The sequence below is a fragment of the Nonomuraea sp. NPDC050643 genome (assembly GCF_040654715.1).
In the GTDB taxonomy this organism is placed as follows: Bacteria; Actinomycetota; Actinomycetes; order Streptosporangiales; family Streptosporangiaceae; genus Nonomuraea.
On sequence record NZ_JBFAIM010000017.1, the window covers coordinates 1 to 55,712 of the forward strand.

At 70.3% G+C, this 55,712-nt stretch carries 55 protein-coding genes, 2 tRNA genes and 1 riboswitch (1 of these 58 running past the window's edge); of the genes, 29 read left to right on the plus strand and 28 right to left on the minus strand.

What is annotated here, in order from left to right:
• Positions 1-484: 484 nt before the first annotated feature.
• The 6 genes from AB0I15_RS23635 to AB0I15_RS23660 all read right to left on the minus strand — a co-directional run bounded on the left by AB0I15_RS23635 (position 485) and on the right by AB0I15_RS23660 (position 8,693).
• A complete protein-coding gene (locus AB0I15_RS23635; RefSeq protein ID WP_358099200.1) occupies positions 485-3,058 on the minus strand; it encodes a valine--tRNA ligase in 2,574 nt (857 codons plus the stop codon).
• 73 nt (positions 3,059-3,131) lie between these two features.
• Positions 3,132-4,415 (minus strand): ATP-dependent Clp protease ATP-binding subunit ClpX, encoded by a 1,284-nt coding sequence (gene clpX / locus AB0I15_RS23640; protein ID WP_138691280.1) that lies wholly within the window; start codon positions 4,413-4,415, stop codon positions 3,132-3,134.
• A gap of 175 nt (positions 4,416-4,590) precedes the next feature.
• On the minus strand, positions 4,591-5,214 hold the full coding sequence (locus tag AB0I15_RS23645; protein WP_358099204.1) for an ATP-dependent Clp protease proteolytic subunit: 624 nt from the start codon (positions 5,212-5,214) through the stop codon (positions 4,591-4,593).
• 11 nt (positions 5,215-5,225) lie between these two features.
• Positions 5,226-5,858, minus strand: coding sequence for an ATP-dependent Clp protease proteolytic subunit (locus AB0I15_RS23650; RefSeq protein WP_358099207.1), 633 nt, complete (start codon positions 5,856-5,858; stop codon positions 5,226-5,228).
• Between the two features lie 414 nt (positions 5,859-6,272).
• Positions 6,273-7,661, minus strand: coding sequence for a trigger factor (gene tig, locus AB0I15_RS23655; protein WP_358099210.1), 1,389 nt, complete (start codon positions 7,659-7,661; stop codon positions 6,273-6,275).
• Between the two features lie 165 nt (positions 7,662-7,826).
• Complete coding sequence (locus AB0I15_RS23660; protein WP_358099213.1) at positions 7,827-8,693, minus strand: helix-turn-helix transcriptional regulator; 867 nt, start codon at positions 8,691-8,693, stop codon at positions 7,827-7,829.
• A gap of 233 nt (positions 8,694-8,926) precedes the next feature.
• Between AB0I15_RS23660 and AB0I15_RS23665 the strand changes: the two genes are divergently transcribed.
• From AB0I15_RS23665 to AB0I15_RS23675, 3 genes are all read left to right on the plus strand, one after another.
• On the plus strand, positions 8,927-9,403 hold the full coding sequence (locus tag AB0I15_RS23665) for an ATP-binding protein (protein ID WP_358099216.1): 477 nt from the start codon (positions 8,927-8,929) through the stop codon (positions 9,401-9,403).
• Positions 9,404-9,617: 214 nt separating this feature from the next.
• Positions 9,618-10,313 carry a helix-turn-helix domain-containing protein gene (locus tag AB0I15_RS23670; protein WP_358099219.1) on the plus strand — a complete coding sequence of 232 codons (696 nt, stop codon included), beginning with the start codon at positions 9,618-9,620 and terminating at the stop codon, positions 10,311-10,313.
• Positions 10,303-11,241: a VOC family protein gene (locus AB0I15_RS23675; protein WP_358099221.1), complete on the plus strand. Its 939-nt coding sequence runs from the start codon at positions 10,303-10,305 to the stop codon at positions 11,239-11,241. The genes AB0I15_RS23670 and AB0I15_RS23675 overlap by 11 nt, the downstream gene beginning before the upstream one ends.
• A gap of 7 nt (positions 11,242-11,248) precedes the next feature.
• Here AB0I15_RS23675 and AB0I15_RS23680 read toward each other — a convergent pair whose 3' ends face one another.
• The 6 genes from AB0I15_RS23680 to AB0I15_RS23705 all read right to left on the minus strand — a co-directional run bounded on the left by AB0I15_RS23680 (position 11,249) and on the right by AB0I15_RS23705 (position 15,224).
• Entirely contained in the window at positions 11,249-11,749 is a 501-nt protein-coding gene (locus AB0I15_RS23680; RefSeq protein ID WP_358099223.1) for a DinB family protein, read from the minus strand.
• A gap of 11 nt (positions 11,750-11,760) precedes the next feature.
• Entirely contained in the window at positions 11,761-12,498 is a 738-nt protein-coding gene (locus tag AB0I15_RS23685) for a hypothetical protein (protein ID WP_358099226.1), read from the minus strand.
• Positions 12,499-12,557: 59 nt separating this feature from the next.
• Entirely contained in the window at positions 12,558-12,977 is a 420-nt protein-coding gene (locus AB0I15_RS23690; RefSeq protein WP_358099229.1) for a DoxX family protein, read from the minus strand.
• A gap of 757 nt (positions 12,978-13,734) precedes the next feature.
• Positions 13,735-13,863, minus strand: coding sequence for a hypothetical protein (locus tag AB0I15_RS23695; RefSeq protein ID WP_358099232.1), 129 nt, complete (start codon positions 13,861-13,863; stop codon positions 13,735-13,737).
• A gap of 271 nt (positions 13,864-14,134) precedes the next feature.
• Complete coding sequence (locus AB0I15_RS23700) at positions 14,135-14,947, minus strand: hypothetical protein (protein WP_358099235.1); 813 nt, start codon at positions 14,945-14,947, stop codon at positions 14,135-14,137.
• Positions 14,948-15,147: 200 nt separating this feature from the next.
• Positions 15,148-15,224 (minus strand) — tRNA-Pro (locus AB0I15_RS23705).
• An 89-nt stretch (positions 15,225-15,313) separates the two neighbouring features.
• Between AB0I15_RS23705 and AB0I15_RS23710 the strand changes: the two genes are divergently transcribed.
• The 6 genes from AB0I15_RS23710 to AB0I15_RS23735 all read left to right on the plus strand — a co-directional run bounded on the left by AB0I15_RS23710 (position 15,314) and on the right by AB0I15_RS23735 (position 20,843).
• Positions 15,314-15,387 (plus strand) — tRNA-Gly (locus AB0I15_RS23710).
• Between the two features lie 81 nt (positions 15,388-15,468).
• Positions 15,469-16,095 (plus strand): uridine kinase, encoded by a 627-nt coding sequence (locus tag AB0I15_RS23715; protein ID WP_358099238.1) that lies wholly within the window; start codon positions 15,469-15,471, stop codon positions 16,093-16,095.
• Positions 16,096-16,104: 9 nt separating this feature from the next.
• Positions 16,105-17,451, plus strand: a complete 1,347-nt coding sequence (locus AB0I15_RS23720) for a TrpB-like pyridoxal phosphate-dependent enzyme (RefSeq protein WP_358099733.1) — start codon at positions 16,105-16,107, stop codon at positions 17,449-17,451.
• A 332-nt stretch (positions 17,452-17,783) separates the two neighbouring features.
• Positions 17,784-18,563, plus strand: a complete 780-nt coding sequence (locus tag AB0I15_RS23725; protein ID WP_358099241.1) for a DeoR/GlpR family DNA-binding transcription regulator — start codon at positions 17,784-17,786, stop codon at positions 18,561-18,563.
• A complete protein-coding gene (gene galT / locus AB0I15_RS23730; RefSeq protein ID WP_358099244.1) occupies positions 18,560-19,639 on the plus strand; it encodes a galactose-1-phosphate uridylyltransferase in 1,080 nt (359 codons plus the stop codon). Before AB0I15_RS23725 ends, galT begins: the two co-directional genes overlap by 4 nt.
• A gap of 68 nt (positions 19,640-19,707) precedes the next feature.
• Positions 19,708-19,851: riboswitch (cyclic di-AMP (ydaO/yuaA leader) on the plus strand.
• A gap of 5 nt (positions 19,852-19,856) precedes the next feature.
• The gene (locus tag AB0I15_RS23735; RefSeq protein ID WP_358099247.1) at positions 19,857-20,843 is read left to right on the plus strand and encodes a hypothetical protein; all 987 of its coding nucleotides are present in this window, start codon (positions 19,857-19,859) and stop codon (positions 20,841-20,843) included.
• 74 nt (positions 20,844-20,917) lie between these two features.
• Here the strand turns inward: AB0I15_RS23735 and AB0I15_RS23740 are convergent, their stop codons facing one another.
• A complete protein-coding gene (locus AB0I15_RS23740; protein WP_358099250.1) occupies positions 20,918-22,222 on the minus strand; it encodes a M50 family metallopeptidase in 1,305 nt (434 codons plus the stop codon).
• A 140-nt stretch (positions 22,223-22,362) separates the two neighbouring features.
• Here AB0I15_RS23740 and AB0I15_RS23745 point away from each other — a divergent pair, with 140 nt between their 5' ends.
• Positions 22,363-22,959, plus strand: coding sequence for a response regulator transcription factor (locus tag AB0I15_RS23745; RefSeq protein WP_358099253.1), 597 nt, complete (start codon positions 22,363-22,365; stop codon positions 22,957-22,959).
• A 147-nt stretch (positions 22,960-23,106) separates the two neighbouring features.
• On the opposite strand, the gene AB0I15_RS23750 is transcribed toward AB0I15_RS23745, so the two are convergent.
• Positions 23,107-24,222, minus strand: coding sequence for a PP2C family protein-serine/threonine phosphatase (locus AB0I15_RS23750; protein ID WP_358099256.1), 1,116 nt, complete (start codon positions 24,220-24,222; stop codon positions 23,107-23,109).
• A gap of 118 nt (positions 24,223-24,340) precedes the next feature.
• Between AB0I15_RS23750 and AB0I15_RS23755 the strand changes: the two genes are divergently transcribed.
• Together AB0I15_RS23755 and AB0I15_RS23760 are read left to right on the plus strand one after the other, a co-directional pair.
• The gene (locus AB0I15_RS23755) at positions 24,341-25,570 is read left to right on the plus strand and encodes a GNAT family N-acetyltransferase (protein WP_358099259.1); all 1,230 of its coding nucleotides are present in this window, start codon (positions 24,341-24,343) and stop codon (positions 25,568-25,570) included.
• Between the two features lie 32 nt (positions 25,571-25,602).
• Positions 25,603-25,749 carry a hypothetical protein gene (locus AB0I15_RS23760; protein WP_358099262.1) on the plus strand — a complete coding sequence of 49 codons (147 nt, stop codon included), beginning with the start codon at positions 25,603-25,605 and terminating at the stop codon, positions 25,747-25,749.
• Here the strand turns inward: AB0I15_RS23760 and AB0I15_RS23765 are convergent.
• The gene (locus AB0I15_RS23765) at positions 25,746-26,213 is read right to left on the minus strand and encodes a ribose-5-phosphate isomerase (protein WP_358099265.1); all 468 of its coding nucleotides are present in this window, start codon (positions 26,211-26,213) and stop codon (positions 25,746-25,748) included. The genes AB0I15_RS23760 and AB0I15_RS23765 overlap by 4 nt on opposite strands.
• A gap of 96 nt (positions 26,214-26,309) precedes the next feature.
• Here AB0I15_RS23765 and def point away from each other — a divergent pair, with 96 nt between their 5' ends.
• Positions 26,310-26,795 carry a peptide deformylase gene (def, locus tag AB0I15_RS23770; protein WP_358099268.1) on the plus strand — a complete coding sequence of 162 codons (486 nt, stop codon included), beginning with the start codon at positions 26,310-26,312 and terminating at the stop codon, positions 26,793-26,795.
• Positions 26,796-26,805: 10 nt separating this feature from the next.
• Positions 26,806-27,537, plus strand: coding sequence for an SDR family oxidoreductase (locus tag AB0I15_RS23775; protein WP_358099271.1), 732 nt, complete (start codon positions 26,806-26,808; stop codon positions 27,535-27,537).
• A gap of 6 nt (positions 27,538-27,543) precedes the next feature.
• On the opposite strand, the gene AB0I15_RS23780 is transcribed toward AB0I15_RS23775, so the two are convergent.
• Positions 27,544-28,947 carry an aldehyde dehydrogenase family protein gene (locus tag AB0I15_RS23780; protein ID WP_358099274.1) on the minus strand — a complete coding sequence of 468 codons (1,404 nt, stop codon included), beginning with the start codon at positions 28,945-28,947 and terminating at the stop codon, positions 27,544-27,546.
• A gap of 129 nt (positions 28,948-29,076) precedes the next feature.
• Positions 29,077-29,577 (minus strand): disulfide bond formation protein DsbA, encoded by a 501-nt coding sequence (locus AB0I15_RS23785; protein WP_358099277.1) that lies wholly within the window; start codon positions 29,575-29,577, stop codon positions 29,077-29,079.
• A gap of 209 nt (positions 29,578-29,786) precedes the next feature.
• On the opposite strand from AB0I15_RS23785, the gene pepN reads away from it, so the two are divergent.
• The 3 genes from pepN (at position 29,787) to AB0I15_RS23800 (ending at position 34,883) form a co-directional block, all read left to right on the plus strand.
• Positions 29,787-32,351 (plus strand): aminopeptidase N, encoded by a 2,565-nt coding sequence (gene pepN / locus AB0I15_RS23790; RefSeq protein WP_358099280.1) that lies wholly within the window; start codon positions 29,787-29,789, stop codon positions 32,349-32,351.
• Positions 32,352-32,464: 113 nt separating this feature from the next.
• Positions 32,465-33,763, plus strand: a complete 1,299-nt coding sequence (locus AB0I15_RS23795) for a serine/threonine-protein kinase (protein WP_358099282.1) — start codon at positions 32,465-32,467, stop codon at positions 33,761-33,763.
• 169 nt (positions 33,764-33,932) lie between these two features.
• The gene (locus tag AB0I15_RS23800) at positions 33,933-34,883 is read left to right on the plus strand and encodes a hypothetical protein (protein WP_358099285.1); all 951 of its coding nucleotides are present in this window, start codon (positions 33,933-33,935) and stop codon (positions 34,881-34,883) included.
• Positions 34,884-34,999: 116 nt separating this feature from the next.
• Here the strand turns inward: AB0I15_RS23800 and AB0I15_RS23805 are convergent, their stop codons facing one another.
• Positions 35,000-35,362: a DUF5130 family protein gene (locus AB0I15_RS23805; RefSeq protein ID WP_358099288.1), complete on the minus strand. Its 363-nt coding sequence runs from the start codon at positions 35,360-35,362 to the stop codon at positions 35,000-35,002.
• Positions 35,363-35,367: 5 nt separating this feature from the next.
• Entirely contained in the window at positions 35,368-35,658 is a 291-nt protein-coding gene (locus AB0I15_RS23810; protein WP_358099291.1) for a hypothetical protein, read from the minus strand.
• Positions 35,659-35,911: 253 nt separating this feature from the next.
• Here AB0I15_RS23810 and AB0I15_RS23815 point away from each other — a divergent pair, with 253 nt between their 5' ends.
• Entirely contained in the window at positions 35,912-36,685 is a 774-nt protein-coding gene (locus AB0I15_RS23815; protein ID WP_358099294.1) for a nuclease-related domain-containing protein, read from the plus strand.
• Between the two features lie 27 nt (positions 36,686-36,712).
• On the opposite strand, the gene AB0I15_RS23820 is transcribed toward AB0I15_RS23815, so the two are convergent.
• Positions 36,713-37,405, minus strand: coding sequence for a TetR/AcrR family transcriptional regulator (locus AB0I15_RS23820; RefSeq protein ID WP_358099297.1), 693 nt, complete (start codon positions 37,403-37,405; stop codon positions 36,713-36,715).
• Between the two features lie 73 nt (positions 37,406-37,478).
• Between AB0I15_RS23820 and AB0I15_RS23825 the strand changes: the two genes are divergently transcribed.
• The gene (locus tag AB0I15_RS23825; protein ID WP_358099299.1) at positions 37,479-38,285 is read left to right on the plus strand and encodes a thioesterase family protein; all 807 of its coding nucleotides are present in this window, start codon (positions 37,479-37,481) and stop codon (positions 38,283-38,285) included.
• Here the strand turns inward: AB0I15_RS23825 and AB0I15_RS23830 are convergent.
• A complete protein-coding gene (locus AB0I15_RS23830; protein WP_358099302.1) occupies positions 38,282-40,978 on the minus strand; it encodes a hypothetical protein in 2,697 nt (898 codons plus the stop codon). The genes AB0I15_RS23825 and AB0I15_RS23830 overlap by 4 nt on opposite strands.
• Before the next feature lie 146 nt (positions 40,979-41,124).
• Between AB0I15_RS23830 and ilvD the strand changes: the two genes are divergently transcribed.
• From ilvD to AB0I15_RS23845, 3 genes are all read left to right on the plus strand, one after another.
• Positions 41,125-42,963 carry a dihydroxy-acid dehydratase gene (ilvD, locus tag AB0I15_RS23835; RefSeq protein WP_358099304.1) on the plus strand — a complete coding sequence of 613 codons (1,839 nt, stop codon included), beginning with the start codon at positions 41,125-41,127 and terminating at the stop codon, positions 42,961-42,963.
• Between the two features lie 85 nt (positions 42,964-43,048).
• Positions 43,049-43,549 carry a WYL domain-containing protein gene (locus tag AB0I15_RS23840; protein WP_358099306.1) on the plus strand — a complete coding sequence of 167 codons (501 nt, stop codon included), beginning with the start codon at positions 43,049-43,051 and terminating at the stop codon, positions 43,547-43,549.
• Positions 43,550-43,614: 65 nt separating this feature from the next.
• Entirely contained in the window at positions 43,615-44,490 is an 876-nt protein-coding gene (locus AB0I15_RS23845; RefSeq protein ID WP_358099309.1) for a serine hydrolase, read from the plus strand.
• Between the two features lie 111 nt (positions 44,491-44,601).
• Here the strand turns inward: AB0I15_RS23845 and AB0I15_RS23850 are convergent, their stop codons facing one another.
• Genes AB0I15_RS23850 through AB0I15_RS23860 form a run of 3 tightly spaced genes read right to left on the minus strand, consistent with a single transcriptional unit; the run spans position 44,602 to position 46,189 of the window.
• Positions 44,602-44,808: a zinc ribbon domain-containing protein gene (locus tag AB0I15_RS23850; RefSeq protein ID WP_358099312.1), complete on the minus strand. Its 207-nt coding sequence runs from the start codon at positions 44,806-44,808 to the stop codon at positions 44,602-44,604.
• A 16-nt stretch (positions 44,809-44,824) separates the two neighbouring features.
• Complete coding sequence (locus tag AB0I15_RS23855) at positions 44,825-45,625, minus strand: GNAT family N-acetyltransferase (RefSeq protein WP_358099315.1); 801 nt, start codon at positions 45,623-45,625, stop codon at positions 44,825-44,827.
• A gap of 54 nt (positions 45,626-45,679) precedes the next feature.
• Positions 45,680-46,189 carry an HNH endonuclease gene (locus tag AB0I15_RS23860; RefSeq protein WP_358099318.1) on the minus strand — a complete coding sequence of 170 codons (510 nt, stop codon included), beginning with the start codon at positions 46,187-46,189 and terminating at the stop codon, positions 45,680-45,682.
• Between the two features lie 280 nt (positions 46,190-46,469).
• Between AB0I15_RS23860 and AB0I15_RS23865 the strand changes: the two genes are divergently transcribed.
• From AB0I15_RS23865 to AB0I15_RS23875, 3 genes are read left to right on the plus strand one after another with little or no spacing between them, the layout of a single operon-like run.
• On the plus strand, positions 46,470-48,527 hold the full coding sequence (locus AB0I15_RS23865; protein WP_358099321.1) for a prolyl oligopeptidase family serine peptidase: 2,058 nt from the start codon (positions 46,470-46,472) through the stop codon (positions 48,525-48,527).
• A gap of 34 nt (positions 48,528-48,561) precedes the next feature.
• Positions 48,562-49,338 (plus strand): helix-turn-helix domain-containing protein, encoded by a 777-nt coding sequence (locus AB0I15_RS23870; RefSeq protein ID WP_358099324.1) that lies wholly within the window; start codon positions 48,562-48,564, stop codon positions 49,336-49,338.
• Between the two features lie 20 nt (positions 49,339-49,358).
• Entirely contained in the window at positions 49,359-49,709 is a 351-nt protein-coding gene (locus AB0I15_RS23875; RefSeq protein WP_358099326.1) for a VOC family protein, read from the plus strand.
• A 34-nt stretch (positions 49,710-49,743) separates the two neighbouring features.
• On the opposite strand, the gene purU is transcribed toward AB0I15_RS23875, so the two are convergent.
• Entirely contained in the window at positions 49,744-50,598 is an 855-nt protein-coding gene (purU, locus tag AB0I15_RS23880) for a formyltetrahydrofolate deformylase (protein ID WP_358099329.1), read from the minus strand.
• A 267-nt stretch (positions 50,599-50,865) separates the two neighbouring features.
• Here purU and AB0I15_RS23885 point away from each other — a divergent pair, with 267 nt between their 5' ends.
• Both AB0I15_RS23885 and AB0I15_RS23890 read left to right on the plus strand, forming a co-directional pair.
• Positions 50,866-51,822 carry an inorganic phosphate transporter gene (locus AB0I15_RS23885; RefSeq protein WP_358099332.1) on the plus strand — a complete coding sequence of 319 codons (957 nt, stop codon included), beginning with the start codon at positions 50,866-50,868 and terminating at the stop codon, positions 51,820-51,822.
• Positions 51,823-51,871: 49 nt separating this feature from the next.
• Positions 51,872-52,504, plus strand: a complete 633-nt coding sequence (locus AB0I15_RS23890) for a DUF47 family protein (protein WP_358099334.1) — start codon at positions 51,872-51,874, stop codon at positions 52,502-52,504.
• Between the two features lie 4 nt (positions 52,505-52,508).
• On the opposite strand, the gene AB0I15_RS23895 is transcribed toward AB0I15_RS23890, so the two are convergent.
• Positions 52,509-53,465 (minus strand): SDR family NAD(P)-dependent oxidoreductase, encoded by a 957-nt coding sequence (locus AB0I15_RS23895; protein WP_358099337.1) that lies wholly within the window; start codon positions 53,463-53,465, stop codon positions 52,509-52,511.
• A gap of 103 nt (positions 53,466-53,568) precedes the next feature.
• Between AB0I15_RS23895 and AB0I15_RS23900 the strand changes: the two genes are divergently transcribed.
• A complete protein-coding gene (locus AB0I15_RS23900) occupies positions 53,569-54,225 on the plus strand; it encodes a YbgA family protein (protein WP_358099340.1) in 657 nt (218 codons plus the stop codon).
• Positions 54,222-54,668: an NUDIX domain-containing protein gene (locus tag AB0I15_RS23905; RefSeq protein WP_358099343.1), complete on the plus strand. Its 447-nt coding sequence runs from the start codon at positions 54,222-54,224 to the stop codon at positions 54,666-54,668. Before AB0I15_RS23900 ends, AB0I15_RS23905 begins: the two co-directional genes overlap by 4 nt.
• Here the strand turns inward: AB0I15_RS23905 and AB0I15_RS23910 are convergent.
• Together AB0I15_RS23910 and AB0I15_RS23915 are read right to left on the minus strand one after the other, a co-directional pair.
• Positions 54,649-55,395 carry an MBL fold metallo-hydrolase gene (locus tag AB0I15_RS23910; protein ID WP_358099346.1) on the minus strand — a complete coding sequence of 249 codons (747 nt, stop codon included), beginning with the start codon at positions 55,393-55,395 and terminating at the stop codon, positions 54,649-54,651. The two genes, AB0I15_RS23905 and AB0I15_RS23910, sit on opposite strands and share 20 nt — an antisense overlap.
• Positions 55,392-55,712, minus strand: the end of a protein-coding gene (locus AB0I15_RS23915) for a hypothetical protein (protein WP_358099349.1). 447 nt of this gene lie beyond the right edge of the window; only the last 321 of its 768 coding nucleotides appear in the window; its start codon lies off the right edge, out of view; its stop codon occupies positions 55,392-55,394. Before AB0I15_RS23915 ends, AB0I15_RS23910 begins: the two co-directional genes overlap by 4 nt.

The window sequence follows — 55,712 nt, forward strand, 5'->3', positions numbered from 1 at the left end:
TCGTCCTGAGCCAGGATCAAACTCTCCAAACAATGTCTGGAAAACGTCCTGGCCAACATCCACATCATGAATGTCAACCAAAGGAATCCGCCAAAACCATCTTGACGGGGTTGTGCATCATGCACTGGCTTTTAACACACTGTTGAGTTCTCAAGAAACGGACGCGTACTTCCCTCGCCAAGATCTTCTGCAACCTTGGCGCTGGATGCGCACATTTCGTCTCCCTCAGTCTACCAGATCTGGACGATTCTTGTCAAACCGCCCGATCCGGGAGCTTCCGGACTTGCCCCTCTTGGAGGCAACCCTGCTAACTTACTCCAACTTTCGGCCTTTGTCCAACCGCATGGCCGGACACGCCCGAAGATCGGGATTTGTTAGAGGGATATCAGGGCTAACCAGCCCCGCGTTGAAAACTGTAGCAGTCTCAGCGCCGTGGAAGGTCCATCTTCATGTAACGAATGGACCTTCCCCGCGTTCGTACGGCTCAAACACCCAGTCCGGCGAGCTGAGCCTCGAGGCGCGCGATGTCCGCGGACGCCTGCTCGGCCCGGCCTCTGACCTTGGCCACCACGTCGTCCGGTGCCTTGGCCATGAACTGCTCGTTGCCCAGCTTGGCCGCCACCTGGGCGGCCTCCTTGCGCGCCACCGCCAGATCCTTCTCCAGCCGCTTGCGTTCGGCCACCACGTCGATGGCGCCCGCCGTGTCGATCTCGACGGTCACCCCGCCCACGCTGAAGCGCGCCGTGGCGTTGAAGGTCTCCGCCGGCTCCGTCAGCCGCAGCAGCGCCCGTGCGGCCGTCTCCTGACCGGCCAGCGGCGTGCTGGCCAGCCCGAGCCGTGCGGCCACCTTCTGGCCGGGCTTGAGCCCTTGGTCCGAGCGGAACCGGCGGACCTCCGTCACCAGCTCCTGCAGCGCCTCGATCTCCGCCTCGGCGGTGGGATCCGCGTAGCGGGCCTCGGGCACCGGCCAGGGGGCGACGACGATCGACTCGCCTCCGGTGACGGCTCGCCACAGCTCCTCGGTCACGAACGGCACCAGCGGATGCATCAGCCTCAGCAGCGCGTCGAGCACGTGGCCCAGGACCAGCCTCGTGTGCTCCAGCCCTTCCCCGAGCTGGATCTTGGCCAGCTCGAGATACCAGTCGCAGACCTCGTCCCACGCGAAGTGGTAGAGCAGGTCGGACGCCTTGGCGAACTCGAACTCCTCGAACGCCGCGTCGGCCGCCGTGATCACGGTCCGCAGGCGCGACAGGATCCACCGGTCGGCCGCGGTCAGCGCGGCGTCGTCGAGGGATCCGACGGCGGCGCCGTTCATGAGCGCGAACCTGGTGGCGTTCCAGATCTTGTTGCAGAAGTTGCGCGAGCCGGCCGCCCACTCCTCGCTGACCGCCACGTCGGCGCCGGGGTTGGCGCCACGCAGCAGGGTGAAGCGGGTGGCGTCGGCGCCGAAGCGCTCGATCCAGTCGAGCGGGTCGACCACGTTGCCGAACGACTTCGACATCTTCTTGCCGTACTGGTCGCGGACCATGCCGTGCAGCGCGACGACCCGGAACGGCGGCTCGCCGTCCATGGCGTAGAGCCCGAACATCATCATCCGGGCGACCCAGAAGAACAGGATGTCGTAACCGGTCACCAGCACGGAGGTCGGGTAGAAGCGCTGCAGCTCCGGCGTGGCGTCGGGCCAGCCCAGCGTCGAGAACGGCCACAGACCCGAGGAGAACCAGGTGTCGAGGACGTCGGAGTCCTGGGTGTAGCCGGCGGGCGGCTCCTCGTCGGGGCCCACGCAGACGACCTCGCCGCCCGGGCCGTACCAGACCGGGATGCGGTGGCCCCACCAGAGCTGGCGGGAGATGCACCAGTCGTGCATGTCGTCGACCCAGTCGAAGTAGCGCTTGGCCAGCTCGGGCGGGTGGATGCGGGTGCGCCCGTCGCGAACGGCGTCGCCGGCGGCCTTGGCCAGCGGCTGCACGTTGACGAACCACTGCAGCGACAGCCTCGGCTCGACCACGGTCTTGCAGCGCGAGCAGTGACCCACCGAATGCACATAGGGGCGCTTCTCGGCGACGATCCTGCCCTCGGCGCGCAGCGCGGCGACCACGGCGGGACGGGCCTCGAAACGGTCGAGCCCCTGGAACGGGCCGTGCGCGGTGATGACGCCGCGCTCGTCCATGACGGTCAGCGACGGCAGCGAATGGCGCCGCCCGATCTCGAAGTCGTTGGGGTCGTGCGCGGGCGTCACCTTGACGGCGCCGGTGCCGAAGGCCGGGTCGACGTGCTCGTCGGCGACCACCGGGATCATGCGGCCGGTGAGCGGCACCTCCACCAGCGTGCCGATCAGATGGGCGTAGCGCTCGTCGGAGGGGTGCACGGCCACGGCCGTGTCGCCGAGCATGGTCTCGGCGCGCGTGGTGGCCACCACGATCTCGTCGGAGTAGCGGATCGAGACGAGCTCGCCCTCGTCTTCGCTGTGCTCGACCTCGATGTCGGACAGCGCGGTGAGACAGCGCGGGCACCAGTTGATGATCCGCTCGGCGCGGTAGATGAGCCCGTCGTCGAACAGCTTCTTGAAGATGGTCTGCACGGCCCGCGAGAGCCCCGGGTCCATGGTGAAGCGCTCGCGCGACCAGTCGACGCCGTCGCCGAGCTTGCGCATCTGGCCGAGGATCCGGCCGCCGGACTCCTCCTTCCACTCCCAGACCCGCTCGACGAACTTCTCGCGCCCGAGGTCGTGCCGCGACTTGCCCTGCTTGGCCAGCTCGCGTTCGACGACGTTCTGGGTGGCGATGCCGGCGTGGTCCATGCCGGGCAGCCAGAGCGTCTCGCGCCCCTGCATGCGGGCGCGGCGCGTCAGCGCGTCCTGGATGGAGTGGTCGAGCGCGTGCCCGATGTGCAGCACGCCCGTCACATTGGGCGGCGGGAGGACGATGCTGTACGGCTCGCGCGAGCTGCCCGGGTCGGCGCGGAAGTGGCCTTCGGATACCCAGCGCTCGTAGCTACGGGTCTCGACGTCGGCCGGTGTGTATTGAGTAGGCAGCTCTGGCGTTGTCACAGTGACCAATTCTAGGGAGCCAGGCAAGCGGAACGCCCCATGGTTTGCGGCCATGGGGCGTTCGGACGTGCGGATCGGCCGGTCAGGCCGACTTTTCGCGCGGCGTGCGCTGCTGCTTGGCGGCGAGCTGGTCGCGCGGGACGAGCGTCGGGATCGCGTGCTCGAGCACCGACTCGCGCGTGATGACCACGCGGGCGACATCCTGCCTGGAGGGCACCTCGTACATGACGGACTGGAGCACCTCCTCCAGGATGGCGCGCAGTCCGCGGGCGCCGGTGCCGCGCAGGATGGCCTGGTCGGCGATGGCCTCGAGGGCCCCGTCGGTGAACTCGAGCTCCACACCGTCGAGCTCGAGCAGCTTGCGGTATTGCTTGACCAGGGCGTTGCGCGGCTCGGTGAGGATCTGGATGAGCGCCTCACGGTCGAGGTTGTGCACCGAGGTGATGACCGGCAGGCGGCCGACGAACTCGGGGATCATGCCGAACTTCAGCAGGTCTTCGGGCATCACGTCGGCGAAGATGTCGGCCGTGTCGACCTCTTCCTTCGACCGGATGATGGCGTTGAAGCCGATGCCCTTCTTGCCGATGCGTGACTCGATGATCTTCTCGAGCCCCGCGAACGCGCCGCCGCAGATGAACAGCACGTTGGTCGTGTCGATCTGGATGAACTCCTGGTGCGGGTGCTTGCGGCCGCCCTGTGGAGGCACCGAAGCCGTGGTGCCCTCCAGTATCTTCAGCAGCGCCTGCTGCACGCCCTCACCGGAGACGTCGCGCGTGATCGACGGGTTTTCGCTCTTGCGAGCGATCTTGTCGACCTCGTCGATGTAGATGATGCCGGTCTCGGCCTTCTTGACGTCGTAGTCGGCGGCCTGGATGAGCTTGAGGAGGATGTTCTCGACATCCTCACCCACGTAGCCCGCCTCGGTCAGCGCGGTGGCGTCGGCGATGGCGAAGGGTACGTTGAGCATCTTCGCCAGGGTCTGCGCCAGCAGCGTCTTGCCCGAACCGGTCGGCCCGAGCAGCAAAATGTTGCTCTTGGCCAGCTCCAGACCGTCGTCTCTGCCCCGGTCGCCCGACTGCACCCGCTTGTAGTGGTTGTAGACCGCCACCGAGAGAGCCTTCTTCGCCTTGTCCTGACCGATGACGTAGGCGTCGAGGAACTCGTAGATCTCCCTCGGCTTGGGCAGGTTGTCCCACTTGAGCTCGGAGGACTCAGAGAGCTCCTCCTCGATGATCTCGTTGCAGAGATCGATGCACTCATCGCAGATGTAGACGCCTGGACCGGCAATGAGCTTTTTGACTTGCTTCTGACTCTTCCCGCAGAAAGAGCACTTCAGCAGGTCTCCCCCGTCGCCGATGCGTGCCACCCCAGATACTCCTTTGCGTGGGACCGCCCTGCTGCCGCGATCCGTATCCTCCGGACCCGGTCCGAACCGCTCAGGTTTCGACGTTACCGTCTTCTGGGCCCTCAGTGAGCCCCCTAGCGGCGAGTCGCACCGGAACGTGCCCTATTGGGCAGCGCTCCGGTGCGTCACGTCTCGTCTAGGAAGCCACGGCCTGGGCTCGTTTCTTCCTGGACGGGATGATGTCGTCGATCAGACCATACGCCTTTGCCTCGTCCGCGTTGAGAATTTTGTCGCGTTCGATGTCCTTGCGGACGTCAGCGGACGGCCTGCCCGTGTGCTTGGCGACGATGTCCTCAAGAAGCGTGCGCATGCGCAGGATCTCGCGGGCCTGAATCTCGATGTCGCTGCCCTGGCCGCCACCCTCGGTGGACGGCTGGTGGATCAGCACCCGGGCGTTGGGCAGCGCGAACCGCTTGCCCGGGGTGCCGCCGGCCAGCAGCACGGCCGCGGCTGAGGCGGCCTGGCCGAGGCAGACGGTCTGGATCTCCGGCCGGACGAACTGCATCGTGTCGTAGATCGCCGTCATGGCGGTGAAGGAACCGCCCGGCGAGTTGATGTAGATGCTGATGTCACGGTCGGGGTCGAGCGACTCCAGCGTCAGCAGCTGGGCCATCACGTCGTTGGCCGACGCGTCGTCGATCTGCACCCCGAGGAAGATGATGCGGTCCTCGAAGAGCTTGTTGTACGGGTTCATCTCCTTCACGCCGTAAGACGTGCGCTCGACGAAGGAGGGGAGAACGTAACGGCTTTGAATGTTCATGTCAGCTCCCCCTAGGAGACCGGGCCCGCGGAGGGCACCTGCCGCGCGCTGCGCACGACGTGGTCGATGAAGCCGTAGTCCTTGGCCTCCTCGGCCGTGAACCACCGGTCGCGGTCGGAGTCGGCCTCGATCTGGTCGAGCGACTGCCCCGTGTGGAAGGCGATCCTCTCGGCCAGCGTCTTCTTCACATAGAGCATCTGCTCCGCCTGGATGGCGATGTCGGCGGCGGTGCCACCGATGCCTCCGGACGGCTGGTGCATCATGACACGGGCGTGCGGCAGGCCGTAGCGCTTGCCCCGCGCCCCCGCCGTCAGCAGGAACTGCCCCATCGAAGCCGCCATGCCCATCACAACCGTGGATACGTCGTTAGGTACGTATTCCATCATGTCGTAAATCGCCATGCCGGCACTCACCGAGCCACCCGGCGAGTTGATGTAGAGCGTGATGTCGCGCTCGGGGTCGTCGGCCGCGAGCAACAGCAGCTCCGCACAGATGCGGTTGGCGATCTCGTCGTTGACCTCCTGCCCGAGCACGATGATCCGCTCCCGGAGCAGGCGCTGGTAAAGCTGGTCCTCAAGCCGGAAGGACGAGCCGTTCTCACGGCCTCGCGACTCAGGCTGATAGAAGGTCGGCGGGCTGGTCACAGCGTCACCTTCCGATGCGTCGTAATCGATTGGCTTTGCTTGTGACCTTAACGCGCGTCGCCTACAGCTCATGCCCGGTCTCCCGGACTGTTCGCTGACGGCGCAGGTTCGGACGGGCATTGGCCTGTCATTCTTTGCGGCGTCCTGTCGGCTTTCGTCCCCCAGCCGCTTCCACCTCATGGCCGTCGAACTCCCTGCGGCGCCCTGAGAGGGCCCGAGGCCCAAGGAGGGGAGTCAACAGGGGCCGGCCGCCGCGACGTCCTCACGGGCCTTCTGAGCGCCCCTGAGCACGGTCACCGGCCCCCGGCCACCCCGACGCCGTGCCGAAGCGCGGTGAGCCCCTGGAGAATGCCGAAAGCCCCCGGGGCCTGGCGGGCAGGTCTCCGGGGGCTTCCGGTCGGGCTTGGACGAGGGTCAGGCCTCGGCCTTGTCGTCGGCCTTCTCCTCGGCGGGGGCCTCTTCCTCGACGACCTCTTCACCGTTGATCTCGGTGTAGATCGCCTTGAGGTCGACCTCGTTGCCGTCGGTGTCGACGACCTTGGCGGCGTCACCGAGCACCGAGCGGGCCTTGTCGCGCACGATCTCGACCATGGCCAGCGTGAGCTGGTCGTTGTCGGCGAGGTGCTTGGCCAGCTCGTTCGGCTGCACGCCCATCTCCATGGCGCGGCGCACCACGAAGTTGGTCAGCTCCTGCTCCGAGACGCCCAGCTCCTCGGACTTGACGATCTTGTCGAGGATGAACCCGATCTTGATCGCCCTGGCGGAGTTGGTGTCGAACTCGGCGAGCCGCTCCTCCTCCGTCGTCTGGTAGAGGCGGAAGAAGGCGTCGCGGCTGAGGCCGCTCTCGGCGATCTGGTGGTCGAGGTTGTGCTTGCGGGCGTCGACCTCGGCCTTGAGCGCGCTCTCCGGCAGCGGGATCTCGATCTTCTCGAGCAGCGAGTCGAGCGCCTTCTCGCGGGCCTGGACGACCTGGTCGATCAGCTTGTTGCGACGGGCCTGCTCGCGGATGCTGGTCTTGAGCTCGTCGAGCGAGTCGAACTCGCTGGCGAGCTGGGCGAACTCGTCGTCCAGCTCCGGCAGCACCTTCTCCTTGACCGACTTGACGGTGATGATGACGTCGGCCTCCTCGCCGGCGTTCTCGCCACCAACGAGCTCGGTCTTGAAGCTCTTCTCCTCGCCCGCGGACATGCCCTCGAGCGCGTCGTCGAGGCCCTGCAGCACGGAGCCGGCGCCGACCTCGTAGGAGACCTCGCTGGCCTGCTGCTCCTCAATGTTCTCGCCGCCGATCTCGGCGCGCAGGTCCATCACGACGAAGTCGCCGGTGGCCGCGGCCCGCTCCACGCCGGTCAGCGTCGCGAAACGCTGGCGCAGGGCGTTGAGCTGGGTGTCCACGTCGTCGTCGGAGACCTCGGCGGAGTCGACCGTGACCTCGGCGCCCTGGTAGTCGGGGACCTCGAAGTTGGGCCGGATGTCGACCTCGGCGGTGAACTCGATCTGCTCACCGTCGTCGATCTTCGTGACCTCGATGTCCGGCTGGCTGACCGGGAACACGTCGACCTCGTCGACGGCCTGGCCGTACAGCTTGGGCACCGCGTCGTTGAGGGTCTCCTCCAGCACTACCGCCCGGCCGAAGCGCTGCTCGATGATGCGGGCCGGAACCTTGCCAGGCCGGAACCCGGGGACGCGCACCTGCTGCGCGACCTTCTTGTACGCCGCATCCATGCTCGGGCGCAGCTCGTCGAACGGCACCTCGACAGTGAGCTTGACCCGGGTCGGGCTGAGCTCCTCGACAGCGGTCTTCACGGAATGGTCTCCTTGATCAAGCTACGAGTGATCGCGGGCGCGTCCATCGGTTCGGCTCACGCGCCGCGCCCACATGTGCGGTGTTGGGCATGCTCCGCTACGGCGGGATCCAACGCCGAAGGCCAGTCTAGGGCAGATGCATACCCAACCACGACGCCGCGGCGGTCAGAACTCGTCCGCGATCGTGCGCAATAGCTCGATCGTCTCATCCGGGGTGGTGCTCACGGCGCACAGCCGCTCCATGACCTCGGTGTATCGGTCCACGTCCTCACGCTTGTCCAGGTAGAGCGCGCTGGCGAGCTGCTCGACGTACACGACGTCGGGCAGGTCCGCATCCGGGAAGCGCAGGATGCTGAACGCCCCGCCCTCCGCGCTGTGCCCGCCGAAGCTGAACGGCATGATCTGGATCGTGATGCTGGCCTGCCGCATCAGGTCGATGAGGTGCTCGATCTGGGCCCTCATCACCTCGGCGCCGCCGATGGGGCGCCGCAGTGCGGCCTCGTCGATCACCGCCCAGAACACCGGCCCGTCGGGCCTGTCCAACATCCGCTGGCGCTCCAGCCGGAGATCCACCCTCCTGGCGATCTCCTCTGCCACGATGCCCGCCGAACCGGCGGTCACCACGGCCCTTGCATACTCCTTGGTCTGCAACAGTCCTGGCACGAACTGGACCTCGTAGGTCCTGATCCGGGCCGCGGCCTCCTCGAGGCCGACGTACGCCTGGAACCACGTGGGCAGGACATCGTTGAACCGGTGCCACCAGCCCGGCTCGTTGGCGGTGGCCACCAGGTCGAGCACGGCGGAGCGGGCCTGGTTGTCCACGACCCCGTACAGGGTCAGCAGGTCCGCCACGTCGCGTTCTTTGAACCCCACTCGGCCGAGTTCCATTCGGCTTATCTTGGATTCCGAGCCCCGGATGAGGTGGCCGGCCTCCTCGCGAGTGACGTTCTTCGCTTCCCTGAGCTTGCGCAGCTGGGAGCCCAGGAGGATGCGCAGCGCCGTCGGTCCGGAACCCGGCTGGTTCTGCGTCACTTTGCCTCCTATCAAGGTCCGCACACACAGTGACACCACATTGCCGGGTATGACAAGGTCTCAACCTCGTGTCCGATTCGCTTACCTATGCCCCAAAACGCCGCTTGCTGTTGCACAATGCAGCTGCACGTGCATTTGGGTCTTGCAGCAGCCGCGATCGTGACCCATGATGGCTTAGTGCATATTGGGCCAAACATGCACTAACCAAGGTTGAACGGGGAGGTATCGGCAGCATGGTGGAGGATCCTCTGGCCACTGCCGATTGCCTGCAGATCACCCGTGAGGTGGGCTTCGACCACCTGCTCATGGGCGGCAAGCCGTACACCACCGCGTGTCCGCTGCCCTTCCAGGCCGACTCGGTGAAGACCGCCAGGGACGTGACCCGCTCGACGCTGCGGCGCTGGGGGTTGCACGAGCTGAGCGACGACGCCGCGCTGGTGGTGTCGGAGCTGGTGACGAACGCGGTGCGGTACGCGATGTACGCCGCGGGGCGCCGGGAGATCGAGCTGCTGCTGATGCGGGTCTCGCCGCACGTGCTGCTCGCGGTGGCCGACCCCAGCGACGAAGTGCCGCGGCCCAAGGAGCCGGACTTCATCTCGGAGAACGGGCGCGGCCTTTACATCGTCGAAACGTACAGCCAGTGCTGGGGCTGGGACCCGCTGGCGCGCGGCGGCAAGGCCGTCTGGGCGCTGTTCCACGCCGACTCCTGACGAACACCCCCATCCCGTACGGCTCCGCCCCCGCCGGCCGCCACCCGCCGCACCCCCCTGAGCACCTCCAGGAAAACGCCCTCTGACCCGCACGCGGTCGAGCGCCGTCACGTGCGCGCTCTTGCCCCTCTCCGTGGTTCTTCCTTCGGCATGCCCGACTTCGTGACCAGAATGCTAGATTGGTCACCAGTCAACGGTCAGGAAGTGAGCCGGCATGCGAGGCGATCAGAGTGGACGGGCGGACCGGATCCTCGACGTGGCCAAGGATCTGCTGCTGCGCTGGGGATACCGGCGGGTGACGATCGACGAGATCGCCAAGCGGGCCGGCGTCGGCAAGGGCACCATCTACCTGCACTGGCGCACCCGCGAGGAGCTGTTCTTCGCCGTGGGCGCCCGGGAGGCGGCGGCCATGCTCGACGCCGTCGCCGCCGCCATGCGGGCCGACGCGGGCGAGATCCGGCTGCACCGGTACATGCGCCGGTTCTTCCTGGAGGCCATGCGGCGGCCGGTGCTGCGGGCGATCTTCACCAGGGACGCCGAGACGCTCGACAAGTTCCTCTCGAGCCCGGCCAGGCAGCCCCTGCAGGGCGCCAAGCTGCTCGCCTCCCACGACTACCTGGGCCTGCTGGCCGAGCACGGCCTGCTGCGTGAAGGGCTGCGGCCCGAGGATCTGGACTATCCGCTGCCGACGATCGTGTTCGGGTTCTTCGCGATCGAGCCGCTGCTGCCCGCCGAGGTCACGCTCGGGCCGGAGGAGAAGGCCGATCACCTCGCCGACACGCTGCGCAGGACGTTCGAGCCCGCGCGCCCGCCCGACTGTGAGCCGGCCGCCGAGCGGGCGGCCGAGATCTTCGAACGGCTCTCCCGCGAGTTCGGGGACGCCGCCTATGGGGGCAACGATGGATCATGACATCACCGGGCTGCACCACGTGGGCCACCTCGTCCACGACATGGGGGAGGCGCTGGAGCTCTACCGGCGGATGGGGTTCGGCATGCCGGGGCCGGCCTATCCGGGGCTGGGCGAGCCGCCCGAGCCGTTCGGGGTGGGCAACACGCACGCCTATTTCTCGCAGGGCTTCATCGAGCTGGTGGCGGCCGGAGGGCGGGTGCCCGCCGACGCCCGGGTGATACCGCTGCGGGTTCCGGCGGAGCGGCTGCCCGCGTTCACGCAGGCGGTGCGGCGCACGGCGGCGAACCTGGACGACTGCCTGCGGCGGTTCGAAGGGGTGCACATCCTGATGTTCGACGCGCCGGGGATCGAGGCGGCCGCCGGCCGGCTGACCGCTCAGGGGGTCGGGCACGGCGGGGTGCACGCCACGCAGCGGCCGATCGAGACGGCCGACGGGGTGCGCATGGAGCCCGTGCGGTATCTGGAGATCGACGGGGTGGCGCCCGGCCGCGTACCGGAGGGGCGGATCGGGCTGGCGCTGAACGCGCCGGACTCGTCCCAGGGCGAAGGGCATCCCAACGGGGCGCTGGAGCTCGCCGAGTGTGTGCTGTGCGTCGCCGACGAGGAACTGGACGAGGTCGTACGGCGCTACGAGGCGTACCTGGGGCGCGCCGCGGACGGGAGCGGGGCCGTGCGCAGGGTCGGGCTCGGCGGGCGGGCCCAGGTCACGCTGGTGGCCGCCACCGGGCTGGACGCGCTGCTGCCGGGCGAGCGGGCGGCGGCTCTGCCCGGCTTCGCCGCGTACACGGTGGTCGTGCGGGATGTGACCGTCACCGGGCGGTTCCTGCGCGAACGGGGTTTCTCCGTGGGCAGGACGGCCGCCGGTGACGTGTTCGTGCCGGCCAAGGAGGCGGCCGGGGTCGCGATCGTGTTCCGTCAGGCGGACTGACGGGCCGTTATTCGCCGGTGACGCCGTCGACACGCTCGCGTAGCAGGTCCGCGTGACCGTTGTGCCTGGCGTACTCCTCGATCATGTGGACGAGGATCCAGCGATGGGAGCAGTCCTGGCCGTTCCGGTCGCCGACGGCGTCGAGCGGGCTGGCGGCCGAGATGGCGCGGGCGAGCGCGATCTCCTCCTGCCAGGTCTCGAACGCCTCCTTCACCGAAGCCTTGTCGACCTCGTCGAAGTCGGCGTCGTTGGCGCGGTCCTTGTCCCAGAGCTTGGGGATGTCCTCACCGTTCAGCACGCGGCGGAACCAGACCCGCTCGACGTGCGCCATGTGCCTGACCAGGCCCAGCAGGGACAGGGTGGAGGGCGGAGCCGAGCGCTCGCGGAGCTGCTCGTCGGACAGGCCCTCGCACTTGACGGCGAGGGTGGCGCGGTGCCATTCGAGCCAGTTGTTCAGGACGGTCCGCTCATCGCCGGTGAGGGGAGGGGGGATCCGGGTGTCGTTCACGAGCCCCGACCCTATCCGCCCGCGGCGCCCGTTCTTGACCGGTGCCCGGCTTGGAAGAGGCGGTAGACGGCCTCTCGTACGGTGTCGTCCCTGACGTTGGCCACGAAGTCGTCGGGGGTGTTCCCGCACAGATGGCGAAGCTCGGGCGATTCGTCCAGAAGCGACTGGATCAGGGGCCTCTGCGCCGTGAGACGGCGGGGCCTGCCCTGGCCGTCGGCGATGCAGCCGTGGCGTCCCGTGTAGCAGAAGGCGGGGCGGTGGCCCGGTTCGGCGGTGAGCGGGCGGCGCAGGTAGTTGGGCTCGGTGAGGTCCATGGCCGCGAGCTGGTGCTCGTCGAGCCAGAGCACGAACAGCCTGGAGGTCTCGCCCGGCGTCTCGATCGGCGCGGCCGGCACGTAGCCGAACCTGCTCACGTGGGCGGACACGCCGGGGGCGATGCCGGGGACGTCTTCGAGGGTCATGGGGACGATGGGGCGTACCCGGTGGTTGAGGAACTTCCTGCGTACCTGGCTGGGGGCGGCGTTGGAGCCGACGGCGACGACGCGGTGCCGCTCGCGCAGCGGCCGGCAGCCCCGGCGGGCCAGCAGCGCGGCCAGCGTCCCGTTCCCGGCCCGCCACTCCTCCGGCGGGCGGCCGGTGACGGGGTGGAGCGGCACGTACGCGTCGTCCATCAGGACACCCGAGGTCGCCGGTACGCGGCCGGGGTAGGTGAGCGGGCGGGCCATCGGATCATCCGCGAAGAGGTCCACGGCTCCAGCATGCCCGCCGGCGCGGTGAGCACCCCCGCGACACCCACCGCGCCTCCGGCTCATTGCCCTGTGAACGTCACCCAGAGCCGAGCCGTGCTCTGCCGGCGCCCCCAGGCGATGAGGGCACACAGGACGAGCGCTGCCAACGGCATCACCACACCACCTCCGGAAACGAACAACTCGGTCAGCGCCGCCCCGATCATCAACCCTCCGAGCGCCGCCCCGGCCGGCCCCGCGAGCCTCGGCACGAGCAGCCCCACGGCCCCGGCCACCTCGAGCACCGCCACCAGGTGACGGAACCAGTCGCCGAACCCGATCGCCTCGAACGTGGAAGCGGCGGGCTCGGCGTTCGTGAACTTCCCCATGGCCGACATCAGGAAGAAGCCCGCCACGGCCACCTGAAGAACCCACAGGGCGACATTGCCCACCCGGCCGGCGGCGGTCTGCTTCGTACGGGTCGAGTGCGGTGTGGTGGTCACGATCGTTCTCTCCCTCTCGTTCGGTGCTTACGACGCTAGGGAACGGGAACGCGGGGGAGAATCGCGCTGGCTGCCCGATGGGGGTGTACTTAGATACACCCGCTCCATGCCTTTCGATCTTGCCGCTCGGCGAGCGGAAACTGGTCGATCTTGGCCGTTGGCGGGCTCTACGCCGACCGTATGTCCCATGCGAAGACGTCCCTCGTCTGCCTGCCGTGCCTCGCCTCGTACAAGCAGCCTCACCCGGGCTCCGATCATCGGGACCGGCTCTGCCCGCGCTGCGCCGAGCCGCTGATCCACGTCGGCTCCGCCTTCGCCGCCCCACCCCGGCGGGACACCGCGGCCTGGCGGGTGCTCTCCCTCCTGCTGCATGCGGGCGTCCGCTTCCACAAGAGCTGCTGCGGCGGCCCCGGATCCCGGCCGCGCACGCGTCACACGAACTGGCGAGGCCGGAAACATGTCTGCTCGGTCAGTGGGAGGAACGGAACTGGCGTAACGTCCCCGGCCCGTTGTACGGCGGAGAAACCGACTCATGCTGCTGCGGCCCGGCCATCGCGCGTGCCCATGTGCTCCACGACGAGCAGGGTCAGGAGTTCGTCTACCGGCAACCGCGTACGGAGTCGCAGGTGCACCAGGTTCTCTTCGCGGCCTGGAGCGACCCGTTGCGTGGTTACGCCTGCGATGGTGACGAGCGCTGGACCGTGGCGAGCGTACGGGAGGGGTGGCAGGAACGCCGAAGGCTCCTGGAGTGGATCGATCAGGCCGCCGCGAAGTGGTCCTTGAGCGCCTGGGCCGACGAGCGCGAAGTGGTGTTCGCTAATGCCTTGGACACTCGTTCGTAGTCGGCCACCGGTGTGATCTCGCCGTTGACCACCAAGAACATCAAGAGCTCGACGCTCGGCCGGGGGACGGGCTGGGACAGCCGTCATCTTCTCGGCGCGCTCCTCACGACCACCCTACGTTCATGCAGGTCAACGCAGGCGATGACGTTCTCTCAAGCGGGCGCTGTGCTCAGGGCCGCTGAGGAGTCGAACATCTACGCCTACGCACGCACTGCCCGGGAAGGTGCGTAGAGGTGTCGGTCCGGGAGTCGCGTCTCGCTGGGTGCTGGTGGGTGTCCTGCACACGGTTCTGCCTGCGGCAAGCCTGGGCTGCCGTTAGCGAGGGGCGACGGGGGCCTCTTCGGGGACCTTGAGCTCGTCGAAGGTCGCCACCTGATCGGCTGCAGGCGGTTTGATGTCGGTCGCGCGGCCCCACCGCGACAGGCGGACGTCGTCGACGAGCTGTACAGGGTCGAAGTCGTCCATGCCCAGGAGACCGGGTTGCCAGGAGGAACTGTGGCATCGGCGGACGAGCCGGTCCTGCCCGATCCAGAGCTTCCAGTTGATGCGGGCTTGAGCGTACGCGCCTGTGGGTCTGCGCGTGCCGATACGGAGCTCGGGATCCACCTTGGCGACCTCGCCCAGTGTGATGATCCCCTCGTGCAGGGTGGTGCGGGTGCCGTCGTACACGCCGGCCGGGCGCTTGGCCTTGGTGCCGGCGAGCAGGGCCTTCAGCGTTGCGGGGTCGCTCAGCCTCATATCGCCACAGGTCAGGGCGAGGGACTGCTGGTCCTCGGTGACCCCCCAGCTCTTGCCTGCCGGCAGACGCTTGCGCCAGAAGGAGGACTGCTCGTAGTACCGGGCCGGGAAGACGATGAAGCGCTCGGGGTCCTCGCCGTCCTCAGGATCGAGGATCTCGCTCGCGATGACCTCACCGCGGGCCAGTTCGTGGACCCCTGACCGCCGAGAGGTCCGCGGCTCTCCATCCCAGGACTTGAAGACCGTGACATGCGAGAACGTCACGCCGTTGCCGCTCTCGAGCTGGAGGCGCAGCGCGGCGACGGGGTCGAGGCGAACCTCGGCTGGGGCCGACGGCGGGACGATCGCGGCAACGAGGGCGATCGTCAGGGCAGGCGCCCAAAGCCTCATACGGTCGACTCCTCGGAACGGGGCCAGGAGGGGTGATGGTCGCAGGCGGGCATCTCTTCCCGATATCGACCGTTCGTGGCCCGCGACCGGCCTGGTGTTCGCCTCGGCGGCAGGTACCTAGCTGGACGAGGCCGTCCTGGTCAGGCACCCACTTGGTCACGCAGAAGGCCCCCACCCGATCCCGGGTGGGGCCTTCTGGCTGGTCGGGGCGACAGGATTTGAACCTGCGACTTCTTGCTCCCAAAGCAAGCGCGCTGCCAAGCTGCGCCACGCCCCGTCTCGTCGAGTGCGCATACGCTCCGGGACTCCGGTACGCTTACGCCCTGACGACCGGATGAAGTCTAGACCAGAGTTCGACCGGTTCGCGCGGACGTAGCTCAATGGTAGAGCCCTAGTCTTCCAAACTAGCTACGCGGGTTCGATTCCCGTCGTCCGCTCCACGCGGTAAAAGGCCAGGTCACCCGGGTTCGGGAGCCTGGCCTTCGTGATCTCCGCCCGTGGGCGCTCGTAAACTGAGATCGATGCGCGCGCGACCGATCTCCCGTGAGGCCCTCGTCGAGGAGCTGGCCGAGTTGATCTCCGGGCGTCCTCAGGACGTGTGGGTGCGGGTGGCCGTCGATGGCGCGCCCGCCGCGCGGCCCGAGGCGCTGGCCGATGAGCTCGTCGCGCCCCTTCGGCTGCGCGGGCGGCCTGTGCTCCGGGTGTCGGCCGGTGACTTCCTGCGGCCGGCGTCGCTGCGGCTGGAGCACGGCCGGACCGATCCCGACGCCTTCTACGACGACTGGCTCGACGTCAGGGCGCTGCGGCGGGAGGTGCTGGAGCCGCTGGATCCGGGCGGGTCGGGGCAGGTGCTGCCGGCGTTGTGGGACAGCCGGATCGATCGGGCGTACCGGATGCCCTACCAGGAGCTGGGGCCCGGCGGGGTGGTGCTGGTCGACGGGACGTTGCTGCTGGGGCGGGGGCTGGCGTTCGAGGTGAGCGCGCATGTGTGGCTGTCACCGGGCGCGCTGGAGCGGGGGACGCCGGAGGCGGAGCGGTGGCGGCTGCCCGCCTACGCGCGCTACGAGCGGGAGGCGCGGCCGCAGCAGACCGCGGACGTCGTGGTCAGGGCCGACCATCCGGGACGACCCGCGGTGCTCGTCCGGTGACGGCGAGCTCTGGATTGCGGTGCGCGGGCGGCGCAGACTGAAGCGGTGATCCCCAGCGAGTGGTACAACATCGTTCCTGATCTACCCGCCCCACCTCCTCCGCCTCTGCACCCCGGCACCCGGCAGCCCGTGGGGCCCGACGACCTGGCCCCGCTCTTTCCCATGGAGCTCATCGGGCAGGAAGTGAGCGGCGAGCGGTTCGTCCCGATCCCGCAGGAGGTGCTGGACGTCTACCGGCTCTGGCGGCCGACGCCGCTGATCCGGGCGCACCGGCTGGAGCGGGCGCTCGGCACCCCGGCCAGGATCTACTACAAGTACGAGGGCGGCTCCCCCGCCGGCTCGCACAAGCCGAACACGGCCGTGCCGCAGGCGTTCTACAACGCCCGGGAGGGCGTGCGGCTGCTCACCACCGAAACCGGCGCCGGGCAGTGGGGCTCGGCTCTGGCGTTCGCCTGCTCCCAGTTCGGCCTGGAATGCCAGATCTGGATGGTACGCGCCTCCTACGACCAGAAGCCGTACCGGCGCTCGCTCATGCAGGTGTACGGCGCCACCGTCCACGCCAGCCCCTCCCCCATGACCGGCGCCGGCAGCAAGATCCTGGCCGACGATCCCGACTCGCCCGGCAGCCTGGGCATCGCCATCAGCGAGGCCGTCGAGGTGGCCGCGGCGACCCCCGACGCCCGCTACGCCCTCGGCTCGGTGCTCAACCACGTCCTCATGCACCAGACCGTGATCGGTGAGGAGGCGCTCGACCAGTTGCCCGAGATGCCCGACCTGGTCATCGGGTGCACCGGCGGCGGCTCCAACTTCGCCGGTCTCGCGTTCCCGTTCCTGCGCGAGAAGCTGGCCGGCCGGATCGCCACCGTGTTCCGCGCGGTCGAGCCGGCGGCCTGCCCGTCGTTCACCCGCGGCGTGTACGCCTACGACTTCGGCGACACCGCCGGGCTCACGCCGCTGCTCAAGATGCACACGCTGGGCCACTCGTTCGTCCCCGACCCGATCCACGCGGGCGGCCTGCGCTACCACGGCATGTCACCGCTGCTGTCGCACATGTACGAGCTGGGCCTGTTCGAGGCGGTCACCCGCTCCCAGAGCGAGTGTTTCGAGGCCGGTCTGCGCTTCGCGAGGACCGAGGGCATCGTGCCGGCTCCGGAGCCCACGCACGCCCTGGCCGAGACCATCGCCGAGGCGCTGCGCTGCAAGGAGAGCGGCGAGGAGAAGGTCATCCTGACCGCGCTGTGCGGCCACGGTCACTTCGACCTGGGCGCGTACGACCGCTACCTGGCCGGTCGGCTCGAGGACTTCACGCTGCCCCAGGAGCGCATCGACCAGGCACTCAGCGAACTGCCCGGATGAGGGTGGCCGCCCGGAAGGCGGCCACCCGCCCCGTCATCGCGCCGTGGGACGCTTGCCGTGGTTCGCCTTCTTCTTCTTGCGTGCCTTGCCCTTGCGTGCTCGCCTGGCCATAAGCTCGCCTCCGATGTCCGGCCGGCTCAACGACGCCGGTTGAATGAGTGCCGGTTGAATGGTGTCGCCGGCCAGTGCCGCCGTCAGGCGACGCTGATCGACCGCACCATGAGCCCCCAACGTCCCTCTCCCCGTTGACCAGCGCAAGCAGTCCACGACGAACTAACATTCCCCAACAATTCCGTGTCATAATTTGGTGGAATCTGTTGGAAGGGGCGGACGTGCTCGCACAGCAGCGTCAGCAGACGATCCTCGAACGCGTGCGCAGCAACGGCGGCGTCCGGGTGGCCGATCTCGTACGCGAGCTCGGCGTCTCCGACATGACCATCCGCCGCGACCTCGAGGTGCTGGCCGAGCGCGGCCTGCTGGAGAAGGTGCACGGCGGCGCGACCGCCCTGGGCCCCGGCTCGACCGAGGAGCCCGGCTTCACCGCCAAGTCCGCCCGCCAGCAGCAGGAGAAAGAGGCCATCGCGCGGCGCGCGGCCCAGCTCGTCCGGCCGGGGACGGCCGTGGCCCTGTCCGCCGGCACCACGACGTGGGCGCTGGCCCACCATCTGATCGGCATGCCCGACCTGACCGTGATCACGAACTCGATCCCCGTCGCCGAGGTCTTCCACCGCAACCCGCGCGCCGACCGTACGGTCGTGCTGACCGGGGGCGTGCGCACGCCGTCCGACGCCCTGGTCGGCCCCGTGGCCGTGTCCGCGATCCGCCGGCTGCACGTGGACACGCTCTTCCTCGGCGTGCACGGGATGAGCGTGCGGGCCGGGTTCACCACGCCCAACCTGCTCGAGTCGGAGACCGACAGAGAGCTGGTCACCGCCGCGCACCGGCTGGTCGTCCCCGCCGACCACACCAAGTGGAACACCGTCGGCATCAGCACCATCGCCGAGCTGACCGAGGCCGACGTGGTCATCAGCGACGCGGGGCTGCCCGAGGACGCACGCACTGAGCTGGCCGAACGGGCCGGAGAACTGATCATCGCGGAGGGCTCGCCTTGAAACGCACCATCACCCACCTGGCCGACGGCCGAGAGCTGATCTACTTCGACCGGCGCGACGACGCCGACAGGAGCGCGATCGACCGACGGACGCTCGAGCCCCGGCCGGTGGCGTCCGAGCTGCGTTACGACCCGCTGACGGAGGAGTGGGTCGCGATCGCCGGGCACCGGCAGACGCGGACGTTCCTGCCGACCGGTGGCACCGCCGAGTGCCCGCTGTGCCCGTCGTCGGACGATCGCTCGACGGAGATCCCGGCGTACGACTACGACGTGGTGACGTTCGAAAACCGCTTCCCCTCCTTTTCTGGAAATTTTGGGACTTATCAGGATGTCGGCGGTCTGAGTGAGGTCCGTCCGGCTGTGGGGCGGTGTGAGGTGGTGTGCTTCACCTCTGACCACTCCTCCTCCTTCTCCCGGCTCCCCGACGCCCAGGTGGAGCTGGTCATGGAGGCGTGGGCCGACCGCACGGCCGAGCTGTCCGGGATCGAGGGCGTGGAGCAGGTGTTCTGCTTCGAGAACCGGGGCGAGGAGATCGGCATCACGATCTCCCATCCGCACGGCCAGATCTACGCCTACCCCTACGTCACGCCCAGGACCAAGCTGCAACTCGGCGCGGCCTCCCGGTACAAGGGCCCCGGCAACCTGTTCGCCGACGTGCTGGCCGCCGAGCGGGCGGCCGGGACCCGGGTGGTGGCCACGAACGAGCTGTGGACGGCCTTCGTGCCGGCCGCCGCGCGGTGGCCGTTCGAGGTGCACGTGTATCCGCACCGGCAGATGCCCGATCTGGCGGCGCTCACGGAGGAGGAGCGGGCTGCCTTCGCCCCGCTGTACACCTCGGTGCTGCGGGCGTTCGACGGGCTGTTCGGCGTCGTGATGCCGTACATCTCGGCGTGGCACCAGGCGCCCGTGCGGCAGGACCGGGAGCTGGCGTACCTGCATCTGGAGCTGTTCAGCGTCCGGCGGGCGCCGAACAAGCTGAAGTTCCTGGCGGGCTCGGAGTCCGCGATGGGCGCCTTCGTGAACGACGTGCTGCCGGAGGAGGCCGCCCGCATGCTTCGATCACAAGTAGATCACTAATAGATTTCTACTTAAGGTCGCATGACTCGTGATCTACCACTAATATCCCCATATGCACCGACCGTAACGGTCGTTGCACGCCTAATCCCGGGCGCGTCACCCGGGAGCCGGGGACCCAATCCGCACCTGGGGTGAATCCACTTCGGTGGTAGGGCCGCAGCCTCCCATGCCCGAACCCGTCAGCTAACCCGGTCGGCAGAGGGAGAGGAACACCTACGTGGCGGCTTCGTCCCCCGCGAGTCTTGCCATCTGTCTCATCACCGCCACCGCCTTCGCCGCCCTCCCGGCGACCGCGGCGTCGGCCTCCATAACAGCACCGGCCGCGGTGCAGTCCGCCCCCAAACCCTCGGAATCCCAGCTTCGCGCCCAGCTCAAGCGGCTCAACACCAAGGTCGACAAGCTGATCGAGAAGTACAACCTCAAGCGTGTCGAGCTGGCCAAGGCGCAGGAGGCCGCCAAGGCGGCGAAGGCCAGGCTGGCCACCGCCGAGCAGACGCTGGTGACCGCCGAGCAGCGGGTGGCCGAGATCGCCCGGCTGCGCTACCAGAACGCCGACGCCTCGCTGCCCGGCTTCATGCTTCCCGACAACAGCTCGAGCGCGGCCCTGCTCGAACAGCTCACGGCCGAGCAACAGGCCGTCGTGCAGAGCGTGGCCAAGGCCCGCGACGACAGGAAGAAGGCCAGCGAGGAGGCCGCGGCGCTGGCGGACAAGATCCGCGACGACGCGGCCGAGGTGACGAGGCAGCGCGACGACGCCGAGGACGTCATCAAGGACATCCGCGAGAAGCTGGAGGACCTGGTGCCGTTCGGGTCGGGCCGCAACACCGACGGCTCCTGGGCGCCCGAGCTGCCGAGCGGCACGGACAACATCACCTCCCGTACGCGGCTGATGAAGGCGCAGGTGGAGAAGAACTTCTCGCTGCCGTTCGACGTGGGCTGCTTCCGCTCCGGCTCGAGCGGCGAGCACCCGCTCGGGCGGGCGTGCGACTTCATGATGAGCACGGGCGGGTCGATGCCCAGCGCCGCCAACAACGCGCTCGGCGACCGGATCGCGGAATGGGCGATCAAGAACAAGGGCAAGCTCGGCCTCAAGTACGTGATCTGGAAGCAGCGCATCAACCACGGATCCGGCTGGCGCACGATGTCGGACCGGGGCAGCGTCACCGAGAACCACTACGACCACGTGCACATCTCGATGAACTGAGGCGGACGGCGGAAGGCCCCGCGGAACCGAGGGGTTCCGCGGGGCCTTCCGTCCGTTGTCGGCCGGGCCCGGGGTCAGTTGGTGAGCGTGAGCGGGTTGACCAGGTCGGCGTAGACCAGCAGGCCGGCCATGATCATCATCACGATCGCGATCGCGTACGTCAGCGGCAGCACCTTCGCGATGTCCACGTAAGCGGGCTCGGGCCGCCGCATGACCTTGGCGTAGCCCCGCTTGATGCCCTCCCACAGCCCGCCCGCGATGTGCCCGCCGTCGAGTGGCAGCAGCGGGATCAGGTTGAACATGCCGATGGCCAGGTTGAAGCCGGCCAGCAGGTTGACGAAGATGGCGATCTTCTTCTCGTTGGACAGGTCGGAGGCGAGGATCTCACCGCCCATGCGGCCCGCGCCGACCACGCCCACCGGGCCCTCGGGGTCGCGCTCCTCGCCCGAGAAGGCCGCGTGCCAGACGCCGACCATCTTCTCCGGCAGGTTGACCAGCGAGCCCGCCACCCTGGCCGTCAGCTCGCCCATGTAGCCGACGACCTGGCCGAGGCTCTGCTGCTGCATGACCTCGGTGGGCAGGACACCGAGGAAGCCGACGTTCTTGTCGACCTTCTCGGGGTCCTCGAGGTTGGGGCGGTCTTGGGCGATGAGCGTGACGTTGAGCGTCATCGGCTTGCCGTCGCGCTGGATGCCGAGTTGCACCGGGCCGGGGCCGTGGGAGCGGATCAGGCGGGTGGCGTCGGGCCAGGAGCCGATCGGCTTGGAGTCGAAGGAGACCAGGCGGTCACCCGGCTTCAGGCCCGCCTGGGCGGCGGGCGTGGGCTTGTCGGTGGCCTTGCACTCCGTGCGCTGCTCCGCGAGCGGGATCACGCAGGTGTTGGTGTCGGGCGAGACGATCGGCGCCCAGGTGGGCAGGCCGATGCCGACCAGCAGGATGCTGAAGAAGACGAAGGCGAGCACGAAGTTCATCGCCGGGCCGCCGGACATGATGATGGCCTTCTGCCACCACTTCTTGCGGTAGAAGACGCGGTCCTCGTCGCCGGGCCGCACCTCTTCCTGGGCGGCGTCGCGGGCCGACTCGATGAGGCCCTGGAACGGGCCGGTCGCGGTGCTCCTGACCTTGGTGGGGTCGTCACCGGGGCGCGGCGGCAGCATGCCGATCATGCGGATGTAGCCGCCGAACGGGATCCACTTGATGCCGTATTCGGTCTCGCCCTTGCGTCGTGACCAGGCGGTCGAGCCGAAGCCGACCATGTATTGGGTCACCTTGACGCCGAAGAGCTTGGCGGGGACGAGATGACCCAGCTCGTGCAGCGCGATGGAGAACATCAGCCCGAGGATGAAGACGATGATCCCCGCAAGGTAGAGCCAGTTCATCTAGGCGCGCTCCCCGCAGACGAAAGTCAGAACAGCCCCAGAGTAGTCGAACTCGCCGCGCCCCAGGGCTTGACGCATGTGAAGAGCATTGACAGTACGGAATCGCACGATCACCCTGGGAGACGACGGAGGGGGACGTCTTGATCCGCATACTGATCGCCGAGCACCTGCCGCTGGTGCGCCGTGGCCTGCTCGCCACCCTGGAAACCGAGCCCGACCTGCGGGTGGTCGCCGCGGTCGGGCACGCGGACGAGCTGGTGCGCGCGGCGCGGGCCGACGAGCCCGACGTGGCCGTCGTCGACCTCGATCTTCCCGGGCCGCCGGTGATCGACCTGCTCGCCGAAAGGGTGCCGCGCTGCGGGGTGCTGATCCTGTCGGCCAATCCCCACCCGGGTCAGGTGCGCGAGATGCTGGCCGGGCCCGCACTCGGGTTCATGAGCCTGTGCGTGCCGCCGGAACGGCTCGCCGAAGGCGTGCGCCAGGTCGCGGCGGGGCACCGGGCCATCGAGGCTGAGCTGGCCGTGGCCGCGCTCCAGTGCGCCACCAACCCGCTGACCCGGCGGGAGCTCGACGTGCTGCGGATCGCGGCGGGCGGGGCGCGTTCGACGGAGATCGCCGACGAGCTCTTCCTCTCGGTCGGCACCGTGCGCAATCACCTGTCGCGCATCATGTGCAAGACGGGGGCGCGCAACCGGCTCGACGCCGTACGCATCGCCAGTGACAGCGGCTGGTTGTGAGGGAGATCATCGCCGGCCGTGGCCGGCCATGACGTAAGGGGCCCGGTGGAGCCGCGCCGCTCCGCCGGGGCCCGTACACGAGGATCGCAGCGGACGGGGGCCCGCTGCCAGTGAGCGCCATCACGACCTGACCCGTGTGAAACGTCACTACGGACGCCAGATCAGCACCAGCGCGCAGTCGTCGTTGTGGCCCGAGGACATGGCGTTGACCAGGGCCTTGGCGCCGTCGCGGAAGCCCGAGGGCAGCAGCCGCTCCGCCTCGCCGAGCAGCCGGTCGAGCCCGGCGTCGATGTCGCGGCCGGGCTGCTCGATGAGGCCGTCGGTGTAGAGCAGCAGCGCGTCGCCCTTGCGCAGGGTGCCGCTGTCGGGCTCGCAGTGCAGGTCGGGCACCACGCCCAGCACGACGCCCTTGGCCGTGGCGACCTGCCAGTTGCCGGTGCCGGCGTCGAACTTCACCACCGGTGGGTGCCCGGCCGAGGTGATCGTGTAGTCGCCCGTCTCCAGGTCGAGGCGTACGTGGACGGCGGTCACGAAGCCCTCGTCGCCGCGCTGCCGGTGCAGATAGGCGTTGCACGCGGGCAGGAAGTCGTCGACCGAGCCGAGCAGCCCGCCGAACGTGCCGGACAGCAGCAGCGCCCTGGTGCCCGCGTCGACGCCCTTGCCCGACACGTCGACCAGCGCGATCTCGACGGAGTGGCCGTCGCGCATGGAGACCAGGAAGTCGCCGCCGAACGAGGACCCGCCCGCCTGCTTGAGCACGACCTTGCCGCCCCAGTCCTTGGGCAGCGGCGGCAGCTCTCCCTGGCTCCTGAGCCGGTCGCGCAGCTCCAGCAGCATGGCGTCGCCGCGCAGCCCCTGGACGCCAAGCTTGCCCCGGGTGCGGGCCATGAGCACGGCGAGCACGGTGGTGAACCCGATCGTCACGGTCAGCCCCAGCCCGATGCGGCCCACGCCGAGCTGGAGCGCGATGTAGCCGAGCGCCGCCCCGACCCCCACGAGCAGCTTGACCAGGCTGCCGAGCCGGAGCTGGAGCCCGCCCACCAGGGTGACCAGGATGAGCAGCGAGGGTGAGAACCACTCGGTCGAGACCTCGGCCGCCAGGACACCGATGACGAGCGCGACCGCGATCAGCGTGATGAGCAGATTGCGGTCCCGCGCCAGCAGGAAGCGCCGGACGAACCGCACGGCAGACACCAGAAAGGGCACCCGCACCAGGACCGCTCGGACCCGTGGCGGGATCAGCGGCGCCTGACGGGAACTCATGATGCGCCTGACTGTAGCGGTCTGACCCGTGTTTGGGCAGCCCACTTGACCAACGCCTTGATCATTAAGCACGGATATTGGGTGGCCCTCCCCCTTTGCCCGCTCCTACCTTGGACGGATGACGTATCCGATCCGTCCGATTGACGAGTCTGAGTGGTCGGCCTTCGGCCGGGTTCTCGAAGAGGCGTTCGGCTGGACGCCCCACCCCACGCAATCCGAGCGGTTCAAGGCGGAGACCGAGTTCGACCGCACCCTCGCCGCCTTCGACGGCGAGGACATGGCGGGTGTCACCGCGGTCTTCAGCCTCACCATGACGGTCCCCGGCGGACGGCAGCTCCCCGTCGGCGGCGTGACCGCCGTCAGCGTCCTGCCCTCGCACCGGCGGCGGGGCGTGCTGTCCTCGCTGATGCGCAGGCAACTCCAGGACATCCGCGAGCGCGGCGAGAGCGTCGCCGCCCTGTACGCCTCCGAGTCCCTCATCTACGGCCGGTTCGGCTACGGCAGGGCCGCCGGCGAGCTGTCGTTCAGGATCGCCACGCGCGCCTCGGCCTTCGTGCCCGGCGCGCCCCACGACCCGGCCCTCAGGCTCAGGGTCGCCAAGCCCGCCGACGTACGCCCCGAGCTGGAGAAGCTCTTCGCCTCCGTCGTGACCCGGCGCCCCGGCCGCTACGAGCGCAAGTCCCAGACCTGGGACAGCGTGCTGGCCGACGAGGAGTTCGACCAGCGCGGCTCGGGTCCGCTGCGCACGATCCTGGCCGAGGACGACGACGGCGTACGCGGCTACGCGCTCTTCCGCATCAAGTCCGACTGGGACGCCAACGGCCTGGCCTGCGGCGAGCTGCGGCTGAACGAGCTGGAGGCGGCCGACCCGGCGGCCTGCGCGCTGCTCTGGCGCAGCGTGCTGGACCGCGACCTCGTCACCACGGTCACCGGAAGCAGGCCGGTGGACGATCCGCTGACCACGCTGCTGGCCGACCCGCGTCAGCTCCGCGCGGGCTGGCAGGACGAGCTGTACGCCCGCCTGGTCGAGGTGGACCGGGCACTGACCTCGCGGGCCTACTCGGCGCCCGTGGACGTGGTCATCGAGGTCGAGGACGACGTGTGCCCGTGGAACGCGCGGCGCTGGCGGCTCACCGCCGACCCGTCGGGCGCCGAGTGCAAGGCCGTGGACGAGCAGCCGGACCTGACGCTGCCGGTGAACGCGCTCGGGGCGGCGTACCTGGGTGAGGGGGCGCTGATCGAGCGGCTGCACGCGGGCCTGCTGCGCGAGCACTCCCCCGGCGCCGTGCGTACGCTGGCGACCGCCATGTCCTGGGGCCCGAAGCCGTGGGGAGGCCTGGTCTTCTGACGGGGAGCCCGCCGTGGCGTAGGGTCGAAGGCATGGCATTGCAGAGCCTGCAGATCACGGCGGTCATCGCCATGCGCGCCCGCGACGTGTCGAGACCGTCGAAGGAGCAGCAGGAGGCCGCCGACCGGCGGCCCCTGCGTGATGAGATGCCCAGGCGCGATACCAAGCGCAAGGGCTAGGGAAGCGAAGGGAGCTGGCCGATCGCCTCGTAGGTGGTCAGCTGCGCGATGCGCCTGCTGTGGCGCTCGCTGCCGGAGAACGACGTGGTCAGGAAGACCTCCACGAACCTGGTGGCCTCCTCGGTGGAGTGCATGCGCGCGCCGACGCTGACCACGTTGGCGTTGTTGTGCTCGCGCGCCAGGCCGGCGGTCTCCTCGCTCCAGGCCAGGGCCGCGCGGATGCCGCGCACCTTGTTGGCGGCGATCTGCTCGCCGTTGCCGGAACCGCCGATCACCACCCCCAGGCTGCCGGGATCGCCGGCGACGCCCTCGGCCGCCCGCAGGACGAACGCCGGGTAGTCGTCCTCGGCGTCATAGACGAAGGGACCGCAGTCGGTCACCTCGTGACCGTGGTCCTTGAGCCAGGACACGAGGTGGTTCTTGAGCTCATAGCCGGCATGGTCGGCACCGATGTAGACACGCACCCGCCCAGTCTTCCACAGCCCCGCCGATCGGGCTCTCTGGCTAGAGTAAGGACCTCTATCGTTCACCAGTCCTTACGAAAGCGAAAGCAGAGAGCCATGCGAGACATCCGCGTCATCGGCGATCCCGTCCTGCGCACGCCCGCCGAGCCGGTGGCCGACTTCGACCGCGACCTGCGCCGCCTGATCGACGAGATGTTCCAGGCCATGTACGCGGTCAACGGCGTGGGCCTGGCCGGCCCTCAAATCGGCGTGTCGCGGCGGCTGTTCGTCTATGACATCAGCGGGCGCAAGGGCCACGTGGTCAACCCGGTGCTGACCGTGGACGACCCCGAGGAGGTGCTCGACGAGGAGGGCTGCCTGTCGGTGCCCGACCGCCAGACGCGCCAGCCGATCTACGCCCCGGTCGGACGGGCCGCGGGCGTGACCGTCGAGGGGCTCGACCGGCTGCGCCGCCCGGTGCGCGTCAAGGCCCGCGGCTCGCTGGCCCGCTGCTTCCAGCACGAGACCGAGCACCTCGACGGCAGGCTGTACGTCGACCGCCTGCCCAGAAATGAGGCTCGCAAGATCATGCTCCGCGCATAGGTTGGAGCGTATGAGCGTACTTTCCGGTAAGGGCGCATTGGTGACCGGCGGCTCCAGGGGCATCGGCAAGGCCATCGTGGAGCGGCTGACCGGCGACGGAGCGGAGGTCGTCTTCTGCTACCAGCACGCGGAGGACGCGGCGCGGCAGGTCGCCAAGGAGACGGGCGCGCACGCCGTACAGGCCGACCTGGGGGACGAGCGGGATCTGGCGCGGCTGTTCGCCGAGGCGGAGGCGCGGCTGCCCGGGGTGGACATCCTCGTCAACAACGCGGCCACCGCCGAGGCCCAGAAGCCCATCACCGAGGTCACCGCGGAGGACTACGCCCGGGTGTTCGCGGTGAACACGCGGGCCGTCTTCCTCGCCGTCCAGTGGGCGGCGCGGGTGATGCGCGACGACGGTCGCATCGTCACCGTCTCCACGCTCAACACCCAGATCCCGGCGCCCGGCCTGACGCTCTACTGCGGCAGCAAGGCCGCCGCCGAGCAGTTCGCCAAGGTGGCGGCGCGCGAGCTGGGCGGGCGCGGGATCACGGTGAACGTCGTCTCGTCCGGCGCCACGGACACCGACATGCTGCGGGGCGCCAACCCGCCGGAGGCGCTGGAGCGGACGCCGGCGTTCACCGCGCTGCAGCGGCTGGGCCGACCCGACGACATCGCCGCCGTGGTCGCCTTCCTGGCCGGCCCCGACAGCCGCTGGATCACCGGCCAGAACCTGCTGGCCAGTGGCGGGCTGATGATCTGAGAGCCGTCAGAGCTGCAGCGACTTGACCTCGAGGTACTCCTCGAGGCCGTGTTCGCCCAGCTCGCGGCCCACGCCGGACTGCTTGTAGCCCCCGAAGGGGGCCAGCGGGTTGAACCGGCCGCCGTTGATGGACACCTGCCCGGTGCGCAGCCTGCGGGCCACCGCCACTGCGTGCTCCTCGGTGCCCGACCAGACGGCGCCGGCCAGGCCGTATCTGGTGTCGTTGGCGATCTGGACGGCCTGGTCCTCGCTCGTGTACGGGATCAGCGACAGGACCGGGCCGAAGATCTCCTCCTGCTCGATCGTCATCCCCGGCTCCACACCCGCGAACACCGTGGGCTCGACGTAGTAGCCGCGCGCGTGCGGCCGGTCGGTGCCGCCCGCCACCAGCCGGGCGCCCTCCTCCTGCCCCCGGTTGATGTAGCGGATCACGCGGTCGCGCTGGGTCGCGGACACCAGCGGGCCGATCTTGGTGGACCCGTCGAAGGGGTCGCCGACCTGGTAGCCGCGCGCCGTCTCGACGGCCAGCCGGACGGCCTCGTCGTACTGGTCGCGCTGGACGATCATGCGGGTCCACGCCGAGCAGGTCTGGCCCGCGTTGACGAAGCAGTTGGCCACGCCCACCTTGACCGCGAGCTCCAGGTCGGCGTCGGGCAGGATGATGTTGGCCGACTTGCCGCCGAGCTCGAGCGCGACCCGCTTGACCGACTCGGCGGCCAGCGAGGCCACGCGGCGGCCCGCGGCGGTCGAGCCGGTGAAGGAGACCATGTCCACCTCGGGGTGGGCGGCCATGGCCTCGCCCACGACCGGGCCCCGGCCGCTGACCAGGTTGAACACGCCGGCGGGCAGGCCCACCTCGTCGAAGATCTCCGCCAGCGCGTAGGCGGCCAGCGGCGCCACCTCGCTCGGCTTGAGCACGACGGTGCACCCGGCGGCCAGCGCCGGGCCCACCTTGCAGATGATCTGGTGCAGGGGATAGTTCCATGGCGTGATCGCGGCGACCACGCCGATCGGCTCCTTGACCACCAGCGAGTTGCCCACCCGCGACTCGCGCGGGTGGCTCTCGGCCAGCGCCGCGTAGGAGGCCAGGACCGTGGCCGGCATGAGCGTCTGCACCTTGAGCGCGAAGCCCAGGGGCGCGCCCATGTCGGTCGCGATCGTCTTGGCGATGTCGTCTGAACGCTGTTTCAGCAGCTCGGCCGCGGCGCCGAGCGCTTTTCCGCGCTCGGCGGCGGCCGTCTGCGACCACGAGGGGAAGGCTTTCCTGGCGGCTTCCGCGGCCGCCTCGACATCGTCGGGAGATCCCGCCGGCACCCGGTCGATGATCTCTTCCGTGGCCGGGTTGACGACCTCGATGGGCTCATCCGACGCCGAAGCGGTCCAGGAGCCGCCGATATACAGCTGACGCATAGCCACCATCCTGACAGCGCCTCAGGAGACAATGCGAGGGCTCATCCTGAGTGGGGGATAAGCCTTTTCCACCGCCACCAGCCTTCTTCCCGTCAGCGTACGACGATTGCCGGAGTAAAGCCCGACATGTCAGTCGAAACTCGGCCTCCTGGTCCTCGAGCGCTTCAGCTCGAAGAAGTCGTCGTACGCGGTGACCGCCAGCACGCCGTCCCACAGGCGGCCGGCGTCCTCGCCCCTGAGGATCTTGGTGATCACCGGGCCGAAGAAGGCGTTGGCGCCGACGCGGATGATCGGTGTGCCGACCTCCTGGCCGACGAGCGTGATGCCCTCGTCGTGGGAGGCGCGGATGGCGGCGTCGTAGGCGTCGGACTCCATCGCGTCGGCCAGGCCCTTGTCGAGGCCCACGGCCTCGAGCGCGGCCTCGTTGATCTCGCGGAGCCGCTCGGGCTCCTTGCCCAGACCCTGGTTGTGCAGGCGGGTGCCGAGTTCGGTGTAGAGGCGCCCGACGTATTCCTCGCCGTGCTTGGCGGCGGCCGCGGCCACCACCCTCACCGAGCCGAGGTTCTTGAGCGCGCGCTGCTTGTAGTCATCCGCGACGTCCTTGTCCTCGTTGAGGATATGCAGGGACATCAGTCGCCACCGGGGCTCGATCGGTCGAACCTTCTCAACTTCGAGCAACCATCGTGACGTGATCCAGGCGAACGGACAGGAAGGATCGAACCAGAGGTCCACAGGAGTCTTCTCAGCCATGTCTGGCCATAACCTGAGGTGGTTCGGGTCCTATTCCCGGCATGGCAGGATACGGACAACCCCGACGAAGTGGTGAAAAGGAGCGCAACTTGGCAGGCAACCTGACCCGGGACGAGGCTCGTGAGCGCGCCCGGCTGTTGAAGGTCGAGTCGTACGAGGTCGCACTCGACCTGACGGAGGGAGACGAGCGCTTCGAGAGCGTCACGACGGTCCGCTTCACCAGCACCCGCCCGGGCGCGGACACCTTCATCGACCTGCACGGCGCCCACGTCCGCAAGGTCACGCTCAACGGGGCCGACCTCGACGTGTCGGACTACGACGCCGAGAAGGGACGCTTCCCGCTCCCGTCGCTCGCGGAGTCCAACGAGCTGCGCATCGACGCCGACTGCTCCTACATGCGCACGGGCGAGGGCCTGCACCGCTTCGTCGACCCGGTGGACCAGAAGGTCTACCTGCACAGCCAGTTCGAGACGGCCGACGCCCACCGCATGTACGCCTGCTTCGACCAGCCCGACCTCAAGGCCACCTTCCAGCTCACGGTGCTGGCCCCGGCCGCCTGGGAGGTCGTCTCCAACGCCGCCGCCGGCAAGGTGACGGAGCTGCCCGAGCAGAGCGGCAAGCACGGCACGGTGCACGCGGCCAGGCGGTGGGAGTTCCCGGCCACGCCGGTCATGTCCACCTACATCACCGCGCTGGTGGCCGGGCCGTACCACAAGGTGACCTCCGAGCACGACGGCATCCCGCTGGGGATCTACTGCCGCGCCTCGCTGGCCGAGCACCTCGACGCCGACAACATCCTCGAGGTCACCCGGCAGGGCTTCGACTTCTTCCACCGGGTGTTCGGGCTGCGCTATCCGTTCGGCAAGTACGACCAGCTCTTCGTGCCCGAGTTCAACGCCGGCGCCATGGAGAACGCGGGCTGCGTGACGTTCCTGGAGGACTACGTCTTCCGCTCCCGCGTCACCGACGCGGTGGTCGAGCGGCGCGCGGAGACGATCCTGCACGAGATGGCGCACATGTGGTTCGGCGACCTCGTCACCATGCGCTGGTGGGACGACCTGTGGCTGAACGAGTCGTTCGCCACCTACATGTCCGTGCTCGCCCAGGCCGAGGCCACGCGGTGGGGCAAGGGCGCGTGGACCACGTTCGCGAACGTGGAGAAGGCGTGGGCCTACCGCCAGGACCAGCTCCCCTCCACCCACCCGATCGCCGCCGACATCCCCGACATGCAGGCGGTCGAGGTCAACTTCGACGGCATCACCTACGCCAAGGGCGCCTCGGTGCTCAAGCAGCTCGTGGCCTACGTCGGCCTCGACAACTTCCTGGCCGGCGTACGCGACTACTTCGCCGAGCACGCCTGGGGCAACACCGAGCTGAAGGACCTGCTCAACGCCCTCGAGCGGACCTCCGGCCGCGACCTGTCGTCCTGGTCGAAGGAGTGGCTGGAGACCGCCTGGGTCAACACGCTGCGCCCGGAGTTCGAGGTGTCCGGGGGCCGTTTCACCAAGTTCGAGGTGCTGCAGGAGGCCCCGGCCGACTACCCGACGCTGCGCTCGCACCGCATCGCGATCGGGCTCTACTCCCTGGCCGAGGGCAAGCTGACCCGTACCAAGCGGGTGGAGCTCGACGTGGTCGGCGCCCGTACGAACGTGGCCCAGCTCGTCGGTGAGGAGCAGCCCGACCTGGTGCTGCTCAACGACGACGACCTGACCTACGCCAAGCTCCGCCTCGACGACGACTCGCTGCGCACGCTCGTCGACGGCGGCATCGCCGCGTTCACCGAGTCGCTGCCGCGCGCCCTGTGCTGGTCGGCGGCCTGGGACATGACGCGCGACGGCGAGATGTCCACGCGTGACTACGTCAAGCTGGTGGTCTCCGGCGCCGGGACCGTCACCGACATCACGGTCCTGCAGACGGTGCTGCGGCAGGCGCGCATGGCGGTGCAGCAGTACGCCGACCCGGCCTGGCGCGCCGAGGGGATGGCGCTGCTGTCCGCCGAGCTGCGCTCGCTGCTCGGCTCCGCCGCGCCGGGCTCCGACCACCAGCTCGCCTACCTTCAGGCGTTCGCGCCGGTGGCCACCGCCGAGGAGGACCTGGACCTGCTGGAGGGCATCCTCGACGGCTCGGCCGTGCCCGAGGGGCTGACCGTGGACACCGACCTGCGCTGGACGCTCGTGCACGCGCTCGTCACCGGCGGCAGGCGCGCCGAGTCCGACATCGACGCGGAGCTCGAGCGGGACCCTACGGCGACGGGTGAGCGGTCGGCCGCGCTGTGCCGGGCCGCCATCCCGACGGCCGAGGCCAAGGCGGCGGCGTGGGAGCGGATCGTGGGCGGCAAGCTGGCCAACCACATCGCCCGCACCACGATCGGCGGCTTCCAGGACGCGCACCACCCCGAGCTGCTGGCGCCCTACCGGGAGAAGTACTTCGCCGCAGTGGGGCGGATCTACCAGGAGTGGACGTTCGACCAGGCGTCCACGTTCGCGGTCGGGTGCTTCCCCTCGCTGGTCATCGAGCCGGAGACGGTCCAGGCCGCGCGCGACTACCTGGCGGCGGACCAGCCGCCGCAGGCGCTGCGCCGGCTGATCCTCGAGGGCGCCGACGGCGTCGGCCGTGCCCTGCGCAACAGGGAGAAGGACGCCGCCTCCGCCTGAGGCGCACTTTGCCCGGCTTTTACCAAGGCCCCCGTCACCTGGCGGGGGCCTTTGCCTTACCGGCTGTGCCGAATCGACGATGGCATCTCAGGCGTGGGGTTAGCCTGGAGGACGTGCTAGGCCCGGGGACCACCCTCAACGACCGCTACACACTCGGCGACCGCCTCGGGGGCGGTGGCATGGGTGAGGTGTGGCGCGCCGACGACACGGTCCTCGGCCGTACGGTGGCGGTCAAGGTGCTCATCCCGGCCCTCACCGAAAACCCGTCGTTCTCCCGGCGCTTCCAGAACGAGGCCAGGGCCATGGCCACGCTCCGGCATCCCGGCGTGGTCGACGTCTACGACTACGGCACCAGCGAGGTCGACGGCCGGCAGGTGAGCTTCCTGGTCATGGAGCACATCGAGGGCGAGTCGCTCGACCGCGTCCTGCGGCGCGGCCCCCTCGGGCCCGAGGCCACCATGCGGCTGGTCGCGGAGGTCGCCGACGCGCTGGCCGCCGCCCACGCGCAGGGCATCGTGCACCGCGACGTCAAGCCGGCCAACCTGATGGTCCGCGCCGGTGGCGGCGTGGTGCTCACCGACTTCGGCATCGCGCACTCGGTCTCGGCCGCGCATCTGACGGCCACGGGCACCATGCTCTGCTCGGCCGGTTACTGCGCGCCCGAAATGGCCACGGACAGTGACGTGACGCCCGCGGTCGACCTCTACGCGCTGGGCGTGGTGGCGTACGAGTGCCTGACCGGGGAGTTGCCGTTCCAGGGCGACACGCCCGTGCAAATCATCTTCAAGCATCTCAACTCACCCATTCCACGCCTGCCCGACGAGGTGCCGCAGGGGCCGCGTCAGGTGGTGACGCGGGCGCTGGAGAAGACGCCCGACGCGCGCTGGGCCACGGCGCCGCACATGGCCGAGGCCGCCCGCAAGGCGCTGACCTCCCCTCTCACGCTGCCCGAGCCGCCCCGCCGCCGCCGCCGGCGCAGCGGGCGCGCGGTGCGGGCCGCCGTGACCATCGCCGCCGCGGTGGCCGTGTCCCTGGCCGTGGCGGGCTCGGTCTGGCTGCGGCCCGCCGACGACTCGGCCACCGTGCCGATCCAGTCGCCCACGGTCGGCGGCACCTCGGTCCAGACCCTGCCCACCTCGCCGCAGGTCTCCCGTCCGGAGCCGACACAGCAGACCAAGCGCCCGACGACGCCCAAGCCCACGCGCGTCACGACCACGGCCTCCGCGCCGACGACCTCCGGCCCGCCGGCCACCACCACGCCGCCGACCAAGTCGCCGAGCGCCACCCCGACCACGTCGGAGCCCGAGCCGACGCCCGACCCCACCACGCCGGGGCCCGAGGAGCCGACGGCCGAGCCGACGATCAGCGCGGAGCCCGGCGAGATCCAGTGCATCAAGGCCCCCTGCCCTTGACCGTCGCCCTTGACCGTCGCCCTTCACCCGCCCGGCCGCACGCTTCCGCCCGTTCCGTTCGTGACCGTTCCGCGCGCTTCGGGGTGCCCGTCCGTGTCCGGCGTGCGGGAGGAGCTTGCCGAATCGCCACATGTCCGTACTCGCTCGCTGATCGTGAGAAGGTCATCGCGTGGACTCGACTCGTGACCTGCTGATCGCTCTGGCCCGCCGTCACGCCTTCGCCGACCTGGGCGCGCTCACGCCGGTCGCGGAGATCGCGGAAGTGTGCGAGTTCGGGCACCGGCTGCTCTCGCTCGACGCCGAGGACTTCGCGGCCGAGGCCCGGGTGGTGCCCGCCGACCTGCGACGGCGCGCGCGGGCCTGCCACATGCCGCAGACACCCCGGGAGCAGCCGCGCGGGGCGCTGGAGTCGTTGCGCCCGGCGTACGGGCTGCTGCTCGAGGTGATCGCCGTACGGTGGCACCGGCGCGAGCTGAGCCCGATGATCGCCGCGGTGCACATCGCCAGCGAATACCTGCCGCTGCTGGCCTTCGAGCCGCAACTCGGCCATGCCGGCGACCCCGCCAGGTGGCCCGAGGGGCTGAGCGCGCCGGGCAGCAGGTTCGGCGTGATCGGGGACCGGGAGTGCGACCACACCAAGTCCGAGCAGTCGGCCACGAACAGGACGCTGCGGGTGTCGCTGGAGCCGGGCGAGGGGTGGCGGGCGTACTTCGACCGGCAGCACAGCCAGGTGGCCGGGGCGATGGGCGTCTGCGTGTCCACGTGCCGCAACCCGTGCACGGCCATGGACTGGATCGGGCCGGAGCCGCGGGCCGACCTGCAGACGCGGGCCCGAACGGCGCTGGCCTTCGCCGAGACCCCGCTCGTGCGGCTGCGGCACGCGGCGCCGGTGGGCCACGGGTTCGGGGTGCCGTCGCCCGAGGAGGTGCTCGACGCGTGGGAGCGCAGCCGGGCGGCGCTGGACAAGAACACGATCGGCTCGGCGGCACTGAAGGAGGACGGGTTCCCGCTGCCGGGGCTGCCCTCGCTGTTCTCAGCCGTCGCGGGCGCGCACATCGAGCCGTCGACGCTGATCGACGGGGTCAGCGAGCACGTCGTGACCCTGCTCGAACGCCTCTGACACGCGCCGAAGCCACCCACCCGCCCGGGACCGCCAGGGCGGACGTGACCCGTCCGGGACCGCCGGGCGGCCGGCGTCCGCCCGGCACTGTCGGAGCGGGCTGTCGCCCGTCCGGCCTAGCGGCGGGCCGTGGCCTGTTCGCCGAGGGCGGCGATGCCGTAGAGCAGGCCGCCCACCAGGTCGCCCACGCTGAACGCGGTGGCCATCGACATGGCGGTCAGCCGGCAGGCGCCGTCGTTCAGGCGCCGCCTGGCCCGCTCCCCGGTCACGATCTCCAGCGCCCGGCCGCCGAGGTCGACGAAGACCACGACGGCGTCGTCGGCCTCCTCCCCCAGGGCGGCGTGCAGGCGCTCGGCGAAGTGCCGCCGCCCGCCCACCGGCGCCCCGAGGTAGACGCCGAAGCGCAGCCCGCTGCGCCGTTCGGCGGTGTGCAGGGCCTGCCTGACGTCGTCGGCCTGTGCGGCGGTCAGTCCTCGCATCGTCCTCACCATCCCGCCGAGGCGCCGCCGGCGCGCCTGCCCGGCTCCGCCGTCTCCGCGGCGGCCACCCAGTCGTGCTCGGGCACCTCCGCCCAGTGCGCCACCCGGTCCGCCAGGACCAGGCCCGACGTGCTCACCCCGCGCTCGCTTCTATGGGGGCCGCCCAGCCAGACGGGGCCCGCCTCGACCCGGCGCGCGGCACCGCGCCCCGGAATCATGACGAGCAGGCTGATCAGCACGAACAGCCCCATGGACGCCCCGATGAGAAAGAGCAGAATCTCTGCCGCGCTGTTCACACCAAGACCGTAAACCTCACGGGCGGGTCCGGCCAGACCTGTCGGGTCTTCTCACGGTAAGATCGTTTGAAGAGGGATCTCTAGAGAAGAAGAACAATAGAGATACCCCGAAAAGATGCGTGGAACACGATGAGCTGGGCCATAAAACTATGGACACGGCAACACTAGGAATCGATCGAATCTCCGGGTTACGGTGAGTTACGTGGACTCCGACAACCAGCGTGAAGACGGTCACAACACGTCACCTATCTGGGTGAGCGACAGGCCAGAGAGTGAGCAGACCGCCGCCAAGCCTTCGGCGCCCACCTCCACGTACGCGCCGATCGAGCGCGCGTCCGTGCGCACCCTCCTCCAACAGCCGCGCTTCCTCCGCCTGCGCAATCGCGCGATCGTGGCGGTCGCCGCCGGCCTGCTGGTGGGCTTCCTCGCGGGCGACTGGCGCGTGGGGGTGACCGCGGGAGTCATCGCGGCCATCCTCGAAGCCGTCTATCGCGCGCGCTCCAACTCCTCGGTGCCGGCGTGGCGCCGGACGTCCGTGGCGGAGCGGCGTACCGAGGCGCAGTTGCGCAAGCTCGAGCGCAGCGGCTACCGCACGCTGCACGCCAGGGCGATCCCGGGCAGTGAGGCCCAGATCGACCACCTCGTGGTGGGGCCGACCGGCGTCTACGCGGTCGACTCGGAGAAGTGGGACCGGCGGCTGCCCGTGCGTGTGCAGATGGGCAAGAAGCTCTTCCACGGCCCCTTCGACATGAAGCCCCGCCTCACCGAGGCCAAGTGGGAGGCGTCGCAGGCCAGCGAGCTGATCACCGAGTCCTTCGGCCGCGAGATCTCCGTCGTCCCGTCGCTGGCCATCTACGGCCCGCCGGTGCCTTGGAAGATCATGACGATCCGCGGTGTGGACGTCTACCAGGGCGACCGCGCGCGCCGGTGGATCACCAAGCGGGAGCGGGCGCTGACCGACGCCGAGATCGACCGCATCTACGACATCGCCGCCCAGGTGCTTCCCCCGCGCTACGGCGACTCCTGACCGCGCCCCGGCCGGTCCGGCCGGCCGTCAGGAATCCTCCGCCACCCGGGCCGCCAGCCTCGCGCCGAAGGCGTCGAGGTCGGCGGCCAGCTCCGCGCTCGGCGGCAGCCGCCGGGGCAGCCGCGAGTAGAGTGCCGCCCCGAACCCCGCCTGCCGGACGATGTGGTCGATGAGCGCCTCCTGGTCGCGCGGCCACGGGAACGACGGCTGGGCGATGAGCAGGGACACACAGCCGTGCACGGCCGACCACAGGCCCAGCGCGAGCTCCTCGGGGTCGCCTTCGAGCACGCGGGTCTCCACGCAGGCCGTGACCGCGCGCACCATGTGCAGGAACGCCTCGGCGGCGGCCGGTGGCACGCCCGGTGTCGCCGACGGGCGCATCATCAGCACGCGATACTGCACCGGGTGGTCGAGCGCGAAGCGGGCGTATGCGCGGGCGCACCTGCCCAGGGCCAGGAAGGGGTCACCGCCGAGGTTGACGGCGAAGAGGCGGCCCAGCTCGTCCCACACCCGCATGCAGACCGCCTCGACGAGGGCCTCCTTGTCGGCGAAGTGCAGATAGACCGAGGGCGTGGACACGCCGGCCCGCAGGGCTACCGCGCGCAGCGTGAGCGCGTCCTCGCTGCCGGACTCGGTCAGCAGGTCCTCGGCCGCGCGCAGGATCTCCTCGCGGAGCAGCACGCCTTCGCCGCGCCTGGCGCGTACGCGTCTCGTGGTCATGGATCTCACATTGACGCCGTCAGGTTAACGATGTCAATCTGATCAGATGGGGACTTTTCAGGAAGCGACTGCCTTGTCGGCCCTGGGCGACGGCCGGTTCGGGGCCGTGCTGGACGCCGAGTGGAGCGTCGGGACCCGCCTGCACGGCGGCTATCTCCTCGCCGTGCTGGCCAGGGCGGCCGGTGAGAGCGCCGCCGGCGCCGGGCATCCGCATGTGACCGCCGTGAGCGGCACCTTCGTCGAGCCGCCCGAGCCCGGCGAGGCCGTCGCCTCGGTGCGGGTCCTGCGGGTCGGCAGGAGCGTGGCCCAGGTCAGGGCGGTGCTGGCGCAGGAGGGCCGGACGCGGGTCGAGGCGCACGTCACGCTCGGCCTGCTGGACGACGCCGGCCCCTGGTGGTCGGCCCACGAGCCGGTACGGCTCCCGCCCGAGCAGGAGTGCTTCCTGGCCCCCACCGATCCCCCCGGCGCCGGCATGCGGGTGCCGCTGATGGCCGTGGTCGAGGAGCGCATCGACCCCGAGCACCTGGCCTTCGCCTTCGGCGCCCCGTCCGGCCACGGCGTCATCGCCTCCTGGCAGCGGCTGGCCGACGGCTCGGACTGGGACCCGCTGAGCCTGCTCGTGGCGCTCGACCCGGTGCCGCCGGTCTCGTTCGACCTGGGGCTGGCGGGGTGGGTGCCGACGATCCAGCTCTCGGCGTACATCCGCAGGCTGCCCGCCCCCGGGCCGGTCAGGGTGCGGCTGGCGGCCACGGACGTCGGCGGCGACCGGATGGACGAGGTGGCCCACGTGTGGGACGACAAGGGCCGGCTGGTGGCCCAGGCCACCCAGCTCGCCGCCGTGCGCGTGCCCGCCGATCCGAACCCCTGGGGCCGTGTCTAGCGGTAGATCTCCGGGATCGAGCCGCACCACGGGAAGAAGTCGGCCTTGGCGGCCCGGGTGATCTCTCCGCAGGCGCCGATCTGGGTCGGTCGTTCCGCGCCTTTGACGTGCAGGATCAGCACGGCCTTGTCCAGCGGGTACTGCCGGGGCGAGTCCGCGCCGAAGTCGAGCGCGCCGGTGGCGCCCTCGATGGCGTGGCCGCTCTGGTCGGGGGTGTGCAGGGTGCCGAGCTGACGCCAGACGGTGTAGGAGTTCACCGGTACGCGGTGGCGCTCCTTGCCGAGCCGGCGGATCGCGGTGATCATCGTCTCCGTGGCGTCGTAGGCCAGGGCGGCGTGGCCGTCCAGGGTGCGGCCGGGGCCCGGCTCCTCGCACTCGAAGGGGAACGTGGCGAACAGGTCGGTGTAGAAGTCGTGCCGCTGCGGCTGGCCGCACCTGCTGGGCGCGGCGGCGAACGACTCGTAGTAGTAGCCGATGCCGCTGACGGCCGACCTGACGCGTACGTCAGCGACGTACCTGGTCACGTCGTCGCCCCCGAGGATGGTCGGCGGCGAGCCCGCGCACTTGTCGGCCACCCCCTTCACGAACTCGGCGAAGTCGGGGATGCCGCGGCCGGCGAAGTACACCAGGCCGTCGAAGCCGCAGGCCGACACCCCGGCGTCCCTCGGCTCGCCCGCGTAGGGGTCCTCGCTCCTGTCGGCGGCGCCCGGCTTGGCCGTGCCGACCGGGGTGAAGCGGTGTCCCTCGGCCGCGAAGCCGCGCTCCTCGAGTCTGGCCAGGACGCGGGTCTTGAGGTTGGAGGCGTAGTAGTCGGTCTCGTCGTGGGAGTAGTAGACGCGGGCCCGCCGCTCGATCTCGCCCTTCCCGGCCAGCGAGTCGGCGAAGGCGGCGGCGATCCACGCCTGCCGGGAGTTCTGCGGCGCCACCTGGAAGTAGAACGGCGACTCGTTGACCAGGCGGTCGGCGGACAGCGTGGAGGCCACCATGGGCAGCCCGGCCTTGCCCAGCTCCTGGATGGCCGCGACGGTCTCCTGCCGGCTCTGGTCCAGGCCCACGACGCCCACGATGGGCGCCTGGTCGTCGCGGTAGCGCAGCAGCAGCCTGGCGATGTTGGAGCCGTGCTGCATGCGTCCGCCCGCGTTGGCCAGCAGGATGCGGACGATGGGCTCGCTGGGCCCCGCGGAGTCGTTCTGGCGCTTCTGGGCGATCGCCACGCCCGCCAGGCCCTCGCGGGCCGCGGCCAGCGTGTCACGGTCGCTCGAGGTCAGCGCCGCCAGATAGACGATCGTCACGTACGGCCGGGCGCTGCCTTCGCGCAGCCCCGCGGCGCGCCGGTTCTCCTGGTCGAGGACCGCCTGGACGCGTTCCATCTCGGCGTTGCCGGGCGCGAACAGGTAGTCGGGCTCGGCCACCCCGACGCACTCGGTGCCGACGAGCTGCCGGCCGCTCTCCGTCCACGGCGTCCACAGGCCGCTCGCGCAGGCCCCCCTGTGCCAGGCCGCGGTCTGGCCCGCGTACGCGCCGGCCGCGCCCGCCAGGGCCATCCAGAACAGCGCGATCGCGGTCCACGACGACCACCAGGGCGCCACGCGGGCGGGCGGCACCCAGACGGGGTCCGTGACGTCGTACGCGGTGAGGTCGTCGGGCACGGGCGGCGCGCAGACGGCCAGCGGCGTCTCCAGCACCCGGCGCCAGGCGTCGTCGCCGTCGGCGGTGACCAGCTCCCTGCGCCAGCGGATGAGCGTCCACAGCAGCCCCTTGTCGTCCTCCAGCAGGACGGTGTCGGGCGTGTAGGCGACCACCACGAGCGGGTCGAAGCCGCCCAGGTCCGCCCGGCGCTCCTCCAGCAGCTCCACCAGCTCGCCGGCGTGCTCGTTGAGCAGCAGGAGCGGGTAGAAGACGTGCCCGGCGCCGCGTACGTGCACGGGCGAGCGCCTGTACTGCCCGCTCAGGTCGTCCATGAACGCGCTCAGCAGCAGCCGCGAGACCCGTGCTTCGTCGGCCGGGTCGAGGCCGGCGAGCAGGGCCGCCACGCCGGGCGCCTTGGGGTCGCCGTGCGACAGCGCCCGCCGCAGCCGGCGGAAACGCCCGCCGAGACCCGGGACCCGCCCGCTGAGCCGCAGGTCGTGCAGGAACCCGGGTAACAGCCGCAGCAGCAGGTTGACCGGGAAGGGAACGTGGTCGGCGCCCGCGCCCGCCGTGTCCACGCCCCATCCCCAGTCGCGGTCGGCCTCGCGCAGGACGCGGCGGGCGTGCTCCTCCCTGCCGTGGCACTCGGCCAGTTGCTCGGCGACCTGGACCATCAGCCGGTAACGCGGGAAGCGCAGCCTGGTGCTGCGCAGCTCGGCCACGACGCGGGAGAGCATCTTCGGCACCGATTCGCCCGGCTGGACGTCCGGGCAGGCGCGCGGGATGCCCGGGGAGATGAGATGCGTGGCGCTCTTGCCGCGCGCCGCCAGGAGCGCCGGCCAGTCGCCCGCCTCGCTGAGCCGGACGAGCGGGATCCCTCTGCGCTCGACGTGCTGGCCGTCGTCCGTGCCCCGCCGCCATCCGGCCAGCCACGGCCGCCTGGCGGCGTGCGGTGAGTCCTGGACGCCCTCACCCCTGGCCGGTCTGCGGCACAGGCGGTCTATCGTGTGAATGAAGTTGCCGACCCCGGCGGGGTCGTCCAGCATGACTGCCCCGTGCCTCATCTGATCTCTCTAACACGAGTTCCGGTGGGGGCGGCTTCGAATTCCGGCACGATCCGGTAACCAACCGTCCGATCCATGGACAGGCGTCTCAGTTACCGGGCGGTGGCCGTAACATGTGAAGACTCGCCAACGATGGGAGATGCCCAATGCCCGCCCTCAGGTCACGTACAGTCACCCACGGCAGGAATATGGCCGGTGCCCGGGCCCTGCTCCGGGCGACCGGCGTAGCCGGGAGCGATTTCGGCAAGCCCATCATCGCGGTGGCCAACAGCTTCACCCAGTTCGTGCCGGGGCACGTGCATCTGCGCGAGGTCGGCGACGTGGTGTCCGCGGCGATCCGCGAGGCCGGAGCGATCCCCCGCGAGTTCAACACGATCGCGGTCGACGACGGCATCGCGATGGGCCACGGCGGCATGCTCTACTCGCTGCCGTCGCGCGAGCTGATCGCCGACGCCGTCGAGTACATGGTGGAGGCCCACTGCGCCGACGCGCTGATCTGCGTCTCCAACTGTGACAAGATCACGCCGGGCATGCTGCTGGCCGCGTTCCGGCTGAACATCCCGACGATCTTCGTCTCGGGCGGGCCCATGGAGGCCGGCAAGATGCCCGGCAAGAAGCTCGACCTCATCGACCCGATGATCGCCGCCGCCGACGAGTCCGTCTCCGACGCCGAGCTGCTGGAGCTGGAGGAGAGCGCCTGCCCGACCTGCGGCTCGTGCTCCGGCATGTTCACCGCCAACTCCATGAACTGCCTGGCCGAGGCCATCGGCCTGGCGCTGCCCGGCAACGGCACGATCCTGGCCACGCACAAGGCGCGCAAGCAGCTCTTCGAGGACGCGGGCCGGCAGCTCGTGCAGATCACCCGCCGCTACTACGAGGACGGCGACGAGTCGGTGCTGCCGCGCTCGATCGCCACCCGTGAGGCGTTCGAGAACGCGATGACGCTCGACGTGGCGATGGGCGGCTCGACCAACACGATCCTGCACATCCTGGCCGCGGCCCGCGAGGCCGGCGTCGACTTCGGGCTCAAGGAGATCAACGAGGTCTCGCTGCGGGTGCCGTGCCTGTGCAAGGTGGCCCCGGCGACGGACAAATACCACGTCGAGGACGTCCACCGTGCCGGCGGCATCCCCGGCATCCTGGGCGAGCTCGACCGGGCCGGCCTGCTGCACCGCGACGTGCCCACCGTGAACGGCGGCACGCTGGCCGACCTGCTGGCCGCCTGGGACGTGCTCTCGCCCTCGGCCAAGCCGGAGGCCGTGGAGCTGTGGCACGCGGCGCCGGGCAACGTGCGCACGGTCAAGGCTTATTCGCAGGACAACCGCTGGGACTCCCTCGACCTCGACCGCGAGGCCGGCTGCATCCGCGACCGCGAGCACGCCTACACCGCCGACGGCGGCCTGGCCGTGCTCTACGGCAACATCTCGCGCGACGGCTCGGTGGTGAAGACCGCCGGGGTGGACGAGTCGATCTGGAAGTTCAGCGGGCCGGCGGTGGTGTTCGAGTCGCAGGACGACGCGGTCGAGGGGATCCTCGGCGGGCGGGTCAAGGAGGGCGACGTGGTGGTCATCCGCTACGAGGGCCCCAAGGGCGGCCCCGGCATGCAGGAGATGCTCTACCCGACCTCGTTCCTCAAGGGCAAGGGCCTGGGCAAGGCGTGCGCGCTGGTCACCGACGGGCGTTTCTCCGGCGGCACGTCCGGCCTGTCCATCGGCCACACCTCTCCCGAGGCGGCCGAGGGCGGCATGATCGCGCTGGTCGAAGACGGCGACATCATCGACATCGACATCCCGAACCGGTCGCTGGAGCTGCGGGTGCCCGAGGCCGAGCTGGCCGCGCGGCGCGAGCGGCTGCTGGCCGAACTGGGCGGATACCGGCCGCGTGACCGTCAGCGGCAGGTGAGTGTGGCGCTGCAGGCGTACTCGGCGATGACCACGTCCGCCTCCACGGGCGCCTCGCGCGATCTGACGCAGCTCTCGAAGTAAGAACGGCCTGTGCGGCAGGTGAGAGGCTTCTTCCCTGCCGCACAGATTTTCGAAAATTGTCGGTGGTCATCCCTATTCTTGGGGTATGACGACAGTCGTGAAGCACGATACTCGCCCGCTGACGACCGCCGAGATCGCCGCACTCGCACTCTCCCTCGCCCACCTCGGCGCGGGACCGCAGGCCGTCACCGCCAGGCGTGGCCTGCAGCACGCATTCGAGCACGTTGAGCTCGACGACGACGTCATCGCCACCACCCTCGCGACCCTCACCGAGCCCCTCCCCGCCGACGTCGCCTCACGGGCCAGGCTGATGGCCGACGCCATCACCAGCCGGCTCAACATCCGCCTGCACTACCAGGACGCCTCCGGCACGGTCACCGCCCGCGACGTCGAGCCGGTGACCTGCCTGGTCCACCGCGAATACTGGTATCTGGTCGGCGTGTGCCGGATGCGCCGGGCGATCAGGGCGTTCAGGTTCGACCGGATCATCGCGGTCGAGCCCACGCTCACCCCGTCCCGGCCGCACCTGGCCGACCGTTTCCTGCCCTTCCAGCGCCGCAAGCGCCGGGCCACCCGGGCGGCATAGAAACTGGCCTGCGCTTGACCAGGTGAGCACCTGGTCATTGGGCGGTGGCTGGCAGGCTCCCGGACATGCGTGTTCGGGACTGCTCGCTCGTCGCCGCCCTGCTCATCGGGCTGTCCGGCTGCGCCGGGCCACCGGGCGCGACGCCGCGTCCGGTGGCCGCCGCCGGGCAGCGGCCGGGGCTGGTCGCCGAGAGCGTGCTCTCCCCCGCCGAGCGGCGGGCTCTCGACCGCGCGCTGGAGCGCTCTCTGCGCGACCGGCCCGGCAGGGCGGCGCTGGCCGTCTACGACCGCACGACCGGGGCCAGGTACGCCTTCCGCGAGCGCACGCCGTTCATGCTGGCCAGCGTGGCCAAGGTGGACATCCTGCTGGCCTTCCTGCTCGGCAAGCGGGACGAGCGGCTGACCCGGTACGAGCGCACGCTGGTCTCCCGCATGATCCGCGAGAGCGACAACGACAGCGCCCACGAGCTCTACATGACGATCGGCGGCCAGGACGGGCTGACCCGGGTGCTGCACCGGCTGGGGGTGCGGCACACGCGGCCCGGATCGGGGCTCTTCTGGGGATTGACCCACAGCAGGCCGTCGGACCAGGTGAAGGTGCTGGAGCGACTCACCGACCCCGGCGGGCCGCTGCCGGCCGGCAAGCGGCGCTACGCGCTGCGCCTCATGTCGTCCGTGACGCCCTCGCAGGTCTGGGGGGTCAGTGAGGCAGCGGCCAAGGGTGAAGTGGCGCTCAAGAACGGCTGGCTGCCCGCTGAGGCGCACCACGGGCTGTGGACGGTCAACAGCGTGGGACGGTTGCGGGTGAGCGGCCATGACCTGCTGCTCGCGGTGCTGACCGAGCGCAGCCCCGACATGGAGACCGGCGTCGCCACCGTCGAGCGGCTGGCCAGGGTGGCGGTGAGCACGCTCACGCGATCGAGGACGGCCGTCGGGGCCTGAGGGTCAGGTCGGGCCTGAGAGCCAGGTCGGGCCTGAGAGCCAGGTCGGGCCTGAGAGCCAGGTCGGGCCTGAGAGCCAGGTCGGGCCTGAGAGCCAGGTCGGGCCTGAGGGTCAGCCGCAGCAGCCCCCGCCGCAGCAACCGCCACCACCGCTCGCCTTGGGCGTGGCCGCACCGCCCGTCATGGCGACCGTGGACAGCAGTTTCACCGTGTCGTCGTGGCCCTCGGGGCAGGACGCCGGGTCGTCGGAGGCCGCCATGGGGCGGGAGACCTCGAACGTGGAGCCGCAGGCGCGGCAGCGGAAGTCGTATCGCGGCATGGGCCAACTGTAACCGCTAGGCGGCGTAGGTGATGTGGGCGTAGTCGGAGACGGGCTCGTAGCCGATCGACTGGTAGATGGAGTTGCTGGTCGGGTTGTCCAGGTCGGTGAAGAGCACGACCTCGTCGCAGCGTTCGGCCAGGCCGGTCCGGGTGGCGTACGCGGTGACGGCGGCGCCGTAGCCGCGTCTGCGGCACGACGGAGGCGTGTAGACGGGGCCGATCCGGCACACTCCCCCGGCCGCCGGGGAGAGCGCGGCGAGGGCGACCGGCGCGCCGTCGGCCTCCCACACGAACAGCTCCCGGGCCGCCAGCCGCCGGGCGACGCGGTCCACCACGTCGCCCTCGCCCATCCGCACCTCGTCGCCGAACGCCTGGTACCAGCTCACCAGCAGCGGGAAGTCCCCGGGGACGGCCGGTCTGCCCTGCCCCGGCACGTCGGGGACGGTGAGCGTGCCCAGGCGGTAGAGGCGCTCGGACACCACCCTCTCGGGCGCTCCGAGCAACCGGGTGACCTCGTCGGTCACCTCCAGGGGGCCCACGAACACGGGCAGGTCGCCGTTCAGCGCCTCGACGAGCGGCGCGACCGCCTCGACGGGCACGGCGAAGAGTCCCACGGGGTGCGGTGGGGTGTGGAACACGGCCCCGCGGACCTCGCCGCCGGCCGTCCACCAGCCGAAGAGGGGATCCTCGACGGGCATGCCGGCCCGCAGGCCGGCCAGGACGGTCAGCGGGACGGTGTGCCGCACGGGGTCGCCGAGCAGGAACGGCTCGGCGACCGCGGCGTACTCCTCAGTGTCTGAGGTGAAGGTCCACATGCCTGCTCATGCTGTCAGGCGGCGGCCTTCCGGATCAAAGCGGTTTCAGGCCCCTTATGCTGCGGCCTCGAGGTAGGGCGCCCACTGCGGGTCACCGATGAGCGAGGCGCCGATGAGCCGCCAATGGGCGCCCCGTGGCACCGCGGGGCTGACGCGAAGCGTCCACCCCAGCTCCTCCAGGTATTTGTCGGCCTTGCGGTGGTTGCAGGTGGTGCACGAGGCGACGCAGTTCTCCCAGGTGTGGGTGCCGCCTCTGGACCGGGGGATGACGTGGTCGATGGTCTCGGCCTTCAGCCCGCAGTAGGCGCAGCGGTAGTCGTCGCGCCGCATGAGGGCGGCCCTGGTCAGCGGGATGCGCGACCGGTAGGGGATGCGGACATATCTCCGGAGTCTGATCACCGAGGGGACATCGAGCGTGCAGCTCGCGGAGCGCAGCACTGCGCCCCTGCCGTCGCGGTGCACGACGTCGGCCTTCTCCCGCAGCACCAGCACGATGGCGCGGTGCAGCGAAAGGGTGGTCAGTGGCTCGTAGGTGGCATTCAGCAGCAGGACTTGGCGCGTCATCGGGCCTCTCCCCGCTGCGTGCGTATCAAAGGGGACATGCCGCGGCATGTCCCGACTGTCGGCCCCTCCTGGGGCACTAGTGCTTCCGTCACGTGGACCTCCGCCGGACGGCCCAGCGGATGGTCACCACGGCACCGTCCTGTCACCAAGTCTGGCGTTTGCACCGTGGTCCCCGCCACCCCAAAAACCTCCCGCGGGAATGACCAGAGGGACACACGATACGTTTTATGCCCGCTCTACCAGCCCTTTACGCCTGCCCGTTGGCAGTAGGGTTCCTGGCATGACGCGAGAGCAGTATCCGACCGCACGCCGCGAAGACACCGTTGATCTCATTCATGAGACACCCGTGCCCGACCCCTACCGGTGGCTGGAGGATCCGGACAGCCCGGAGACGAAGGGATGGCTGCTCGCGCAGTCCGGGCTGTTCGACCAGGAGCGGGGCCCGCAGCGGTTCAAGAGCCGGATCGCCGAGTTGCTCAGGTCCGGCTCGGTGGGCACGCCGGCGTGGCGCGGGGAGCGCCACTTCTTCACCCGCCGCACCCCCGACCAGGAGCACGCCGTCTACTACGTGGCCGAGCCCGACGGCACCGAGCGGGCGCTGATCGACCCGATGGCGCTCGACCCGTCGGGGCTGACCACGCTCGACGCGGCGCAGCCGGACAAGGAGGGGCGGCTGCTGGCGTACCAGATCTCGGTGGGCGGCAACGAGGAGTCGGTCCTCTACCTTCTCGACGTCACCACGGGTGAGCGGGTCGAGGGGCCGATCGACCGTTGCCGCTACTCCCCCATCGCCTGGCTGCCCGGCGGAGAGGCGTTCTACTACGTGCGCCGGCTGCCGAGCACGGAGGTTCCGGAGAACGAGACGCAGTTCCACCGCCGCGTCTACCTCCACCGCGTCGGCACCTCCACCGAGGACGACGTGATGATCTTCGGTGACGGCCTGAAGATGACCAACTACTACGGTGTCTCGGTCTCGCGTGACGGCCGCTGGCTGCAGGTGTCGGCCCACGAGGGCACCGCGCCGCGCAACGACCTCTGGGTGGCCGACCTGACCGAGTCCCGGATCGACCGGCCGCGGCTCAAGGTCGTGCAGGAGGGCGTGGACGCGCAGACGGGGCTCGTGTTCGGCCGCGACGGCCGCCTCTACGTGCACACCGACCGCGACGCGCCCCGGGCCCGGGTGTGCGTCACCGACCCGGCGGAGCCCGGTTTCGAGACCTGGCGCGACCTGATCCCCGAGGACCCCGAGGCGGTGCTGTCCGACTTCGCGATCCTCGACGAGCTGGAGCGCCCGGTCATGCTGGTGAGCTGGACCCGCCACGCGATCAGCGAGATCACCGTGCACGACCTGGCGACCGGCGAGCGCCTCGGCGAGGTGCCCACGCCGGGCCTGGGCACGATCGGCGGCCTCTCCGAGCATCCCGAGGGCGGTCACGAGGCGTGGTTCGGCTACACCGACAACACCACGCCGCCCACCATCCAGCGCTACGACGCGAGCACGGGCGAGACCACGCTGTGGGCGGCCTCCCCGGGCGCGGTCGAGGTGCCGGCGGTCCGCACCGAGCAGGTGGTCTACCGGTCGAGCGACGGCACGGACGTCCGCATGCTGATCATCTCCCCGGCCGACGCCACGCCGGGGCCGCGCCCCACCATCCTGTACGGCTACGGCGGCTTCGGCCTGTCCATGACCCCCGGCTACTCCGCCTCGGTCCTGACCTGGGTGGAGGCGGGCGGCGTCTACGCCATCGCCAACCTGCGCGGCGGCGGCGAGGAGGGCGAGGATTGGCACCGCGCCGGCATGCTGGCCAACAAGCAGAACGTGTTCGACGACTTCCACGCCGCCGCCGAGCACCTCATCGCCACCGGTGTCACCACGCGGGCCCAACTCGGCATCTCGGGCGGCTCCAACGGCGGCCTGCTGGTCGGCGCCGCGCTGACGCAGCGCCCCGACCTGTACGCCGCCGTGGTCTGCTCCGCGCCGCTGCTCGACATGATCAGATACGAGAAGCACGGCCTCGGCGCCACCTGGAACGTCGAATACGGCTCCGCCGACGACCCCGAGCAGTTCGGCTGGCTGCTGGGCTACTCGCCCTACCACCACGTCAAGGAGTCGGTGGCCTACCCGGCGACGCTGTTCACGGTCTTCCAGTCCGACACGCGGGTGCACCCGCTGCACGCGTGGAAGATGTGCGCGGCGCTGCAGCACGCCTCGACGGCCGACCGGCCCGTGCTGCTGCGCAACGAGGCCGAGGTGGGGCACGGCGCACGGTCGGTGAGCAGGTCGGTGGACCTGTCGGCCGACACGCTGACGTTCCTCGCGCGGCACACCGGGCTGTAGTCCGTGCGGTGCGCCGGACAGTAGTCTCGACGGTATGAGCACGCTGGGGCTGGCCATGGTCGAGGCCGTCCCCAGCGCTGCGTTGCGACCCTATGTGCTGCGGCTGTGCGCCTACCGCGAGCACTACGCCGCGCCGGTGACCCGGTCGGAGATGGCGATGCCGGGGGCGGTGCTCATCCTGGCGTTCGGCACGCCGATGGAGGTGGACGGGGAGCGGGTCTCGGCCTTCACGGGCGGCCTGAGCGACCGGTTCACCGTCACCCGCTCGGCGGGGCCGTCCGAGGGCGTGGAGGTCTATCTCACGCCGTTCGGGGCCAGGAGGCTCTACGGGATGCCGATGCGGCATCTGACGAACCGGGTGGTGCCGGTCGGCGACCTGCTCGGGCCGTGGTCGGCCCTCATGGTGGAACGGCTGGCCGAGACGCCGTCGTGGCGCGAGCGGCTGGCGCTGACCGACCGGCTGCTGTGCGAGCGGATCGCGGCGGGCCCGGCGCTGCGGCCCGAGTTGCCGTGGGCGTGGGCGCGGCTGCTGGAGTCCGGCGGCAGGCTGGGCGTGTCGTCGCTGGCCGAGTCGCTCGGCTGGAGCCAGCGCCATCTCGTCGCCCGCTTCCAGGACCAGATCGGGCTGCCACCGAAGACGGCGGCCCGGGTGATCAGGTTCGGGCGGGCCCTGCGGCTGCTGCGGTCCGGCACGGCCATCGCCGAGGTGGCGGCGGAGTGCGGCTTCTACGACCAGGCGCACATGAACCGCGACTTCCGGGTCCTGGGCGACACGACGCCGGGTCGGATTTATCCAAGACCGGCCGCCTGACCAGGGGCATGCTGGGTCGTATGACGCGAACCGTGTACGCACTAGCCCGCTACCAGGACTGCCAGGCCGCGCTCGACTTCCTGACCGCCGCGTTCGGCTTCCGGGTGCACGAGGCCTCCAAGAACGACCAGGGCCTGGTGAACCACGCCGAACTGCTCGTCGGCGACGACCTCATCATGATCGGCCAGGGGAAGCCCGGCGGGCCCGGGATCTACATCGCGGTCGGCGACGTCGACGCCCACCACGACCACGCGAAGGCCGCCGGGGCCTCGATCACGATGGAGCTGATCGACCAGCCGTACGGGTCCCGCGAGTACGCCTGCCAGGACCCCGAGGGCAACCCCTGGTATTTCGGGACCTACCGGCCCTGACGCCCTCCGCCGGTGGCGCCCGCCACGACGGGACCTAGCGGGGGAAGATGATCGTCTTGTGCCCGTCGAGGAGCACCCGCTGCTCGGCGTGCCACTTGACCGCCCTGGCCAGGGCCACGCACTCCACGTCGCGCCCCATCGCCACCAGGTCCTGCGGGGAGTGGCTGTGGTTGACCCTGGCCACCTCCTGCTCGATGATCGGCCCCTCGTCGAGGTCGGAGGTCACGTAGTGGGCCGTCGCGCCGATGAGCTTGACGCCCCGGTTGTACGCCTGGTGGTACGGCTTGGCCCCCTTGAACGACGGCAGGAACGAGTGGTGGATGTTGATCGCCCGTCCCGCCAGTTTCTCGCAGAGCTCGGCCGAGAGCACCTGCATGTAGCGGGCCAGCACCACCAGGTCCACCTGATAGTGCTCGACCAGCGCCAGCACCTCGGCCTCCTGCCGCCCCTTGGTCTCCGGCGTGACCGGCAGGTGGTGATAGTCGATCCCGTACGACTGCGTGAGCGGCCGCAGGTCGGGATGGTTGGAGGCGACGGCCACGATCTCGATGTCGAGCGCCTTCGAGCGGACGCGGTAGAGCAGGTCGTTCAGGCAGTGGTCGAACTTGCTCACCATGATCAGCACCCGCGGCTTCCTGGCCACGTCGCGCAGCCTGAACTCCATGGCGAAGTCCGGCGCGAGCGCGGCGAAGGCGGCGTTGAGGTCGTCTTCGCCCAGCGGCCCCGCGAACTGCACGCGCATGAAGAAGCGCTGCGCCACCCGGTCGCCGAACTGCTGGCTTTCGATGATGTTGCATCCGTGCCCCGCCAGCAGGCCGGAGACGGCGGCCACCACACCGGGCCGGTCGGGACAGGACAGCGTCAGGATGTATTCGGCGGGGCTGGTCATGCCTTCACTCTCACGGGTGTGGATCATGGGGCGCCATGCGGCTGATCTCGGCAGGTTACCGGTCGGCGGCCCGGGTCCGAGACTACCCGCGGCGAGAGGTTTCCCGTTTCCGGGCCGGTGCCGCGCGGACTCCCCTCCATCTTTCCCGTGATCTCGGGTAGTAATTGGACATTACGGACGGAACGTATTGACGCTCGGGGGTACGCCTGGCTTCCCACGGGGCCGTCGGTCGGTCGAACGTGCCCCGGGCGGGGCCGGAAGGAGCGCGTGTCGTTGGAAGCCGTCGTACTGATCGTGGTCGCCGGCCTGTTCGCCGTCGTGTCCGGGGTCAACGACGGGGGCGCCCTCCTGGCGACGGGGCTCAAGCTGCCCACGGTCCGGCCGGCGACCGGGATCATCACGCTGGTCGTGCTCGTGGCAGTGGTGCCGCTCGTCACGAACCAGGTGGCGCTGACGTTCGTGACCAGGCTGGCCTCCTTCGACGAGCCCGGCGGCCAGATCGCGATGCTGCTCGCCGTGATCGCGTCGCTGGTCGTGGTGACCGTGCTCAGCGCGAAGGGCCGGCCGACGAGTCTCACGCTGGCCGTCGTGGGCGGGCTGACCGGGGCGGGGCTGGGATGGGGGCTGGAGGTCTCGCCGGGGGCGGTGGCGCAGGTGCTGGCGTTCGGGCTGGCGGCGCCGTTCGCCGGCGGGCTGCTGGCCTGGGTGGTCATCCGCCTCCTGGTCAGCGTGACCACGGCCAGGGGGCTGCGGCGCTGGCACTGGGTGGGGTTCCTGGTCCAGACCTTCGCGTACGCGGCCAACGACGGGCAGAAGATGCTGGCCGTGTTCATGATCGCGGCGGGCTTCTCCGGCGCGCCTCCGGCGTACACGGTGGCGGCGGCGGTGCTCTTCGGGCTCGGCACCCTCTACGGCCTGCCCAAGGCCGGCCGCACGCTGAGCCGCGAGATCATCGTCTCCCGGCCGCTGCACGGGGTGGCGGCCGAGCTGTCCGCGGGCACGGCGGTGCTCGCGTGCGCCGCCGCCGGCATGCCGGTGAGCATGACCCAGGCCATCGCCGGCGGGCTGATCGGCGCGGGCGTGGCGCAGGGCGGCGGCCGGGTCCGCTGGTACGCGGCTGTCAAGATCGTCGCCGCCTGGCTGCTGACGCTGCCCGCCAGCGCGCTGCTCGGCTGGACCCTCGCACTGGTCCTCAAGGGGTTCGAGGACGTGGAATTCTCATGAAGGGACGTACGCGTGTGAAGCGCCGACGCCTGCCGAAGGTGAGCCCGCGGTGAAGCGGCTGCGGCGGATCCGGGACCTCATGACCGGCCGCATGGACAGCGCGCTCACCGAGGCCCTGCTCGGGCAGCTCGAAGCCACGAAGGAAGGCGCCTGGCTGGCCATGGCCATGATCGGCGGCGAGGTCGGCCGGACGGGTGCGCACGAGCAGATGCGCTCGATCGAGCACCTCGGCGACGAGGAGCGGGCCCGCCTGGTCGACGAGCTCAAGACCGCCCTGGTCACGCCGATCGACCGGGAGGACCTGTTCCGGCTCTCGCGCTCGATCGACGACGTGCTCGACTCCCTGCGGGACTTCGTCCGGGAGTCCCACCTTTACCGGGTGCCCGACCAGATCCGCTTCACGCCGATGCTCGACCAGGTCATCGTGGGCATCGACGCCCTGGAGGAGGCCGTGCGCGACCTCGCCTCCCGCCCGTCCGTGGTGACCCGGGACGCGCTGGAGGCGAAGAAGGCGGGCGGGGTGATCCGGCGCATGTACCAGTACGAGATCTCGCGCATCTTCTCCGGGGAGATCACCGCCGACGCGCTCAAGGAGCGGGAGCTGGTCCGCCGCCTCGAGATCGTCGGCGTGGCCATCGGCGACGCGGCGGACGCCATCACCGACGGCGCGATGAAGCGGTGATCCGTTACCCGGCGAAGGCGTCGACGCCCGTGAGGCGGGCCGACAGCGTCCACAGGCGGGCGGCCTGCTCCGGGTCGACGGCGTGGGCGCGCACGCCCGGCCCCATGCCCTGCTCCGAGGTGGACTCGGCGATGTCGCAGTCCTCGCAGTAGACGCCGCCCATCCCGGCGAGCTGCGGCGAGGTCGCCGCCCACACCTGGGTGGCCGCCCCCTGCTCCGGCGTCTTGAAGTCGAGCAGCGCGTTGCCCTCGTCGTCGATCCAGCCCGCCGCCACCATCTCCTCCTTCGGGAGGTGGCGCTGAAGCGGGGTGAGGATGCCGCCGGGGTGCAGCGCGAACGCGCGGACCCCCGCGTCCTGGGCGAGCCTGTCGAGGTGCACGGCGAACAGCACGTTCGCCGTCTTCGCCTGGCCGTAGGCCTGCCACTTGTCGTAGCCCCGCTCGAACTGGACGTCGTCCCAGCGGATGCCCGAGGCGCGGTGGCCGCCCGACGAGACGGACACCACCCGGCCCCGGCCGGCGGCGATGGCCGGCCAGAGACGGTTGACGAGCGCGTAGTGGCCGAGGTGGTTGGTGGCGAACTGCGCCTCCCAGCCGGGCCCGACGCGCGTCTCCGGGCAGGCCATGATGCCCGCGCTGTTGATGACGATGTCGGCGGCGCGGCCCGTGGCGAGGAAGCGCTCGGCGAACCCGCGTACGCTCTCCAGGTCGCCCAGGTCGAGCTCTCCCACCTCGACCCCGTCGATGCCCTTGAGCGCCTCCTGGGCGGTGTCGAGGCGGCGGGCGGGGACGACGACGTGGGCGCCGGCGCGGGCCAGGGAGCGCGTGGTCTCCAGGCCGATGCCGGAGTAGCCGCCGGTGACGATCGCCAGCCTCCCGGACAGGTCGATCCCCTGGAGCACCTCGTCCGCGGTGCTCCTGGCGTCGAAGCCCGATCCGATCCTGTGCTGTGCAGTGGTCATGCAACCCACGGTATGAATTGGAGTGCACTCCAGGTCAAACGTGGGCAGTGATCTTCCTGAAGTGGGTTGCCCCGAGGCCCTCATCGGCGCTCCAATGTGAGACATGATCAAAGAGCGGCCCCGGGTGGCGGTGGCGAGCCGCCGGTCCCTGCCGGGCGCGCTCGATCCGTACGTCGACCCGATCCCGGCGGACGCCGCCGACGCCGACGGATACGTGGGCCCGGCCGCCGATGCCCGGCGCATCGCGCGAGACCGCCCCCTGCTGCCCGTGGCGGAGGAGGGGGACCTGCCGGAGGGCTTCGTGGAGCGGGTGTTCGCGCACGCCAGGCTGCGGACGTTCCTGGAGGGCGACTGGCGGGTCGGCGACCTGGTGTGCTTCCACGCGCGGCACAAGATGCAACTGCTCGCCCACGACCCCGTGCGCTACCGGCAGGCCGGGCGGGTGGTGGCCGGGGCCGCCGCGCTGCCGCGCGCGGAGGTGGCCGCCGAGTACACCGAGGTGTTCCAGGCCACGCTCGCCGCCGAGGCCACGGTCGGCAGGAACGTCAACGCGCTGCAGCACTGCCTGGGCATGCTCGACCTCGACCCCGCGCGCCGGGCCGACCTGGTCGAGGTCATCGAGTCGTACCAGGCCGGGCTGGCGCCGCTGAGCGTGCCCGCCACCCTGCTGCGCCACCACGCCCGCGGCGAGGCGGCCTCCTGGGTGCGCGACCAGACCTACCTGTCCCCCTACCCCGACGACCTGCGAGGCCCTGGATGACGGAGACCACCAGCGCCCGGCCCGCCGCGCGGGTCCTCTGCCTCGACCGCGACGGCCGGGTGCTGCTGATGCACTGGTACGACAAGGTCAGCGGCCAGGACGTCTGGGAGCCGCCGGGCGGCGGCGTCGACCCCGGCGAGACGCCCCTGGAGGCGGCCCGGCGGGAGCTGACCGAGGAGACCGGGCTGCCGGCCTCGGCCGTGAGCGACCGGTGCGTCGAGGTCGAACGCGACTTCACCTGGTTAGGCGTGCGCTACGTCAAGCGGGAGCCCTTCTACCTGGCGATGTTCGACGAGCCCCGCCCCCACGTGCGCCCCGGCGCGCTGACGGAGGAGGAGAGCGCCGCCTTCCTCGGCCATCTGTGGGCCGAGGAGTTGCCCGGCAACGTCGATCCGCCGGAGCTGGCGAAGATCATCGAACGCCTCACCGCAGATCCAGGGTGACGCCCGCCGCGGCGACCGACAGCTCACCGCCGTATGACGCGGCCGCCGCCGCGAGCGCGGGCTCGGCGGGCGTGTCGGGCCACAGGTGGGTGAGGAGCAGCCGCCCCACCCCCGCCGACGCCGCCGTACGGCCCGCGTCCAGGGCGCTCGACAGGTAGGGGGCGTCCTCGTCGGGCACGCGTTCGGGGTAGGTCGCCTCCGCCACCAGCAGGTCCGCGTCCTTCGCCAGCGAGACCAGCTCGGCGGACGGCCCCGTGTCGCCGGTGTAGGCCACCACCCTGCCGCCCGGGCCGGTCAGCCGGAGCCCGGCGTTGGGCACGTGGTGCGGCAGGTCGAAGACGTCGAGGCGGAAGGGCCCGATCTCCTGCGGCGTGCCGGGCGACAGCTCGCGCAACGTGAAGCTGCTCGCCAGCATGCGCGGTTTGTCCAGCGCCAGGACGGCGTCGAGCGCGCCCGGAGGAGCGTGGACGGGCAGCGCCGCCGCCGGGGTGTCGGCCAGCGCGCGGGCCCGCAGCAGCGGGTTGAGGTCGGCGCAGTGGTCGGGATGGCCATGGGTGACCAGCACCGCGTCCACGTCGGCCGCGCCCATCCGCTCGAGCAGGCGGGGCAGAGTGGCGTAGCCGGGGTCGACCAGGACCCGGAAGCCCTCCTCCTCCACCACGTAGCCGCTGCACGCCTGCCCGGCCGCCGGCCAGGCCCCGCAACCGCCCAGGACGGTCAGTCTCACGCGTACCCCAATTCGGTCATCGTCGCCGTCATCAGCCCCCGTAGCAGGGACCCGGCCAGCTTCTCGTGCTCGGGCTCCACCGGCAGCCCCTTGGCCACGCGGTCCTGGTAGACCCCGCGCTCACCACCGTAGGGCAGCGAGGTCATCCCGACGGCCACGGTGACCCTGGTGCCGCCCTGCGGCAGGACGGCCACCGCGTGCGTACGCAGGCAGATCTCGTCGGGGGCGCCGTACCAGCCGCACTTGACCGCGGCCCCCGGTGACCGTGTCGCCTCACGCGCGCCGAACGCCTGCCCGTCGCCGACCGCCTCCATCCA

What these genes read in the sequence shown, in the direction of transcription:
- AB0I15_RS23645 (WP_358099204.1), bottom strand. Translation starts at nt 5,214, where the DNA reads ATGAACATTCAAAGCCGTTACGTTCTCCCCTCCTTCGTCGAGCGCACG.
- AB0I15_RS23665 (WP_358099216.1), top strand. Translation starts at nt 8,927, where the DNA reads ATGGTGGAGGATCCTCTGGCCACTGCCGATTGCCTGCAGATCACCCGT.
- AB0I15_RS23670 (WP_358099219.1), top strand. Translation starts at nt 9,618, where the DNA reads ATGCGAGGCGATCAGAGTGGACGGGCGGACCGGATCCTCGACGTGGCC.
- AB0I15_RS23675 (WP_358099221.1), top strand. Translation starts at nt 10,303, where the DNA reads ATGGATCATGACATCACCGGGCTGCACCACGTGGGCCACCTCGTCCAC.
- AB0I15_RS23700 (WP_358099235.1), bottom strand. Translation starts at nt 14,947, where the DNA reads ATGAGGCTTTGGGCGCCTGCCCTGACGATCGCCCTCGTTGCCGCGATC.
- AB0I15_RS23715 (WP_358099238.1), top strand. Translation starts at nt 15,469, where the DNA reads ATGCGCGCGCGACCGATCTCCCGTGAGGCCCTCGTCGAGGAGCTGGCC.
- AB0I15_RS23740 (WP_358099250.1), bottom strand. Translation starts at nt 22,222, where the DNA reads ATGAACTGGCTCTACCTTGCGGGGATCATCGTCTTCATCCTCGGGCTG.
- AB0I15_RS23750 (WP_358099256.1), bottom strand. Translation starts at nt 24,222, where the DNA reads ATGAGTTCCCGTCAGGCGCCGCTGATCCCGCCACGGGTCCGAGCGGTC.
- AB0I15_RS23755 (WP_358099259.1), top strand. Translation starts at nt 24,341, where the DNA reads ATGACGTATCCGATCCGTCCGATTGACGAGTCTGAGTGGTCGGCCTTC.
- AB0I15_RS23760 (WP_358099262.1), top strand. Translation starts at nt 25,603, where the DNA reads ATGGCATTGCAGAGCCTGCAGATCACGGCGGTCATCGCCATGCGCGCC.
- def (WP_358099268.1), top strand. Translation starts at nt 26,310, where the DNA reads ATGCGAGACATCCGCGTCATCGGCGATCCCGTCCTGCGCACGCCCGCC.
- AB0I15_RS23775 (WP_358099271.1), top strand. Translation starts at nt 26,806, where the DNA reads ATGAGCGTACTTTCCGGTAAGGGCGCATTGGTGACCGGCGGCTCCAGG.
- AB0I15_RS23780 (WP_358099274.1), bottom strand. Translation starts at nt 28,947, where the DNA reads ATGCGTCAGCTGTATATCGGCGGCTCCTGGACCGCTTCGGCGTCGGAT.
- AB0I15_RS23785 (WP_358099277.1), bottom strand. Translation starts at nt 29,577, where the DNA reads ATGTCCCTGCATATCCTCAACGAGGACAAGGACGTCGCGGATGACTAC.
- AB0I15_RS23805 (WP_358099288.1), bottom strand. Translation starts at nt 35,362, where the DNA reads ATGCGAGGACTGACCGCCGCACAGGCCGACGACGTCAGGCAGGCCCTG.
- AB0I15_RS23820 (WP_358099297.1), bottom strand. Translation starts at nt 37,405, where the DNA reads ATGACCACGAGACGCGTACGCGCCAGGCGCGGCGAAGGCGTGCTGCTC.
- AB0I15_RS23830 (WP_358099302.1), bottom strand. Translation starts at nt 40,978, where the DNA reads ATGAGGCACGGGGCAGTCATGCTGGACGACCCCGCCGGGGTCGGCAAC.
- ilvD (WP_358099304.1), top strand. Translation starts at nt 41,125, where the DNA reads ATGCCCGCCCTCAGGTCACGTACAGTCACCCACGGCAGGAATATGGCC.
- AB0I15_RS23840 (WP_358099306.1), top strand. Translation starts at nt 43,049, where the DNA reads ATGACGACAGTCGTGAAGCACGATACTCGCCCGCTGACGACCGCCGAG.
- AB0I15_RS23845 (WP_358099309.1), top strand. Translation starts at nt 43,615, where the DNA reads ATGCGTGTTCGGGACTGCTCGCTCGTCGCCGCCCTGCTCATCGGGCTG.
- AB0I15_RS23850 (WP_358099312.1), bottom strand. Translation starts at nt 44,808, where the DNA reads ATGCCGCGATACGACTTCCGCTGCCGCGCCTGCGGCTCCACGTTCGAG.
- AB0I15_RS23855 (WP_358099315.1), bottom strand. Translation starts at nt 45,625, where the DNA reads ATGTGGACCTTCACCTCAGACACTGAGGAGTACGCCGCGGTCGCCGAG.
- AB0I15_RS23860 (WP_358099318.1), bottom strand. Translation starts at nt 46,189, where the DNA reads ATGACGCGCCAAGTCCTGCTGCTGAATGCCACCTACGAGCCACTGACC.
- AB0I15_RS23865 (WP_358099321.1), top strand. Translation starts at nt 46,470, where the DNA reads ATGACGCGAGAGCAGTATCCGACCGCACGCCGCGAAGACACCGTTGAT.
- AB0I15_RS23870 (WP_358099324.1), top strand. Translation starts at nt 48,562, where the DNA reads ATGAGCACGCTGGGGCTGGCCATGGTCGAGGCCGTCCCCAGCGCTGCG.
- AB0I15_RS23875 (WP_358099326.1), top strand. Translation starts at nt 49,359, where the DNA reads ATGACGCGAACCGTGTACGCACTAGCCCGCTACCAGGACTGCCAGGCC.
- purU (WP_358099329.1), bottom strand. Translation starts at nt 50,598, where the DNA reads ATGACCAGCCCCGCCGAATACATCCTGACGCTGTCCTGTCCCGACCGG.
- AB0I15_RS23895 (WP_358099337.1), bottom strand. Translation starts at nt 53,465, where the DNA reads ATGACCACTGCACAGCACAGGATCGGATCGGGCTTCGACGCCAGGAGC.
- AB0I15_RS23900 (WP_358099340.1), top strand. Translation starts at nt 53,569, where the DNA reads ATGATCAAAGAGCGGCCCCGGGTGGCGGTGGCGAGCCGCCGGTCCCTG.
- AB0I15_RS23905 (WP_358099343.1), top strand. Translation starts at nt 54,222, where the DNA reads ATGACGGAGACCACCAGCGCCCGGCCCGCCGCGCGGGTCCTCTGCCTC.